This window comes from Streptomyces sp. NPDC046215 (assembly GCF_040646215.1).
GTDB lineage: Bacteria > Actinomycetota > Actinomycetes > Streptomycetales > Streptomycetaceae > Streptomyces > Streptomyces stramineus.
In genome coordinates, this window is record NZ_JBEYZW010000021.1 from 56,676 (window position 1) to 100,739 (window position 44,064).

A 44,064-nucleotide genomic window follows, 5' to 3' on the forward strand; every position below is an offset into this window, starting at 1 on the left:
GACTCCTAAAGAGGTCTTGACGACTTCCTGAGAGCTGCGTCATAGTCTGGACAACTCCTAAAGAGGACTTGAGGAGAAGACCTCTTGATGAGTTAGGGCGCCCGGAGGATCGCAACCCGAAGGAAGCGCTGGTGCCTTGAGAACTGCACAGAGTGCCTGGACGAACGAGTGTTTTTGATCTCCGGTGCCGCCATGAGTCGTTGGCGCCGGAGGTGATGACCACTCGTCTCCGAACCGACCGGCCTCTCGGGAGCTCCACCCCCGGGAGCGGGCCCGCGCCTGTGCCGGTTTCCTGCGCCTACTCCCGAAGGGGGACCGATGAAGCTCGCTATCGGCGATATCGTCCAAGGCCGCCACGAGGTGGCCCTCGGCACCGTGGCCGGGATCACCGACCACGGTGACGGAAGGCTCGTCGTCGTGCGGATGCCCGGCGGGGGGCTTCGCCTCCTCGACCCCGGCGACTTATCGCTCGTCGCCCGCCGCGCGGCGTCGGCCACGACCGGCCGCAGCATCGCGACCCTGATCGTCTTGGGCATCGCGTTGGCCGCCGCCTTCATCGGCTGCCGCTCGGCTGAGGAACTCGGTGCCGACTGGCTGCTGACCTTTCTCGCCGGCCTCGGCAGCTACCAGGCCGTGGTGAGTGCGTACCAGTGCTGGCTCCACCTCACCGGCCCCCGGCGGTTTCGCGTCTGAGCGCGATCCGGCCAGGGGCGGCGGCCGGACGAGCGAGCCTGCTGCCCCTGGCTCTCCCATCCCCGTCCAGGATCTGGAGAGGCCATGCACGCGTACGTCGTCCACCAACCTGCCGACAGGGTGGTGGAGTCAGAGGGAACCACCCTGGGGATCGAAGAGTCGCAGGGAGCGGACGCCGAGGACTTCAAGGAACTCTTCCTCGGGAGCCCCGGGGAGTCCGCCGAAGAGCGCGCGGCCCGCACGTCCGCCGCCCGCGATGTCCTGGAGGAGCTCCGGGATCAGAGCGACGCGGACGAGTTCGCCCGTCTGAACGCGCGGTACGCGGCGAAACTCAGCAGCCTCGCGGCGATGAGGAGCAGGGCCCACGCACAGCAGGACCGCCAGGCGGGGAGGGCCGCGTGACGGCTCCCACCGCCTTGAGCGACCAGCCGTCCGACGCGCTGGGACCGGGCCCGGACCACCCCGCAGCCCCGACTGCCTCCGGCCGGCCCGGGGCCGAGGCTCCGGGGGAGACGGTCGTCGACCGGCCGTACGAGCCTTCGGGCCCCAGCCTGGCCCAAAGGGCGCAGGGCGCGAAACGCCGTCCCGTCATACCGGCGTGGGCGAAATCGCGTCAGGAGTTCCGCGCCGCCGGTAAGGGCGTCGCCGCCTATGCCTGGCACATTTCCGCGTACCACGCGGTACGGACGCCCTGGTACACGGTCCGTCTGGCGCTGCAAGCGCCCAGCGGCGTCGCACGGTTCGTCGGCGGTTCCCTGCGCTGGGTCGCAGATGCCGAGGGCGAGCCGTTTCGGCAGTCGGCGGCGGCCAACGAGGACATCAACAAATATCTTCAGCTCTCGCGCCAGAGGGATCGCCGTGTGCGCTGGCGGGCGACGGTCGCCGTCGTCGCCTCGATCGCGGGGCTCGCCGTGGCGCTGGCGCTGTACGTCATGGCGCCGTCGTGGCTGCTGGGCTTCTGCGGCTTCGCCGTGACGATGGCGGCGGGCCGGCTGGGTCAGCCGGCCGACGCCCCCGTCATCCGCCGAGCCGTGGAAATCCCGAAGGCGACCAGGCTCACCAGCGACGTGGTGCTCCGGGCCCTTGGCGCCCTGGGCATCCCCGCGATCAACCAAGCTCAGTCGAAGGGCGGGGACGGTTTCGCCTTCACCGCCCCCATCACCCGTGACGGCCCTGGATGGCTGGCCGAGGGTGACCTCCCGCACGGCGTCACGGTCACCGACGTCATCGAGCGCCGGAGGAGACTGGCTTCCGGCCTTCGCCGCCCCTTGGGAACGGTGTGGCCTGAGGCCGTTCCCGACGAGCACACCGGGCGGCTGAGACTGTGGGTCGGCGATCAGGACATGTCCCGGACCAAGCAGCCGGCCTGGCCCCTCGCGAAGTCCGGCACGGTGGATCTCTTCAAGCCCGTCGCATGGGGCACCGACCAGCGTGGGCGAGGAGTGGAGATCACCCTCATGTACCTCGCGGGTGTCATCGGTGCCATTCCGAGGATGGGCAAGACGTTCCTTCTCCGTCTCCTGCTGCTCATCGCAGCGCTCGACCCGCGTGCCGAGGTCCACAGCTACGACCTGAAGGGAACCGGTGACCTCGACCCCGTCGGGAGCGCCGTCAGCTACCGGCACCGGGCAGGCGACGAAGACGAGGACATCCTCTACGCCCTGACCGCCATGCGGGAACTCCAAGCCGAGTTGCGGCGCCGCACGAAGGTGATCCGCACACTGCCCCGGGACATCTGCCCCGAGTCGAAGGTGACCACGGAACTGGCGTCGAAGCGGTCCCTCCGGCTGCATCCGATCGTGGTCGGGGTGGACGAGTGCCAGAAGTGGTTCGAGCACCCGACGTACGGCAAGGAGCTCGAAGCGATCTGCACCGACCTCGTCAAGCGCGGCCCGGCGACGGGCATCGTGCTGCTGCTGGCCACCCAACGGCCGGACGACGACAGCTTGCCGAAGGGGATCTCCGCGAACGCGTCGGCCCGTTGGTGCCTGAAGGTCATGAGCCACGTCGAGAACGACATGGTGCTCGGCACCGGCGCGTACAAGCGGGGCGTCCGGGCGACGTTGTTCGCCTGGGGCGACAAAGGCATCTGTTACTTCCTCGGGGAGGGCGCGGATGCCCGGATCGTCCGGGCGGTCGAGATCGACGCCTTGGCGGCGGAAGGCATCGCCCAGCGGGCGCGGAAGATGCGCGAGCGCCTCGGCACACTCGCCGGATACGCGCTGGGGGAGCAGCCCGCGACCGAGGCCGGCCCTTCCTACGACCTGCTCTCGGATCTGCTCACGGCCCTTCCGGATGGCAAGCCGAAGCTCTGGAACGAGGCGATCGTCGCCGGCCTCGCGGAGCTCCGGCCGGCTGTGTACGGCACGTGGACGCCGGAGCAGCTCACCGCGGCCTTGAAGCCGTACGGCATCCACACCGTTCAGGTGTGGGGCACCACCGAAGACGGCAAGGGCGCGAACCGGCGTGGGATCAAGCGCGCCGATGTCCTCGCAGTGATTGCCGACCGTGACGACCGAGGTGCCGCGGCATAGCCGCCGTCGACGCTAGGTCTAGCGGCCCATCCCGCTAGACCTAGCACCCCCGCTAGCAGCCATAGGCGTATCTGACCTGCGTGCTAGCGCCTAGCGGTGCTCATCGAGCACCTGCCGAATCCCACCCGGGGAAGGTTCTGATGAGTTCCTTGCTCCACGCTATGCCCGGCCTCACATTCATCACTCTCTGCTACGCGCTTCTCTGCGCCGCCAGCCCGTTCGGGACCTGCCGCAAGTGCCAGGGCTGGGGCGCCGTGATCCGGCAGAGCCGCAACGGACGGCTCAAGCGCGGCCGCGAGTGCCGGCGCTGCGAGGGATACGGCAAGCGCATCCGCGTCGGCCGGCGCCTCTACAACGCCACCGTCCGCCTCCACCGCGACGGCGTTCGCTGATCCCTTCAAGGAGCCCCTCCATGTCCTTCTCGATCTCCGCGCTCCTGCTGTTCGGTCTGCTCCTGGCCATGCTCATCCGCTCGAAGTCCCTCGGCATCGGCAGCGCCCTGGTGGCCGTCCTCTTCGGCTACTACCTGAGCCGCACCGGCGCCGCCGCGCCCATCGACCAGGTCATGGGCGCCCTAGGCGACGCCATTCCCGATCTCGACCAGTGAGAGGAACACCCATGACAGACGTGAAAGAACGGAACACCGCCCGGATCTCGCTCATGGCTTCGGGGGAGTTACGCGACGCTCTGACAGCTCTCGAAGAAGGCAAGGGACCAGCGGCCGTCGCCGCGCTCATGGCCATCGACCCCACCTCGTGGCAGGCCATCGAACACCGCATCGCGGCGGTCATCGGCACCGATCTGCGAACGCTCTTACTCCGGGCCGCGGAAAGCGACGCGGAGGCCCCGGCCATCGACTGACGGCCCCCTGTGCGGCTCCGGCTCCTCCGGGAGGCAGAGCCGTGCGGAGGGTCGGACAGCCCGGCCCGTGCTCCACCAGTTGGAGGACGCCCCATGTCCCACACCACCATCGCGTGGTTCGACAGCTTGACCGCGAGCGTGTTCGCCCTCGGGGCCGCGGCTCGCGAGACGCGGCTCGCCCGCCAGGCGGCGCAGGTCGCCACCTGGCACATCGAGCCGGCCCGCCTGCGGGCGGTGATCGGCGACGTGAACATCAGCGGGGAGTACAGGATCAGCCCCCAGGACGTCGCCCTGAACCAGATCCGCGGCTTATGCAGGGCCTACCAGAGCGTGACCACCGACCTGTACGAGAACCTCGCACTCGCCTACGCGTACGGCACGGCCGGCGCCCTGCTGGCGGTCGTCAAGGGATATCGCCCGAGGTACGCCGAACTCCGGCGCGACCGGACCGAACGCTACGAACTCCCCGACGGCCCGCTGCCGGACTTCCGCGGAGACCTCGGCAACTGGTCCGGGCAGAGGCGCCTGGCTCTGCTGCGGTCCCAGGTCGGAGCGCGCCGGACGGCCCGGTACACGGGTCCGAGCGAGGGCACGCCGACCGGCCTGGCGGACTGCGCGTACGCCTACGGGGAGCAGGCCGAGATGGCCCTCCACCATCAGCTGCTCTCCGCATATCGGGCGCAGGGAGCTCCGGAGGTGGAGCAGTGACGACCGGACCCCACACCACCGAATCGGCCTCCGCCTACGGGAACGCCCCCGGGATCACGTCGGAGATCGGCTGGGTGATCAGGCACAGTCGCCGCCGTCCGTTCGACGACGAACGGGAGTTCTGGCTCCGCAAGGCCGCCGTCTTCGACCGCATGGCGCTCGACGAGGCGGCCAGGTTTGCCCCGGAGGTCGCCGCACCGGCCGCCGAAGCCTCGGTCGAGGTCGCGCGACAACTGGTCGACTACGACATCGCGCACAGCGGCCTGAGCCTCAAGGCCGCCGAGATCGTGACCGCCGAGGACTGCCTCGCGTACGTGCGCCACGAGTACCTCAAGTGGAACCAGGACCAGCTCCACTGACTTCGCCCGGGGCAGCGGCCCTCCGCCAAAGAAGCCCGCTGCCCCGGCCTCCCCATCCCGATGCAGGAATCAGGAGGTGGCATCAGCATGCACCACGGCGACGTGCGCCCGCTGTCCGGGCCCCGAGACAGGAGAGAGAACGGCAGTAGCGCAGCCCAAGTCCCGGACGAGAAGCTCACCGTCAAGGAGGTCATCGGCGACCTCAGAATCGCCCCGTCGACCTTCTACCGGTGGCGCCGCCTGGGCAAGGCTCCCCGCTCGATCAAGCTGCCGAACGGGGACGTGCGAATTCGGCGGTCCGAGTACGACCGGTGGCTCGCGGAGCGGGAGGACGCCGCGTGAGCGAGGAAAGCGAAACCTCGGCCGGGCGGTCTCGCGGATTCGCCCGGCCGGGGTATTCCTTCGACGTCAAGCTGTGGAAGGTCACCAAGACCGGCCGGAAATCCCGCCCGTACCGTTTGCGTTGGGTGGTCGCCGGCCGAGTGCATGGCGGCACGTTCACCACATCCGCGCTCGCCGACAGCCGGCGGGCAGAGCTGTGGCAGGCCATGCGCCGGGGAGAGGCGTTCGAGACCGAATCGGGTCTGCCCGAGTCCGAGGTGCGGGCGGCTGCCGAAGTGGCCGAAGCGTCGGCGGCCGAGCCGTCTTTGCGGTGGTTCGAGTTCTGCCGGAAGTACGTCGCCGGCCGGTGGCGTACGAGCGCGGCCAAGACCCGCGAGGGCATGGCAGACGGCCTTGCGGCCGTCGCGCTGGCCATGGTGATGCGGGAGGACGGCGCCCCTGAGAACGGGTGTCTGCGGTTGGCGTTTCGATGGGGCATCGTGCCCGCGAACGCTGGGCAGGAGCCGCCGGCCGAGCTGAAATCCGCGTACGACTGCCTGACGGTGGCGGACCGGCCCGTCACTGATCTGCTTGACCCGGAAGTGTTCGAGGACGTGATGTACCGCCTCGGCTACCGGCTGGACGGCAAACCGGCAGCACGAGAGACGTACAAGCGCCGCCGCCGCGTCCTGAACACCGCACTCGAACACGCCGTGATCACGGGAGAACTTCCGGAGAACCCTCTCCAGAAAGCCCGCAATAAGCAGGTGGGTTCCAGCGCTGTGGTGGACCGGCGTGTCCTCCTGAACGCTTCACAGGGGAGGCAGTTGCTCACAGCCGTCTCCTACGTAGGCTCATGGGAACGCAGTCGCGGACGCCGCCTGGTGGCGTTCTACGCAGTCCTGTACTACGCGGGGCTGAGGCCGGCTGAAGCGGTCGGACTGCGACTCTCGGACTGCCGCCTTCCGGAAACCGGCTGGGGCACACTGACGCTGCGGGAGACGCGGCCCGTCTCCGGTAAGCAGTGGACCGACTCGAGGGAGCGGCACGACCGCCGTGGCCTGAAGGCTCGTGAAGCATCCACTGACCGGCCGGTCCCCATCCCGCCTGTCCTCGTCACGATTCTTCAGGAGCATCTGAAGAGGTTCGGGACGGCCAAGGAGGGGCGCGTCTTCGGCAACGAGCGCGGGGGAGTAGTCGGCTCGTCCACCTATTGGCGGGTATGGGAGGAAGCGCGGGGGTACGCGCTGCCGCCGGACCGCGTCGAGTCACCGCTGGCCGGGCGCCCCTACGATCTCCGGCACGCGTGCATCACACGGTGGTTGAACGCCGGGGTCCCGATCGCCGAAGTGGCCCGCAGGGTCGGCAACTCCCCGGAGGTGATCCACCGCCGCTACCACGGTTGCATCGACGGCCACGAAGAAGCAGCCAACGCAAAGATCGCGAAGGCGCTGGAGGAGGAAGGCGACACAGCATGAGGAGTGTGTCGGAGATGTGTCGCGAACGCTGAGCGACAGCAAGAAAGAGCGGGAGTCAGTGAGACTGACTCCCGCTCTCTCATGTCGGCATCCGCCCTGGCCACACCAGAGAATTCTCTGGATGACCGGCGAGTGCCCCCGGCAGGATTCGAACCTGCGCACACGGCTCCGGAGGCCGTTGCTCTATCCCCTGAGCTACGGGGGCGTGTCGTCCGCGTTTCGCGGTGACGTGGAGAACACTACCAGCTCCACAAGGGTGCCCCGCAACGTGCTTTGGGGGAGGTCAGGGGAGTCGTGGGGGTGGGGTAGCGCATGGGGTGGGGGCGGGGGAGATGGTCGGGGAAAGCTCGCCCGCACGGGGTGGAAGTGGGGAAAACCCGGACGCAGCGTGGTGGGCGCGCTTACCCTCGGGGTGTGCCTGGCTTGTCCGGCCGGGTCCTTGTCGTCGACGACAACAAGGTCATCCGGCAGTTGATCAGGGTCAACCTCGAGCTCGAAGGCTTCGAGGTCGTGACCGCGGCCGATGGTGCCGAGTGCCTGGAGATCGTGCACCGCGTACGCCCCGATGTGGTGACCCTGGACGTCGTCATGCCCAGGCTCGACGGGCTGCACACCGCCACCCGGCTGCGGGCCGACGCGCGGACGCGGGACATACCCATCGCGATCATCAGTGCCTGTACCCAGCTGGAAGTCGACAGCGGGCGGTCCGCCGGGGTCGACGCGTTTCTGGCGAAGCCGTTCGAGCCGACCGAGATGGTGCGGATCGTCAGGCGGCTGATGCGGCACCGCAAGGGAGAGGGCGACGACGGGTCGCCGGGGGCCACGGCCCCCGGGGACGCGGAGGGGCTGCACCGTACCGCCCCGCCCAAGGGCGTCGAGTCCGTCTGCGGCGCGGAGTCCGTCCGCGGCCCGGAGTAGCAGCGGGGCAGCGGTGTCCGCCCCGTGAAACCGGTTCGCTAAGGCACCCCCCTTCTCGCCTAGGCTGGGGGTTGTGACCCCCGCAGACCTCACCCGCACTGTGCTGCACACCGTGCGCCGCGCCGTCGAGGCCGACGAGCTGCGCGCCGCCGTGCCGGAGCGGGTCACCGTGCGGGTTCCGCCCCGGCCGGGGTGCGGCGACTACGCCACCAACGTCGCCCTGCGGATCGCCAAGGACACCGGCCGCCCGGCCACCGAGGTCGCCGAGGTGCTGCGCCGCCGGCTGGCCGCCGAGCCGGGCATCGCCCGGGTCGACATCGCCGGGCCCGGCTTCCTCAACATCACCCTCACCGGCACCGCGCAGACCCGGCTCGTGGCGGACCTCCTCGACGGCCACGAGGCAGCGCCCCCGCTGCCGCTGCCCGAGCCGCCCCCCGAGCTCCTCGCCCGGCTCGGCCCCGACGCCGCCCGCTGGAGCCTGCTCTGCCCGCCCGGCCTCGACCGCGACCTGCTGCTCGTCCAGCGGGAGAGCAACCCGCTCTTCCGCGTCCGGTACGCCCACGCCCGCAGCCAGGCACTCCTGCGTAACGCCCGTGACCTGGGATTCGCGTCCGAGCCGGGGGACATTCACGGCGACGCCGCCCCCCTGCTCGCCGTCCTCGCCGACCACCCCCGCGTCACGGCCGCCCGCGCCCCGGACCGGCTCGCCCGGCACCTGGAGCGGCTCGCCGAAGCCTTCCTCCGCTGGACGGCGGCGTGTCCCACGCTGCCCCGCGGTGACGAGAAACCCTTGGCCGTTCACCGAGCCCGTCTGGCCCTCGCCGAGGCCACGGGCAAGGTGCTGGCTGACGGCCTGAACCAGCTCGGCATCACCGCACCCGCACACCTCTGAGGAGATCAGAGCCATGAGCCGCTCCGCCCACCCCGCCGGGCCCCGCTACGCCGACGTCCTCCCCGAGGGGCACTACGCCGCCCCGCCCGCCGACCTCAACGCCCTCGACGCGCGCGTGTGGTCCCGGACCGTCACCCGCGACGCCGAAGGAGCCGCCACCGTCGGCGGCCTGAGCGTCCGGCAGCTCGCCGAGGAGTTCGGCACCCCCGCCTACGTCCTCGACGAGGACGACTTCCGCGCCCGCTGCCGCGCCTGGAGCGACGCCTTCGGGCCCGACGCCGACGTCTTCTACGCGGGCAAGGCGTTCCTCTCCCGCGCCGTCGTGCGCTGGCTCCACGAGGAAGGGCTCAACCTCGACGTCTGCTCCGCCGGGGAGCTGGCCACCGCCCTGGACGCCGGGATGCCCGCCGAGCGCATCGCCCTGCACGGCAACAACAAGTCCGTCGAGGAGATCACCCGCGCCGTCGAGGCCGGCGTCGGGCGGATCGTCCTCGACTCCTTCCAGGAGATCGTGCGCGTCGCGCACATCGCCCAGCGGCTCGGCCGGCGCCAGCGGGTCCAGATCCGCGTCACCGTCGGCGTCGAGGCCCACACGCACGAGTTCATCGCCACCGCCCACGAGGACCAGAAGTTCGGCCTCGCGCTCGCCGGCGGCCAGGCCGCCGAAGCCGTCCGCCGGGCCCTGAAGCTCGACGGCCTGGAGCTCATCGGCATCCACTCCCACATCGGGTCGCAGATCTTCGACACCTCCGGCTTCGAGGTGGCCGCCCACCGCGTCGTCGGGCTGCTGAAGGACATCCGCGACGAGCACGGCGTCGAGCTCCCCGAGATCGACCTCGGCGGCGGCCTCGGCATCGCCTACACCCCCGACGACGACCCCCGCGAGCCCGCCGAGATCGCCGCGGCGCTCCGCGACATCGTCACCCGCGAGTGCGCGGCGGCCGGCCTCGCCGTGCCGCGGCTGTCCGTGGAGCCGGGGCGCGCGATCGTCGGCCCGACGGCCTTCACGCTGTACGAGGTGGGCACCATCAAGGAGCTGCCGGGCCTGCGGACCTACGTGAGCGTCGACGGCGGCATGTCCGACAACATCCGCACCGCGCTCTACGACGCCGAGTACAGCGTCGCGCTCGTCTCCCGGACGTCCACCGCCGCGCCGATGCTCTCGCGCGTCGTCGGCAAGCACTGCGAATCGGGTGACATCGTCGTACGCGACGCCTTCCTGCCCTCGGACCTGGCGCCCGGCGACCTCCTCGCGGTGCCCGCCACCGGCGCCTACTGCCGCTCCATGGCGAGCAACTACAACCACGCCCTGCGCCCGCCGGTCGTGGCGGTCAAGGACGGCACGGCACGGGTGATCGTCCGGCGCGAGACCGAAGAGGACCTTCTTCGCCTCGATGTCGGCTGACGGAAACAAAGATCTCGGATACTGGACGGGGGTCCGAAACCCCCGTCCGGTGAGTGAGACTGGTGCACTACCCGAAATGTATGAGGCTGTGTCGATGAAGAGCAGGGGTCGGATGATGCGTACGCGTCCGCTGAAAGTGGCGCTGCTGGGCTGTGGAGTGGTCGGCTCAGAGGTGGCGCGCATCATGACGACGCACGCCGACGACCTGGCCGCCCGCATCGGGGCACCCGTCGAGCTCGCCGGCATCGCCGTCCGCCGCCCGGGGCGGGTGCGGGACGGGGTGCCCGAGGAGCTGATCACCACCGACGCCACCGCGCTCGTCAAACGCGGCGACATCGACGTGGTCGTCGAGGTCATCGGCGGCATCGAGCCGGCCCGCACCCTGATCACCACCGCCTTCGAGCACGGCGCGAGCGTCGTCTCCGCGAACAAGGCGCTGCTGGCCGGCGACGGCGCGGCGCTGCACGCCGCGGCCGAGAAGCACGGCGCGGACCTGTATTACGAGGCCGCCGTCGCGGGTGCCATCCCGCTGGTCCGGCCGCTGCGCGAGTCCCTCGCGGGCGACAAGGTCAACCGGGTGCTCGGCATCGTCAACGGCACCACCAACTTCATCCTCGACAAGATGGACACCAGCGGCGCCGGCTACTCCGAGGCGCTCGACGAGGCCACGGCCCTGGGGTACGCCGAGGCGGACCCGACCGCCGACGTCGAGGCGTTCGACGCGGCCGCCAAGGCCGCGATCCTCGCCGGCATCGCCTTCCACACCCGGGTGCGCCTGGACGACGTCTATCGCGAGGGCATGACGGAGGTCACCGCCGCGGACTTCGCTTCCGCGAAGCAGATGGGCTGCACCATCAAGCTGCTCGCCATCTGCGAGCGCGCCGCCGACGGGCAGTCGGTCACCGCCCGGGTGCACCCGGCGATGATCCCGCTGAGCCACCCGCTCGCCTCCGTCCGCGAGGCGTACAACGCGGTCTTCGTCGAGGCCGAAGCGGCCGGTCAGCTGATGTTCTACGGGCCCGGGGCCGGTGGCGCGCCGACCGCCTCCGCGGTCCTCGGCGACCTCGTCGCGGTCTGCCGCAACAAGCTCGGCGAGGCCACCGGCCCCGGCGAGTCGGCCTACACGCGGCTGCCCGTGAGCCCGATGGGCGAGGTCGTCACGCGCTACCACATCAGTCTCGACGTCGCCGACAAGCCGGGCGTCCTCGCCCAGGTGGCCACGGTCTTCGCCGAGCACGACGTCTCCATCGACACGGTCCGCCAGAAGGGCAAGGACGGCGAGGCGTCCCTCGTCGTCGTCACCCACCGGGCCCCCGACGCGGCCCTCTCGGCGACGGTCGGGGCGCTGCGCGGTCTGGACACGGTCCGCGGGGTCGCGAGCATCATGCGCGTCGAAGGCGAATAGGGAGTAACGAAAGCAATGTCTGCGAATAACGGCCGCCCGGCCTCCGGCACCCACCAGTGGCGCGGCATCATCGAGGAGTACCGCGACCGCCTCCCGGTCTCCGCCGACACGCCGGTCGTGACGCTGCGGGAGGGCGGCACCCCGCTGGTGCCCGCGCAGGTGCTCTCCGAGCGCACCGGCTGCGAGGTCCACCTCAAGGTCGAGGGCGCCAACCCCACCGGTTCCTTCAAGGACCGCGGCATGACCATGGCCATCACCCGGGCCAAGGAGGAGGGCGCCAAGGCCGTCATCTGCGCCTCCACCGGCAACACCTCCGCCTCCGCCGCGGCCTACGCCGTCCGGGCCGGAATGGTGTGCGCCGTCCTGGTGCCGCAGGGCAAGATCGCGCTCGGCAAGATGGGCCAGGCGCTCGTCCACGGCGCGCGCATCCTCCAGGTCGACGGCAACTTCGACGACTGCCTCACGCTGGCCCGCGGCCTCTCCGAGCAGTACCCGGTGGCGCTGGTCAACTCCGTGAACCCGGTGCGCATCGAGGGCCAGAAGACCGCGGCCTTCGAGATCGTCGACGCGCTCGGCGACGCGCCCGACATCCACGTCCTGCCCGTCGGCAACGCCGGCAACATCACCGCCTACTGGCGGGGCTACCGCGAGTACGCCACCGACGGCATCTCCACCCGCAACCCGCGGATGTGGGGCTTCCAGGCGTCCGGCTCCGCGCCGATCGTGCGCGGCGAGCCGGTGAAGGACCCGCACACCATCGCCACCGCCATCCGGATCGGCAACCCCGCCTCCTGGCAGTTCGCCGAGGAGGCGCGGGATCAGTCCGGTGGCCTCATCGACGAGGTGACCGACCGACAGATCCTGGCCGCTTACCGCCTGTTGGCCTCCCAGGAGGGTGTCTTCGTCGAGCCCGCCTCGGCCGCGAGCGTCGCCGGCCTGCTCAAGGCCGCGGAGCTGGATCTGGTGGACCCCGGCCAGCGGATCGTCTGCACGGTCACGGGCAACGGTCTGAAGGACCCGGACTGGGCCGTGGCCGGCGCCCCGCAGCCCATCACCGTTCCGGTGGACGCCACGGTGGCCGCGGAGCGGCTCGGTCTCGTCTGAGGGTCCGTTCCCGGGGCTCCGCCCCGGACCCCGTGTCCTCAATCGCCGGACGGGCTCGATGTCGAGCCCGTCCGGCGATTGAGGACAACAACAAATCAGCCCAGCACGCCGCATATCCGGCGCGCCGCAGGCGACACGCATCGTGCGCCTCCCGTGCGCCCTATGTCGCCGCAGAACCTTCCTTCGATAGGCTGTACTCACTCCGCCCCGTCGCAGACCCTGCCGCCTCCCACGGAGGCGTCGCCGTCACGGCCCCTCGCGGATGTTGCACGCCCCACCGAGGCCACACCAAGGAGAGTCATCGAGCGATGGCCGGTCCCGCCTTCCGCGCCGCCGCTGTCCGCGTGCGCACCCCCGCCACCAGCGCAAACCTCGGCCCCGGCTTCGACGCCCTCGGCCTGTCCCTGGGGCTCTACGACGATGTCGTGGTCCGGGTCGCCGAGTCCGGGCTGCACATCGACATCGCAGGCGAGGGCGCCGAGACCCTGCCGCGTGACGAGCGCCACCTGCTCGTCCGCGCCCTGCGCACCGCTTTCGACCTGCTGGGCGGCCAGCCGCGCGGCCTGGAGGTCGTCTGCGCCAACCGCATTCCGCACGGGCGCGGCCTGGGCTCCTCCTCCGCGGCCATCTGCGCGGGGATAGTCGCGGCCCGCGCGGTGACGATAGGCGGGGCGGAGAAACTCGACGACGCGGCGCTGCTGGAGCTCGCCACGGAGATCGAGGGCCATCCCGACAATGTCGCGGCGTGTCTGCTCGGTGGTTTCACCCTGGCGTGGATGGAGTCGGGGGTCGCCCGGGCCATCCGGATGAATCCTTCGGATTCCGTCGTTCCGGTGGTCTTCGTGCCGTCGAAACCCGTGCTGACCGAGACGGCGCGCGGCCTGCTGCCGCGCAATGTCCCCCATGTGGACGCGGCGGCCAACGCCGGCCGCGCGGCACTGCTCGTCGAGGCCATGACCAGACGCCCCGAGCTGCTGCTGCCGGCCACCGAGGACCGCCTTCACCAGGAATACCGTGCCCCGGCGATGCCGGAGAGCGTGGCCCTGGTCAACCGACTGCGGGCGGACGGCGTCCCCGCGGTCATCTCCGGTGCGGGCCCCACGGTCCTGGCACTGGTCGAGAACGGTGCGGCCGACAAGGTCGCACGGCTGGCGGGCGAGGGGTGGGCGGCCAACCGGCTGGCCCTCGACGCCGGGGGGACGAGCGTGCTGCCGCTCGCTTGATCACCGCGGAGCCGGGGGGCCACTCCGGGTCAGCGAAAAATAGCGGTTGCCGGTCTTTGAGAGGGGGAATGTTTGTGGGATCCGGTAGTGTTAACCTCAAGTCTGCACTCGACGCCACATCGGCTCGGTGCTCTGTGTCCCGATCAGGGACCGCTTTTCTTCCGGGAGCCTCCCAAACTGCCTGAGCAGCCTGCCTGAGCAGTTTCGAGCATGCTCCGGAATCGGTGTGGGTGACATGAGTGAAGTTGATACGCCATGTCTTCATCTCATTCTTCATGCCGGAACCAATGAACTGATTCTTCCGCCGTACCGGCGGACCACCGCCCCGGCCCGGTCCGCACAGCCAGACCGCAGCCGGACAGCACAACCGGTCGCCGAGCCAGACAGGCCGACGCCCGCTCCAGGGAAGGACCCCTTCGTGAGCGACACCACCGATCTGATGGGCGTGAACGCCGCCGGCATGGCCAACAACGCCGCCGGCAATGCCTCCGCGCCCGCCACGGACGCTCCCGCCGCGCCTGCCACCGGTGCTGCCACTGCCCCCAAGCGGCGACGCTCGGGCACGGGCCTCGACGCCATGGTGCTGGCGGAGCTCCAGCAGCTCGCCTCCGGCCTCGGCATCAAGGGCACCGCGCGGATGCGCAAAGGCCAGCTGATCGAGGTCATCAAGGAACGGCAGGCCGGCTCCGCCGCGCCCGCCAAGGCCGAGCAGGCGTCCGCGGACGCCACCGAGACCAAGCCGAAGCGCCGCGCCACCTCCAAGGCCCGTACGGGTGAGGCGGCCGTCGCCGAGAAGCCGGAGACGGCCAAGGCGGAGAAGGCCGTCAAGGCCGACAAGCCCGCCGAGAAGGCCACCGCGCAGCAGATCGAGATCCCGGGCCAGCCGGGCAGCGACGAGCAGCCGGCCGGCGAGCGCCGCCGCCGCCGGGCGACAGCGCCCTCGGGCAGCCCCGAGCCGGTCGCCGAGGCCAAGGCGGAGGACCGCACCGAGGCCAGGGCCGAGGCCGCACTGGACAGCGCCGAGGGCAAGGGCGCCAAGGGCGCCGACCGCCAGGACCGCGCCGAGCGCGGCGAGCGGGGCCAGAAGGGCGACCGCCGCGACCGCGGCGACCGCCAGGAGCGCGGCGAGCGCCAGGACCGCGGTGAGCGGGGCGAGCGCGGCCAGCGCGGCGACCGTGACCGCGACCGCGGCGAGCGCCAGGACCGCCGCGGCAACCGCGACGGCGCCGGCCAGCAGGGCGGCGACCGCCAGCAGCAGCGGGACAACCGCGGGCCGCAGGGCCCCCAGGGCGGCCCGCAGGACGACTACGACGACGAGGCGGGCGGCCGCCGTGGCCGCCGTGGCCGCTACCGCGACCGCCGTGGCCGCCGTGGCCGCGAGGAGGGCGGTTTCGGCAACGAGCCGCAGGTCTCCGACGACGACGTCCTGATCCCCGTCGCGGGCATCCTCGACATCCTCGACAACTACGCGTTCATCCGGACCTCCGGCTACCTGCCGGGCCCGAACGACGTCTACGTCTCCCTCGCCCAGGTCCGCAAGAACGGCCTGCGCAAGGGTGACCACGTCACCGGTGCGGTCCGGCAGCCCAAGGACGGCGAGCGGCGCGAGAAGTTCAACGCCCTCGTCCGCCTCGATTCGGCCAACGGCATGTCGGCCGAATCCGGCCGCGGCCGCCCGGAGTTCGGCAAGCTCACCCCGCTCTACCCGCAGGACCGCCTGCGGTTGGAGACGGACCCCGGTGTGCTGACGACCCGGATCATCGACCTGGTCGCGCCGATCGGCAAGGGCCAGCGCGGTCTGATCGTGGCCCCGCCGAAGACCGGCAAGACCATGATCATGCAGGCGATCGCCAACGCGATCACCACCAACAACCCCGAGTGCCACCTGATGGTCGTCCTGGTCGACGAGCGTCCGGAAGAGGTCACCGACATGCAGCGGTCGGTCAAGGGCGAGGTCATCTCCTCGACCTTCGACCGCCCGGCCGAGGACCACACCACCGTCGCCGAGCTGGCCATCGAGCGCGCCAAGCGCCTCGTCGAGCTGGGTCACGACGTGGTCGTCCTGCTGGACTCGATCACCCGTCTGGGCCGTGCCTACAACCTGGCCGCCCCGGCCTCGGGCCGCATCCTGTCCGGTGGTGTCGACTCCACGGCGCTCTACCCGCCGAAGAAGTTCTTCGGTGCGGCGCGCAACATCGAGGACGGCGGCTCGCTGACCATCCTGGCCACCGCGCTGGTCGAGACCGGCTCGCGCATGGACGAGGTGATCTTCGAGGAGTTCAAGGGCACCGGCAACATGGAGCTCAAGCTCGACCGGAAGCTCGCCGACAAGCGCATCTTCCCGGCGGTCGACGTCGACCCGTCCGGTACCCGCAAGGAGGAGATCCTCCTGGGCGCCGACGAGCTGGCGATCGTCTGGAAGCTCCGCCGGGTGCTGCACGCCCTGGACTCGCAGCAGGCCATCGAGCTGCTTCTCGACAAGATGAAGCAGACGAAGTCCAACGCCGAGTTCCTGATGCAGATCGCGAAGACGACGCCCTCCTCGGGCAACGGCAACGACTGATCCGCCGCAGGCGGCGTTAAACACAGCACGGGACCTCCCCGCCACTTCGGCGGGGAGGTCCCGTGCTGTGCGTTATCAGTCCGTGATCTTTTGAGATGTGCGCCACAGCGCGACCGCCCCGAAGTGGCCGAAAGGCGCCGACCCGGATTGACCGAAAGCGCAGGTGGCGGCGGGCGGCGGAGATCCACTCCCGGGCCGGCGGCCGCCGGATTTCTAAGAAGGTCCTCATCACTCGCTGTGCAACCCTGGCGCAGGCTTCTCCGTCATGACAGGTACGGAAGGCCCGCCTGGCACCGACCCGGGGCGGCAGGGGGTGGCCCGGAGAACAGCGGAGGACTGAGGATCGCATGGCTGACGACAGCAAGAGCACGGGCGCGGGCGCGCACCGCCGCCGTGCCCGCGGGTCCGGCGGCCGGCGCCGCAAGGTCCGCGCCCGCCGCAAGGGCTGGCGCATAGCCGCCTGGACGACCGCCGGGGTCGTCCTCGCCGGTGGTGCCGGAGCGGGCTTCCTCTACTTCAAGTTCAACGGCAACCTCCACAGCGTCGACATCGACGCCGCGCTGAAGAACCGCCCCGAGAACGTCGACAACGGCTCACAGGACATCCTCGTCCTCGGCTCCGACTCCCGGGCCGGCGCCAACCGCGCCTACGGGCGCGACGAGGGCAGCTCCCGCTCCGACACGGCGATGATCCTGCACGTGTACGCGGGTCACAAGAAGGCCAGCGTCGTCAGCATCCCCCGGGACGCCATGACGGCCCGCCCCGAGTGCCGGACGCCCGGCGGCAAGACCAGCCCGGCCGTCAAGCGCGCCCAGTTCAACGAGGCGTTCTCGGTGGGCGGCGCCGCCTGCGCCGTCGCGACCGTCGAGAACATGACCGGCATCCGCATGGACCACTACATGGAGGTCGACTTCTCCGGCTTCCAGAAGCTGATCGACAAGCTGGGCGGCGTGAAGGTCACCACGACCAAGCCCATCCACGACAAGTGGAGCCACCTCGACCTGGAGCCCGGCACCCACAACCTCAACGGTGAGCAGTCCCTCGGCCTCGTCCGCACCCGCAAGGGCGTCGGCGACGGCAGCGACCTCGGCCGGATCAAGCTCCAGCAGGCCTTCATCAAGGCCCTGCTGAACCAGGTCAAGTCCGTGGGCCTGTTCACCAGCCCCACCAAGCTCTACGGGCTCGCCGACAGCGCCACCAAGTCGCTCACCACCGACAGCAAGCTGGCCTCCGTCGACAAGCTGCTCTCCTTCGCGAACGGCCTCAAGGGCATCGGCTCCGAGGACATGCAGATGGTGACCCTGCCGGTCATGGACGACCCCCTGGACCGCGACCGGGTCATCCCCATCCCCGAGGCCACCAAGGAGCTCTGGGCGGCGCTCAACGCCGACCAGGAGGTCCCCGAGTCCGTGCTCAAGGCCGCGGGCGGCAAGAACCCCGCCGACGGCGTGGTCAAGTGATGACCGGAGGGTGACCCTCCGGTTACCCTGCGATGACTCCCCGCTGACCCCGCGGTGCCCGGGCGCCCTTGCGGCCCCGCCCGCCGGGCCCCCCGAGCCCCGGGAATAACCGGCTGCCACCTCTCGTTTTGGGGGATACGGCCAGTCCTGGCAAACTGGTACGTCGGCCCCGGTTCACGTAAGGCAATCCCGCCTCTACGACCCGGAGCCCTCCCGAACCTAGGAGATCCCCTTGAAGCGCGAAATCCACCCGGATTACGTCGAGACCCAGGTCAGCTGCACCTGTGGCGCCTCGTTCACCACGCGTAGCACCGTCGCCGACGGCACCATCCGTGCCGACGTGTGCTCCGAGTGCCACCCGTTCTACACGGGCAAGCAGAAGATCCTCGACACCGGTGGCCGCGTGGCGCGGTTCGAGGCCCGCTTCGGCAAGGCCGCCGCGGCCAAGAAGTAGCGACCCGCAGGCGCCGGTTCCCGGTCGCCCTCCGCGTGCGAGGGGCGACCGGACCGGCGCTTTGTCGTCCAGCAGGCCCGTCACTTCCAGCTAGGGAAACTTGATGTTCGAGGCAGTCGAGGAACTCATCGGTGAGCACGCCGACCTCGAGAAGCGGCTCGCCGACCCCGCCGTGCACGCGGACCAGGCCAACGCCCGCAAGCTCAACAAGCGCTACGCGGAGCTGACCCCGATCGTCGGCACCTACCGCTCCTGGAAGCAGGCCGGCGACGACATCGAGACCGCGCGCGAGTTCGCCGCCGACGACCCGGACTTCGCCGCCGAGGTCAAGGTGATCGAGAAGCAGCGCGAGGAGCTCACCGAGAAGCTGCGCCTGCTGCTCGTCCCGCGCGACCCCAGCGACGACAAGGACGTCATCCTCGAGGTCAAGGCCGGAGCGGGCGGCGACGAGTCGGCCCTCTTCGCCGGCGACCTGCTGCGGATGTACCTGCGCTACGCCGAGCGCGTCGGCTGGAAGACCGAGATCATCGACGCCACCGAGTCCGAGCTGGGCGGCTACAAGGACGTCCAGGTCGCCGTCAAGACCAAGGGCGGCAACGGCGCCACCGAGCCCGGCCAGGGCGTCTGGGCGCGCCTGAAGTACGAGGGCGGGGTGCACCGCGTCCAGCGGGTGCCCGCCACCGAGTCCCAGGGCCGGATCCACACCTCCGCGGCCGGCGTGCTCGTCACGCCCGAGGCCGAGGAGGTCGACGTCGAGATCAACATGAACGATCTGCGCATCGACGTCTACCGCTCGTCGGGCCCCGGCGGCCAGTCCGTCAACACCACCGACTCCGCCGTCCGCATCACCCACCTGCCGACCGGCGTCGTCGCCTCCTGCCAGAACGAGAAGAGCCAGCTCCAGAACAAGGAGCAGGCCCTGCGCATCCTGCGGTCCCGGCTGCTGGCCGCCGCCCAGGAGGAGGCCGAGCGCAACGCCGCCGACGCCCGCCGCAGCCAGGTGCGCACCGTCGACCGCTCCGAGAAGATCCGGACGTACAACTTCCCGGAAAACCGGATCTCGGACCACCGCGTCGGATTCAAGGCGTACAACTTGGACCAGGTGCTCGACGGCGACCTGGACCCGATGATCCAGGCGTGCGTCGACGCCGACTCCGCCGCGAAGCTCGCTGCCGCGGGCGACGGAAGCTGACGGGCGGCTGCGCGCGTCCCCTGACGGGGCCGCGCGGGACCGGCCGTGAGGACAACGGGAGAGGATCAACGTGAACCTGCTGCTCGCCGAAGTGGCGCAAGCCACTCAGCGGCTGGCCGACGCCGGCGTACCTTCTCCGCGCTTCGACGCGGAGGAGCTCGCCGCCTTCGTGCACGGCGTCAAGCGGGGTGAGCTGCACAATGTGGCGGACGCCGACTTCGACGCCCGCTACTGGGAGGCCGTCGCCCGCCGCGAGGCCCGGGAACCGCTCCAGCACATCACCGGCCGCGCCTTCTTCCGCTACCTGGAGCTCCAGGTGGGCCCCGGCGTCTTCGTGCCCCGCCCCGAGACCGAGTCGGTCGTCGGCTGGGCCATAGACGCCGTACGGGCCATGGACGTCGTCGAACCCCTCATCGTCGACCTCTGCACCGGCTCCGGGGCCATCGCCCTCGCCCTCGCCCAGGAGGTGCCCCGCTCCCGGGTGCACGCCGTCGAGCTCGACGAGGGTGCCCTCGGCTGGGCCCGCAAGAACGTCGAGGGCTCCCGGGTGACCCTCCACCACGGCAACGCCCTGACCGCGCTGCCCGAGCTCGACGGCCAGGTCGACCTCGTCGTCAGCAACCCCCCGTACATCCCGCTCACCGAGTGGGAGTACGTCGCCCCCGAGGCCCGCGACCACGACCCCGAGCTCGCGCTCTTCTCCGGCGAGGACGGCCTCGACACCATTCGCGGCATCGAGCGCACCGCCCACCGGCTGCTGCGCCCGGGCGGCGTCGTCGTCATCGAGCACGCCGACACCCAGGGCGGCCAGGTGCCGTGGATCTTCACCGAGGAGCGGGGCTGGGCGGACGCCGCCGACCACCCGGACCTGAACAACCGCCCCCGCTTCGCCACCGCGCGAAAGGCGATGCCGTGAGCACGGCACATCAGACATTCGCCCCGTACGAGGAGGTCCGTTAATGGCACGGCGATACGACTGCAGCGACGCGACCGACCGCAAGACCGGTCTGCGCGAGGCCGTCGCCGCGGTCCGCCGCGGTGAGCTGGTCGTGCTGCCCACCGACACCGTGTACGGCATCGGTGCGGACGCCTTCAGCCGGGACGCCGTCGGCGACCTCCTGGAGGCCAAGGGCCGCGGCAGGGGCATGCCCTCGCCCGTCCTGGTCGGCTCCCCGAACACCCTGCACGGCCTGGTCACGGACTTCTCCGAGCAGGCGTGGGAGCTCGTCGACGCCTTCTGGCCCGGCGCGCTCACCCTCGTCGCCAACCACCAGCCCTCGCTCACCTGGGACCTGGGGGAGACCCACGGCACCGTCGCCGTCCGGATGCCGCTGCACCCGGTGGCCATCGAGCTGCTCACCGAGTTCGGCCCGATGGCCGTCTCCAGCGCCAACCTCACGGGCCACCCGGCGCCGCAGACCTGTGACGCCGCCCAGGAGATGCTCGGCGACTCCGTCTCCGTCTACCTCGACGGCGGCACCACCCCCGCCGACGTGCCCTCCTCCATCGTGGACGTCACCGGCAAGGTGCCCGTCCTGCTGCGCGCCGGTGCCGTCAGCGCCGAGCAGCTCCGCGAGGTAGTGCCCGACCTCGAGGTGGCGAATTGATCGCCCCGCAGGGGCGTGGCATAGCGGGACCGGACACGGACAGTTCCACCGACACCTTCCGCATCCTCCACGTCAGCACCGGCAACGTCTGCCGCTCGCCCATCACCGAGCGGCTGACCCGCCATGCCCTCACCGACCGCCTCGGCGACCCCCTCACGGGCGGCCTGGTGGTGGAGAGCGCCGGCACCTGGGGCCACGAAGGCGCCCCGATGGAGGCGCACGCCGCCACCGTCCTGGCCGACCTCGGCGCGGACCCGCAGGGCTTCATCGGCCGGGAGCTCCTCGACGAGCACGTCATCCGCGCTGACCTGGTCCTGACCGCCACCCGCGACCACCGCGCCCAGGTCATCTCCATGGGCCACTCGGCGGGCCTGCGCACGTTCACGCTCAAGGAGTTCACCCGGCTGGTACGGGCCATAGACCACGCGACCCTCCCGGACCCCGAGCAGGCCGGCGGGGTGGTCGACCGCGCCCGCGCCCTGGTGCAGGCCGCGGCCGCGCTCCGCGGCTGGCTGCTCGCCCCGAACGCGGAGGCCGACGAGGTCCACGACCCCTACGGCGCCCCGATCACCTTCTTCCGCTCGATCGGCGACGAGATCAACCAGGCGCTCGATCCGGTCGTCACCGCCCTCACCGGGGTCCCCACCAGGACCTGAACACCTGCGACCGCACGGTTACGGGCCTACATTGGGGACACCACCCCTTGAGAGGTCCGGAGCGAGCGCCATGCCGGTCACCGCAACCCCTCCCCACACCCACTGGGGCCCCGACTTCGCCGCGCTGCGCCGCGCGGACCCGGAGCTGGCGGGCCTGGTCCTCGCCGAGCTGGAGCGCCAGTCCACCGGGCTCCAGCTCATCGCCGCCGAGAACTTCACCTCGCCCGCGGTCCTCGCCGCGCTGGGCTCGCCGCTCGCCAACAAGTACGCCGAGGGCTATCCGGGCGCCCGCCACCACGGTGGCTGCGAGTTCGTCGATCTGGCCGAGCGCATCGCCGTCGACCGGGCCAAGGCCCTGTTCGGCGCCGAGCACGCCAATGTCCAGCCGCACTCCGGCTCCTCCGCGGTGCTCGCGGCTTACGCGGCGCTGCTGCGGCCGGGGGACACCGTGCTGGCCATGGGCCTGCCGCAGGGCGGCCACCTCACCCACGGGTCGCCGTCGAACTTCTCGGGCCGCTGGTTCGACTTCGTCGGCTACGGGGTGTGCCGGGACACCGGGCTCATCGACTACGCGCAGGTGCGCGCCCTCGCCAGGAAGCACCGCCCGCAGGCGCTGGTGTGCGGCTCGATCTCCTATCCCCGCCACCCCGACTACGCCGCCTTCCGTGACATCGCGGACGAGGTGGGGGCGTATCTCATCGCGGACGCCGCCCACCCGATCGGGCTGATCGCCGGGGGCGCGGCGCCCAGCCCCCTCCCGTACGCGGACGTGGTGTGCGCGACCACCCACAAGGTGCTGCGCGGGCCGCGCGGCGGGCTGATCCTGTGCGGGGCGCGGCTGGCGGGCCGGATCGACCGGGCGGTGTTCCCGTTCACCCAGGGCGGCGCGCAGATGCACACCGTCGCGGCGAAGGCGGTCGCGTTCGGCGAGGCCGCCACGCCGGCGTTCACCGCCTACGCGCACCAGGTCGTCGCCAACGCCCGGGTCCTCGCGGCCGCGCTGGCCGCCGAGGGCCTGACGGTGACCACGGGCGGCACGGACACGCACCTGATCACGGCCGAGGTCACGGACTTCGCCATGGACGCGGCGACGGCCCGGGCCGCCCTCGCGGCCTGCGGCATCGTCCTGGACACCTGCGGCCTGCCGCGGGCCGGCGGCGGCGTGGTGCACGGCCTGCGGCTGGGCACCGCGGCGGCCACCACGCAGGGCATGGGGGAGGCCGAGATGGTGCGGATCGCCGGGCTGGCGGCGGCCGCGCTGCGCGAGGGCGCCACGGAGCCGGGGCTCCGCGAGATCCGCTCGGCGGTCCGGGAACTGGTGAGCGCGTTCCCGCCGTATCCGGCTCAGCCCGCCTCTTGACGTTCTTTCCGGTTCTCCGGTGCGGAAGAAGTGCTTTCCGCTGTCGTGGAGAAGGTGCGGAAACAGGGCCGCGAGATGCGGCAGAGCATTGTTTCGCACATGATCAATTCATCGTACATGCATGTATTCGTCAAGGAATTTCGGGCCGCCGCCGGGGAGGCTTGGCCGGTCCGGTGCCGTGCATTTCGGTCTTTTCCCCCAGAGGGTGCCGTTCGTCCCGTTGCCCGCTCGGCGCGGGGCGGGGGAGCGGGCGCGACGAGCGCGGCGCCGGGCCGCCGCCGGGGCGCGAGCCGCCGTCACCTGCGCGTCCTCGGGCACCCGGGGCCTCCGCGTACCGTGGAGCGGTGCCCTAAGGTATGGGTCTCACACTCCCGCGAGCCATCTGGGGAATAGGTGCGTGAATATCTGCTGACGCTGTGCGTCACCGCGGCGGTCACCTATCTGCTGACAGGGCCGGTGCGGAAGTTCGCGATCGTGGCCGGCGCGATGCCGGAGATCCGCGCGCGCGACGTGCACCGCGAACCGACGCCACGGCTCGGCGGTATCGCCATGTTCGGCGGGCTGTGCGCGGGCCTGCTGGTGGCCGCGCACCTGTCGAACCTCGGCAAGGTCTTCGAGGGCAACGAACCCAGAGCCCTGCTCTCCGGCGCGGGCCTGATCTGGATCCTCGGCGTGCTGGACGACAAGTGGGGCGTGGACGCCCTGGTCAAGCTCGGCGGGCAGATGATCGCCGCCGGTGTGATGGTGCTCCAGGGCCTGACGATCCTGTGGATCCCGGTCCCCGGCTTCGGCACGGTCTCCCTGACGTCCATGCAGGGCACCCTGCTGACCGTCGCGCTCGTCGTGATCACCATCAACGCGGTGAACTTCGTCGACGGGCTCGACGGGCTGGCCTCCGGCATGGTCTGCATCGCCGCCGCGGCCTTCTTCCTCTACGCCTACCGGCTGTGGTTCGGGCACAACGTGGAGGCGGCCGCGCCCGCGACGCTGTTCGCCGTGGTCCTGATGGGCATGTGCCTGGGCTTCCTGCCGCACAACATGCACCCCGCCCGGATCTTCATGGGCGACTCCGGCTCGATGCTCATCGGCCTGGTGCTCGCCGCGGGAGCCATCTCCATCACCGGCCAGGTCGACCCGGACCTGCTCCACCAGGAGGTCGGCGGCGAGCGGCAGACCGTGCAGACGATGGTGCCGGTCTACATCCCGCTGCTGCTGCCGCTCACCGTCATCGCGGTGCCGGTCGCCGACCTGCTGCTCGCGATCGTCCGGCGGACCTGGAACGGCCAGTCGCCGTTCGCCGCGGACCGAGGGCACCTGCACCACCGGCTGCTGGAGCTCGGGCACTCGCACAGCCGGGCCGTGCTGATCATGTACTTCTGGTCGGCGCTCATCGGCTTCGGCACCGTCGCCTACTCCGTGCACTCGGCGAGCGTCTGGATCGTGCTGCTGATCGTCGCGCTGAGCGCGGTCGGCCTGGTCCTGCTGCTGCTGCCCCGCTTCAAGCCCCGGGCGCCCCGCTGGGCCGAGGCGTTCGTGCCGCCCCGCTACCGCCGCAAGGGGGTGCCGGCCGTGGCCCCCGGAGCCGCGGACGCCGCAGGTCTGCACGGCGCGACCGCCGTGAGCGGGACCGCCGAGGAGGAGCGCGAGGTGGTGCCGGCCGGGCTGCACGGAGCGACAGCCATCGGCGACCGGTCACGTTTCAGCCACTCAAGGAAGATCAGCAGCCATCATTAGCCCTCGCTGATTCGGCCTAGGGGCCACCGGAAGCAGTGGCTCCTATCAGGGAACGAGGGTCCTGTCAGCCCGCTGACGTGCAGATTGACCCTTCCGTGTGACTTGCAGCACACTTTGTAGGTAAAGACCTCATCAAATAGTTTGTGATACCGTTCACGAAACCCGGTGCTGAAGCCGAAGGACCGTAGTGCGCGGCCCTTCGTCGCGAGTCACGTCTCACTTCCCGGGGATACGCTCGTTCACGACGAATCGTTGCTTCCGACCGATCGCCGGAGAATCCCTTCATGCAGTCCAACGACGCTCGAACGCTTCTGCAGTGCGCCGTCCCGACCGCCATCACCGGTGTTGTCGCTGTCGCTCTCGGCTTTGTGCTCGTCGGCGGCGAAGGGGGAATCGGCGCAGCGGTCGGTACGACCGTCGCCGCCGCGAACATGGGCCTGGGCCTCTTCGTGCTGCAACGCACGGCGAAGTCCTATCCGGGCATCTTCCAGTCGATGGGACTCGCGCTCTTCGTGACGCAGTTCCTCCTGCTCGCGGTGCTGCTCGCGGTCCTCAAGGACACGACGCTCTTCAACACCCGCGCCTTCGCCTTCGCGCTGCTCGCCGCCACCCTTGTCTGGGTCGCGGCGCAGACCCGTGCGCACATGAAGGAAAAGATCTTGTACGTGAATCCCGAGTCCGCCGACGCGCAAAAGTCGGCGTCCGCCGGGTCTCCGTCATGAGCGGTAGGGGCGGGATAAGTCGCCGCGCGCTCACCTGCTATCGTCCGGTGCCATCTGAGGTGCAGCGAACGCAGGTAGCCGGATCCCCGGTTCACACGGGAGAGAACCGGCCGTCGGCGCGGCTGACGCCCTCGATGTCTTCCGGCCACTGGCCGACCTGCCACACCCCCATTCGCAAGACCAGTCCAGTGCCGTTCCGTGGCTGCGTGCCGCGCCGACACAACGAGGTTGCCGTACCTATGCGCCACGCTGAAGGAGCTCGCGGTGAGTGCTGACCAGATGCTCGCCTTCGAGACCGATTGCCACATCTTCGATGGGTGCGGCTTCCCGACCCCAGGGCTCCACTCTTTCGTTTTCGAACCACTGTTCACCGTGGCCGGATACGAGATCAACAAGCCGATGCTGCTGGCCGTGCTGAGCACCGTCGTCATCATCGGCTTCTTCTGGGCGGCCTTCGGCAAGGCCAAGGTGGTGCCCGGCAAGCTCCAGATGGTGGGCGAGGCGGGCTACGACTTCGTCCGTCGGGGCATCGTCTACGAGGCGCTCGGGAAGAAGGAGGGCGACAAGTACGTCCCCCTCATGGTCTCCCTGTTCTTCTTCGTATGGATCATGAACCTCTGGTCGGTCATTCCGGTCGCCCAGTTCCCGGTGACGTCGATCATCGCGTTCCCGGTGGGTCTGGCCCTGATCGTCTACGTCCTGTGGATGTTCCTGACGTTCAAGAAGCACGGCTTCGTCGGCGGCCTGAAGAACATCACCGGCTATGACAAGTCCCTGGGCTGGGTCCTGCCGCTGGTCATGCTGCTGGAGTTCTTCTCCAACGTGTTCGTGCGGCCGTTCACCCACGCGGTCCGGCTCTTCGCCAACATGTTCGCAGGCCACGTCCTGCTCCTCATCTTCACGATCGCCAGCTGGTACCTGCTGAACGGCATCGGCATCGCCTACGCGAGTGTCTCGTTCGTGATGGTCATCCTGCTGACGGCCTTCGAGCTGTTCATCCAGGCCCTTCAGGCTTACGTCTTCGTGCTCCTGGCCTGCAGCTACATTCAGGGCGCTCTCGCCGAGCACCACTGAGCGGTCCCTCCCCCAAGAACCCATAGACGTCCGGTGGCCAACCCCCACCGGTCCGTGAAAGAGAAGGAAGAAACGGCATGTCTGCTGCTCTCCAGACCCTCGCCGAAGGCGTCTCCATCAAGGGCAACCTCGGTGCCATCGGCTACGGCCTCGCGGCCATCGGCCCCGGCGTCGGCGTCGGCATCATCTTCGGTAACGGCACCCAGGCGCTGGCCCGTCAGCCCGAGGCTGCCGGCCTGATCCGCGCCAACCAGATCCTGGGCTTCGTCTTCTGTGAGGCGCTCGCCCTCATCGGCCTCGTCATGGGCTTCGTCTACCCGAGCTAATCGGTAGACGGCCACCACCTAAGCGACGAAAGGCACTGATGTGATCGCCCTGGCAGCAACGCTGGCGGCCGAGGACCGGGAGCCCCCGATCCTTCCGCCGATTCCGGAGCTTGTCATCGGCGTTCTCGCCTTCTTCATCGTCCTCGTATTCCTGGGCAAGAAGCTCCTCCCGAACATCAACAAGGTTCTGGACGAGCGCCGGGAGGCCATCGAGGGCGGCATGGAGAAGGCCGAGGCCGCCCAGGCCGAGGCCCAGCAGGTACTCGAGGACTACCGGGCGCAGCTCGCCGACGCCCGCCACGAGGCCGCGCGGATGCGCCAGGAGGCGCAGGAGCAGGGTGTCGCGGTGATCGCCGAGATGCGGTCCGAGGGACAGCGTCAGCGCGAGGAGATCATCGCCGCCGGCCACACCCAGGTCGAGGCCGACCGCAAGTCCGCCGCGGCGTCGCTGCGCCAGGACGTGGGCAAGCTCGCCTCCGACCTGGCCGGCCGCATCGTCCGCGAGTCCCTCGCGGACGGCGCCCGGCAGAGCCGCACCATCGACCGCTTCCTCGACGAGCTCGAGGCCAAGGCGGCCGACGCGACGAAGGCTGAGGTCACCCGATGAGTGGAGCGAGCCGGGAGGCGCTGGCCTCCGCACGTGAGAGCCTCGACGCGCTGGCGGACAACACGTCCGTGGACGCGGCGAAGCTCGCCGACGAGCTTGCCGCGGTCACGGCGCTGCTCGACCGCGAGGTGTCGCTGCGTCGGGTCCTGACCGACCCGGCGCAGGGTGGCGAGGCCAAGGCCGAGCTGGCCCGGCGGCTGCTCGGCGGGCAGGTGAGCGGCGAGTCCGCCGACCTGCTGGCCGGGATGGTCCGCGCCCGCTGGTCGCGTTCGCGCGACCTCGTGGACGCGGTCGAGGAGCTGGCCGCCGGCGCAGACCTCATCGCCGCCGAGCGAGCCGGTGTCCTGGACGACGTCGAGGACGAGCTGTTCCGCTTCGGCCGGATCGTCGCCTCGGACGCGGCCCTGCGCGCCGCGCTGACCGACAAGGTCGCCGACCGCACGGCCAAGGCCGCGCTGGTGCGCGAGCTGCTGGGCGGCCGGGCCAACCCGGTCACCGAGCGTCTCGTGGTCCGTCTGGTGTCCGCGCCGCGGGGACGTAGCCTGGAAGCGGGGCTCAACGCCCTCTCCAAGCTGGCCGCCGACCGCCGGGAACGGATGGTCGCGGTGGTCACGTCCGCGGTGCCGATGAGCGACGCCCAGAAGCAGCGTCTCGGTGACGCGCTCGCCCGGATGTACGGGCGGCGTGTCCACATCAACCTGGACGTCGACCCCGAGGTTCTCGGCGGTGTCCAGGTGCGGATCGGTGACGAGGCCATCAACGGAAGCATCGCGGACCGTCTCGCCGAGGCGGACCGCCGGATGGCCGGCTGACCAGCCACCAACTCAAGAGCATGACTGACGGCCCGAGTTGGGCCGACGGTGTCCTTCCGGGGGCCCGCGGTGAACGCCGCGGGAACACGGCCCCGGAAGAAGAAATACTTCGGGCCCAACAAGGAGAGCAGGGAACCCAGATGGCGGAGCTCACGATCCGGCCGGAGGAGATCCGGGACGCGCTGGAGAACTTTGTCCAGGCGTACAAGCCGGACGCGGCCTCGCGCGAGGAGGTCGGTACGGTCAGCGTTGCCGGCGACGGCATCGCTAAGGTCGAGGGTCTTCCCTCGGCCATGGCGAACGAGCTGCTGCGGTTCGAGGACGGAACCCTCGGTCTCGCCCTCAACCTCGAGGAGCGCGAGATCGGTGCCGTTGTCCTCGGCGAGTTCAGCGGCATCGAGGAGGGCCAGCCGGTGCAGCGCACCGGTGAGGTGCTCTCCGTCGCGGTCGGCGAGGGCTACCTCGGCCGCGTCGTCGACCCGCTGGGCAACCCGATCGACGGCCTCGGCGAGATCGCGACCGATGGTCGCCGCGCCCTGGAGCTGCAGGCTCCGGGCGTCATGGTCCGCAAGTCGGTGCACGAGCCGATGCAGACCGGCCTCAAGGCCGTCGACGCGATGGTGCCGATCGGCCGTGGCCAGCGTCAGCTGATCATCGGCGACCGCCAGACCGGTAAGACCGCGCTGGCCGTCGACACGATCATCAACCAGCGCGACAACTGGCGCTCCGGCGACCCGAAGAAGCAGGTCCGCTGCATCTACGTCGCCATCGGCCAGAAGGGCTCCACCATCGCGTCCGTGCGTGGCGCCCTGGAGGAGGCCGGCGCCCTGGAGTACACGACGATCGTCGCGGCTCCGGCGTCCGACCCGGCCGGCTTCAAGTACCTCGCCCCGTACACCGGCTCGGCCATCGGCCAGCACTGGATGTACCAGGGCAAGCACGTCCTGATCGTCTTCGACGACCTGTCGAAGCAGGCCGACGCCTACCGCGCCGTGTCCCTGCTGCTGCGCCGCCCGCCGGGTCGTGAGGCCTACCCGGGTGACGTCTTCTACCTGCACTCGCGTCTGCTGGAGCGCTGCGCCAAGCTCTCCGACGACATGGGCGCCGGTTCGATGACGGGTCTGCCGATCGTCGAGACCAAGGCGAACGACGTGTCGGCGTTCATCCCGACCAACGTCATCTCCATCACCGACGGCCAGTGCTTCCTGGAGTCCGACCTGTTCAACGCGGGCCAGCGCCCGGCGCTGAACGTCGGTATCTCGGTCTCCCGCGTCGGTGGCTCCGCCCAGCACAAGGCCATGAAGCAGGTCTCCGGCCGACTCCGTGTCGACCTCGCCCAGTACCGCGAGCTGGAGGCGTTCGCCGCCTTCGGTTCCGACCTGGACGCGGCCTCGAAGTCGCAGCTGGAGCGCGGCAAGCGCATGGTCGAGCTGCTCAAGCAGGGTCAGTACGCCCCGTACTCCGTCGAGAACCAGGTCGTCTCCGTCTGGGCCGGCACCACCGGCCGCATGGACGACGTGCCGGTCGAGGACATCCAGCGCTTCGAGCGCGAGATGCTCGACTACCTGGGCCGCGAGCACAAGGGCCTGATGACCAGCATCGTCGAGGGCGGCAAGATGTCCGACGACACCCTCCAGGCGCTCGCCGACGCCATCGCCACCTTCAAGAAGCAGTTCGAGACCTCGGACGGCAAGCTTCTCGGTGACGACGCCACGGCCGGCTCCGCGAAGTGACGACGACGGAAGGGACCTGATCCATGGGAGCCCAGCTCCGGGTCTACAAGCGTCGCATCCGCTCCGTCACCGCGACCAAGAAGATCACCAAGGCGATGGAGATGATCGCCGCCTCGCGCATCGTCAAGGCGCAGCGCCAGGTGGCGGCATCTTCGCCGTACGCGAGTGAGCTCACTCGCGCGGTGACGGCGGTGGCTACCGGCTCGAACACCAAGCACCCGCTGACCACTGAGGTCGAGACTCCGGTCCGGGCCGCGGTCCTGCTCGTCACGAGCGACCGCGGTCTGGCCGGCGGCTACTCCTCCAACGCCATCAAGGCCGCGGACAAGCTCACCGAGCGCCTGCGCGCGGAGGGCAAGGACGTCGTCACGTACATCATCGGCCGCAAGGGCGTGGCGTACTACGGCTTCCGGGAGCGCCCGGTGGTGGAGTCGTGGACCGGCTTCACCGACAGCCCGACCTACGCGGACGCCAAGAAGGTCGCGGCCCCGCTGATCGAGGCCGTCAAGCTGGACACGGCCGAGGGCGGCGTGGACGAGCTGCACATCGTCTTCACCGAGTTCGTCTCGATGATGACGCAGTCGCCGGTCGAGAAGCGGCTGCTGCCGCTGAGCCTCGAGAAGACGGCGGAGGCCGAGGAGGCCGCGAAGGGCAAGATCCTTCCGCTCTTCGACTTCGAGCCGTCGGCGGAGGACGTCCTTGACGCACTGCTGCCGCGGTACGTCGAGAGCCGGATCTACAACGCGCTGCTGCAGTCGGCTGCTTCCGAGCACGCCGCCCGCCGCCGTGCGATGAAGTCGGCGACCGACAACGCCGGCGAACTCATCAAGTCGCTGTCGCGGCTTGCCAACGCGGCCCGCCAGGCCGAAATCACCCAGGAAATCAGCGAGATCGTCGGTGGCTCCAGTGCCCTGGCCGACGCTAACGCGGGGAGTGACTGACCACTATGACCACGACTGTTGAAACCGCCACGGCCACCGGCCGCGTCGCGCGGGTCATCGGCCCGGTCGTCGACGTGGAGTTCCCCGTCGACGCGATGCCGGAGATCTACAACGCGCTGCACGTCCAGGTCGCCGACCCGGCCGAGGACGGCAAGCTCAAGACGCTGACCCTCGAGGTCGCGCAGCACCTGGGCGAGGGCCTGGTCCGCGCCATCTCGATGCAGCCCACCGACGGCCTGGTCCGCCAGGCCGCCGTCACCGACACGGGCGCGGGCATCACCGTCCCCGTCGGTGACATCACCAAGGGCAAGGTGTTCAACACCCTTGGTGAGATCCTGAACAAGCCGGAGGCCGAGTCCGAGGTCACCGAGCGCTGGGCGATCCACCGCAAGGCGCCGAGCTTCGACCAGCTCGAGTCGAAGACCGAGATGTTCGAGACCGGCGTCAAGGTCATCGACCTGCTGACCCCGTACGTCAAGGGCGGCAAGATCGGTCTGTTCGGTGGTGCCGGTGTCGGCAAGACCGTGCTGATCCAGGAAATGATCTACCGCGTGGCCAACAACCACGACGGTGTGTCGGTGTTCGCCGGTGTCGGTGAGCGCACTCGTGAGGGCAACGACCTCATCGAGGAAATGACCGACTCGGGCGTCATCGACAAGACGGCGCTCGTCTTCGGCCAGATGGACGAGCCCCCGGGCACCCGTCTGCGCGTCGCCCTGGCCGGTCTGACCATGGCGGAGTACTTCCGCGATGTGCAGAAGCAGGACGTCCTCTTCTTCATCGACAACATCTTCCGGTACACCCAGGCCGGTTCCGAGGTGTCCACCCTGCTCGGCCGCATGCCGTCCGCGGTGGGTTACCAGCCGAACCTGGCGGACGAGATGGGCCTCCTCCAGGAGCGCATCACCTCGACCCGTGGCCACTCGATCACGTCGATGCAGGCGATCTACGTCCCCGCGGACGACCTGACCGACCCGGCCCCGGCCACGACCTTCGCGCACCTCGACGCGACGACCGTGCTGTCCCGTCCGATCTCGGAGAAGGGCATCTACCCGGCGGTCGACCCGCTGGACTCGACGTCCCGCATCCTGGACCCGCGGTACATCGCCAAGGAGCACTACGACGCCGCGATGCGCGTCAAGACGATCCTCCAGAAGTACAAGGATCTTCAGGACATCATCGCGATCCTCGGTATCGACGAGCTGGGCGAGGAGGACAAGCTCGTTGTCCACCGTGCCCGTCGCGTCGAGCGCTTCCTGTCGCAGAACACCCACGTGGCGAAGCAGTTCACCGGTGTGGACGGTTCGGACGTGTCGCTGGACGAGTCGATCACCGCGTTCAACGCGATCTGCGACGGCGACTACGACCACTTCCCCGAGCAGGCGTTCTTCATGTGCGGTGGCATCGAGGACCTGAAGGCCAACGCCAAGGAGCTGGGCGTCTCCTAAGGCCCCGTGCCTTGCGGCCGGGGGTGGGGCGCTCCCGCCCCCGGCCGTCACGTCCCCTATTCTTTGACCCAACACCTGCCGGTCCCGGCGGGTGTCAGACCCGAGGAGCCACGTTGGCTGCTGAGCTGCACGTCGAGCTGGTCGCGGCGGACCGAAGCGTCTGGTCCGGCGAGGCCACGCTGGTCATCGCGCGTACCACATCGGGTGACATCGGCGTCATGCCCGGCCACCAGCCGCTGCTCGGTGTGCTGGAGTCCGGCCCGGTGACCATCAAGACCTCCGGCGGCACCGTCGTCGCCGCGGTGCACGGTGGATTCATCTCGTTCGCGGACGACAAGCTCTCGCTCGTCGCCGAGATCGCCGAGCTCGCGGACGAGATCGATGTCCAGCGTGCCGAGCGGGCGCTGGAGCGCGCGAAGTCGGAGGCCGACGCGGCCGCCGAGCGTCGCGCGGATGTCCGGCTGCGTGCGGTCACGGGCGTTCACTAGCCCGCGACCCACGAAGATCGTCCCTCAGCCGCGGACCGCACTGGAGCACTCCAGGGCGGGCCGCGGCTGAGGCAATACAGGTGCGGTTGCTCTAGATGATGCGAGGAGGTCGGTGGAGATGTTCCTCGCTCTGCTCGTGAGCGGCATCGTCGTCCTGCTGGTGCTGGTGGGACTCTTCGTCTTCGGGCTGCGCAGGCGGCTGATCCAGCGGTCCGGCGGGACCTTCGACTGCAGTCTGCGCTGGAACGTGCCCGAGCCGGACCCGGAACAGGAGCTCGCCCCGGACGGCAAGGGGTGGGTGTACGGCGTCGCCCGCTACAACAGTGACCGGATCGAGTGGTTCCGGGTCTTCTCGTACGCGTACCGGCCGCGCCGGCTGCTGGAGCGCTCGTCCATCGAGGTGATCGAGCGGCGGCCGCCGATGGGCGACGAGGAGCTGGCCCTGCTGTCCGACGCGGTCGTCCTGGTCTGCGCGCACCAGGGGACGCGCCTGGAGCTGGCCATGAGCGAGGATGCCCTCACGGGCTTCCTGGCGTGGCTGGAGGCGGCACCGCCTGGGCAGCGTGTGAATGTGGCTTAGCTTCGTGGGGCCTCAAACGCCGGCCGGGCTGTATGTCAGCCCGGCCGGCGTTTTGTGTGCGGTATCTATCGCAGACCGTTCTCGACGGCAGTCATCAGCGTCCCACTGTCACCCGACATCTCCCAGATCATGACGCCGCCCAGCTTCCGGCTCTTGAGCCAGGCCGTCTTCTTGCCGATGGACCAGGCGTCGTCGAAGGTCCACCACTGCCCGTTCTCGCCGGTGTACCCGTAGGTGGCCACCGACTCCTCGTCGTGGTGGACGGTGAGGTTCGGAACGGCCGCGAGCAGGTTGTCGTAGCCGCGGGTGCCGGACTCCTCGGGGAACTGGCCGGGGGCCGCGCCGTTCGCCTTCTGCCACTCGCCGCGCGCGCCGCCGTCGGCGACCTGCTGCCAGCCGCGCCCGTAGAAGGCGAGGCCGAGGACGACCTTGCGCGGGTCGACACCCGCGTCCAGGTACGCCCGGACGGTGGACTCGACGCTGAACTTCGTGGGGTAGGGGTCCTGGGCGTCGGTGTAGAGGTTGCCCTGGTGGCCCGTCCGGTTCGGCTCCCAGCTGTTGTCGCTGCCGGAGCCGTGGAAGTCGTAGCCCTGGACGTTGGCGAAGTCCATGTAGTCGAAGACGCTGGGCGTGCCGTCCTTGGTGGTGATGTCCCAGCCGGCTTCGATCTTGCCGGGGTCGGCCGGGGTGAAGGCCGTGAGCAGGTACTTCCGGCCCGTGGTGGAGCTCAGCGCGTCGAGCTGCCGGCGGAACTCCGCGAACAGCAGGGTGTTGTTCGCCTTGTCGTCCTTCGAGATGTGGTTGCCCGCGTGGCCCTCGGAGCCCGGCCACTCCCAGTCGAGGTCGAAGCCGTCGAAGATCCCGGCCGCGGCGCCGGGGCCGCCCCGCCCGCCCGCGGAGGGGAGGTTGCCCTTGATGTACATGTCGACGCAGGACTTGACGAACTTCTGCCGGGAGGCGTCGGTCTTGGCGACGTCGGAGAAGTACTTGCTGTAGGTCCAGCCGCCGATGGACATGTTGACCTTGAGGCCGGGGTGCTTGGCCTTGAGCTTCTTCAGCTGGTTGAAGTTGCCGGCCAGCGGCTGGTTCCAGGTGTCGCCCACGCCGTCGACGGACTCGCCGGCGGAGAAGCCCTTCTCGTAGTCGGCCCAGGAGTCGCCCGCGCCGTCACCCTGGTTGGGGTCCTGCGGATTGGGGCTGGTGGCCTTGGTGACCCCGTTGAGGCAGGTGAGATTGGTGGGGTCGATGTTGGAGAAGGAGTAGTTGATGTGGGTGAGTCTGGCGGCGGCGCCGGTGTTCTCCAGTGACTTCACGGTGTAGCCGCGCCCGTAGATGCCCCACTGCACGAAGTAGCCGACCTTCGCGTAGCCCGTGGGCTGCTCACCGCCCCCGGTGGTCCGGACGGTCAGCGGGCCGCTCGCCTTGCCCGTCTGATCGGCGGTGTCGCGCGCGACGACGGTGTAGGTGTAGTCGGTGCCGGGGGTCAGCCCGGTGTCCGTCCAGGCCAGCTTGGCCACCGTCGCGGCCTTCACCGTGCCGCGGAAGATGTCGTAGTTCTTGATCCCCTTGTCGTCGGTGGCCGCGGTCCACTTCAGGGCCACGGAGGTGTCGCCGACGGCGGTCGTCTGGGGAGTGCCGGGCGCGGACGGCGGCCGGTCCGTGCCGCCGCCCGAGGCGGTGCGCAGGGTGACGGCCGGGCTCGCCGGGCCCGTCTGCCCCTGGGTGTCGCGGGCGACGACCTTGTAGGTGTACTCGGTGTCGGCCGTCAGGCCGGTGTCGGTGAAGGACGGGGTCGAGACCGTGCCGACGACGGTCTCACCGCGGTAGACGTCGTAGTTCTTGATGCCCTGGTCGTCGGTGGCGGCCGCCCAGCTCAGCGCGATGCTGTCCTCGGTCACCCCGGTGGAGGCGGGCTGACCGGGGGCGCTGGGCGGGGTGTCGGCCGGGGAGCCGTCACAGGGGCCGCCGTCGAGCCGGCAGCCGGCGGGGTCGCCGTTGCCGGAGGCGACGAAGCCGAAGCTCACGCTGGCGCCGGGGGCGATGGTGCCGTTGTACTCGCGGTTCTTGGCCGTGTGGTGGGAGCCCGAGCTGGTGATCAGGGCGTCCCAGTAGGCGCCGACGGTGGTGGTGGCGGGGAAGTCCCACTCCACGGTCCAGGCGCTGATGGGGGTGGTGCCGGTGTTGCGGACCGTCCACTCCGCCTGGAAGCCGGTGCCCCAGTCGGAGGTCTTGGCGAACGTGGCCGTCGCCGAGGCGGCGGAGGCCGCCGCGGGCGCGGCCGGTGAGGGGGTGGCGAGGCCGACGAGCGCGGCGGCCGGAAGCAGCAGGGCGGTCAGGGCCGCCAGCGCTGCGGACCATGGGCCGGGTAAGCGACATCTGGTGCTACGTGCGTCTCCTGTGCTCAAGGGTGCTCCTCGAGTAGGTCCGGCGGGTGGGGGACCGTTCTTGGGGACCTGTACGCGACCCGGTGGGTGTGCGGTATCCGGTCACACGCATCCCGGGTGTGCAGGGGAGACTAAAAAGGTCCGTACCAACGGTCAAGAGGTCTGGACCAACCCCAGTTCCTGTGCCAGCACCGCCGCCTGCACCCTGCTGCGCAGCTCCAGCTTCCCCAGCAACCGGCTGACATGTGTCTTGACCGTCGCCTCCGCCATCCGCAGCCGCCCGCCGATCTCCGCGTTCGACAGACCCTCGCCCAGGCACACCAGCACCTCGCGCTCCCGGCGCGTCAGCGCGTCCAGGACCTCCGGGCCGGGCCCGCCCGCCGGGCGCACGGGCGTGGGGCGGGCGAACTCCGAGATCAGCCGGCGGGTCACGGCCGGGGCGATCAGCCCCTCGCCGCGCGCGACCGTCCGCACCGCTTCGACCAGGTCGGCCGCCTCGCTGTCCTTGAGCAGGAACCCCGCCGCCCCCGCGCGCAGCGAACCGAAGACGTACTCGTCGAGGTCGAAGGTGGTCAGCACGAGGACGTCCGCGAGCTCCTCGCCGACGATCAGCCGGGTGGCGGACACCCCGTCCAGACGCGGCATCTGCACGTCCATCAGCACCAGATCCGGCCGCAGCTCGCGGGCCAGCCGCACGGCCTCCTCGCCGTCCCCGGCCTCCCCGACGACCTCGATGCCCGGCGCCGAGCGCAGGATGAGCACCAGCCCGGACCGTACGGCGGCCTGGTCCTCGGCCACCACCACGCGGATCTCTGCCGTCACGGCTTTCCTCTGCCTTCCTCCGGTACGGGCAGTACGGCCCGTACGCGCCATCGCTTGCCGTCCGGGCCGTCGACCGGCCCGGCCTCCCACTCCCCGTCGAGCAGCGCGACCCGCTCGCCCATGCCGACGAGGCCCGCCCCGGAGCCCGGCGCCCGGGGCACCGGACCCGCGCCGACCGCGCTCGTCACCTCGACCACCAGCGGCCGCCCGGCCCGGAAGTCCAGCCGCACGGCCACCTCACCCGGCGCCGCGTGCTTGACGGCGTTGGTCAGCGACTCCTGCACGATGCGGTAGGCCGCGAGCTCCACCGGCGCCGGCAGCGGCTCCGGCCCCCGCTCGTCGCACAGGACGAAGGTGAAGCGGTCGTCGCTGACGGCGGTCCGCGCCCGGTCGAGCAGCGCGTCGACGCCGTCCAGCCGGGGCGTGGCCGCGGGCTCCTCGTCGCCGCCGGCCTGCCGCAGCAGGCCGATGAGCCGGCGCATTTCGGCCAGCCCCTGCACGCTGTTCTCCCGGATGACGGTCAGCGCCTGCGTGGACGCCTTCGGCTCGTCTATCGACAGGGCGGCCGTGGAGTGGATGGCGATGGCCGACAGGTTGTTGGCGACCATGTCGTGCAGTTCCCGCGCCATCCGGGCGCGCTCCGCGCCGACGGCCTGCCGGCGGTCCAGCTCCGCCAGCAGCGCCGTCCGCTCGGCCTCCAGCCGGGCCGCCCGGGCCGCGTCCCGGTGCCGGCGGATGCCCAGGCCCGTCCAGGTCGGGGTGATGATGAGCGCCGCGACGCCGAAGCCGAGGAGCAGCGCCTCCGGCTCGCGGATGAGCGCCACGGCCAGCAGCGTCACCAGCACGCTGAGGACCTCGCAGATGCGCGGGAGCCGCCAGGCGACGGACGCCCGCCCGTACAGCACCGCCGCGTACAGCAGGTCCGTGTACATGGCGATCGTCGCGATGAGCGAGCCCGCGCAGACGTCGGCGGCGATGGTGACCGTGCCGATGGCCAGGGCCGTGAGCGGGGCGTTGCGCCGCAGCAGCTCGGCGCCGCACATCACGGCCAGCGCGACCAGGGTCAGCCACTTCGGCACCCCGATCAGTGGCGGGTTGTTGCGCAGTCCCAGGAACCACAGGAGCAGGCCGCCGAGCAGCCCGGTGGCCGCGATGAGCACGGCGTCGCGGTCGGGGCGGCGGGGGAGGCGGACCTGCATGGGTCCATCACAGCACGTGGGCGCGGGCCCGGGTGTCCCCGGCGGGGACCGTCGGCCCGGCGCGCGCTACATCGAAGGATGCAGTCGGGGATCGTCGCCCCAGACGACGAAACCGGCCACGGCGGCGGCGAGTCTGGAAGTGGTCCCGGACGAGGGGCGGTGAGGAAAGGAGAGACCCGTGATCGTCGCACTGATCATCATCTGCGAGGTGGGCTTCTGGGTGCTGCTGGCGGGCGGTCTGAGCCTGCGCTACCTGGCGAAGATGCCACGGGCCGGCGCCGCCGTGCTGCTGCTGGAGCCCGTGCTGGAGCTGGTGCTGCTCGTCGCCACCGCGATCGACCTGAAGAACGGCGCACAGGCGGACTGGAAGCACGGCCTCGCGGCGGTCTACATCGGGTACTCCGTCGGCCTCGGCCACTCCACCGTCAAGTGGATCGACCAGCGCTTCGCCCACCGCTTCGCGGGCGGCCCCCCGCCGGTGCTGCCGCCGAAGTACGGCATGGCGCGCACCCTCCACGAGTGGAAGACGGCGGGGAAGTGGATCCTGGCCGCGTGCGTCGCCATGGGCCTGCTGCAGGCGGCCGTCTGGTACGTCGGTGACAGCGGCGACACCAGCACGCTGCACGGCTGGCAGACGAAGATGCTGTACGTGATCGGCATCAACGTGATCATCGCGCTGAGCTACACGATCTGGCCGAAGCAGCCGAAGGGCGGCGCCGGCTCCCGCGACCACGACCGCGACGACGAGCGGAGCACGCGCCCGTTCGAGAAGCTCTGACGCCCCGTGAGCGTGACCCCCGAGCCCGGCCGGGCTCGGGGGCCGGCGTTTTCAGCGCTCGCCGCCGGGCACCCACAGGATGTCGCCGAGCTCCTTGTTGGCCGTCCGCGCCAAGATGAACAGCAGGTCCGACAGGCGGTTCAGATACGTCGCCGTGAGCGGGTTCATGATGTCGGCGTGGAGTTCCAGCGCCGCCCACGTGGACCGCTCCGCGCGGCGCACGACCGTGCACGCCTGGTGCAGGAGGGCCGCGCCGGGCGTGCCGCCGGGGAGGATGAAGCTGCGGAGCTTCTCCAGGTCCTCCAGGAAGCGGTCGCAGTCCGCCTCCAGCTTGTCGATGTAGGACTGCTCGACGCGCAGCGGCGGGTACTTGGGGTTCTCGGTGACGGGCGTGGCCAGATCCGCGCCCACGTCGAAGAGATCGTTCTGGATGCGCACGAGGACCTTGACGACCTCCTCCGGCAGCTGCCCGAGCGCGATGGCCACACCGATCGCGGCATTGGCCTCGTTGGCGTCGGCGTAGGCGGCGATCCGGGTGTCGGTCTTCACCGTGCGGCTCATGTCGCCGAGAGCGGTGGTGCCGGTGTCACCGGTGCGGGTGTAGATGCGCGTCAGATTGACCATGGGGACGAGCCTAGGCGCTCCGCCGGGAGGCGGGCGCGCCATCTGCGGCTACGTGGGGGCTGGTCGCGCGACTCCCCGCGCCCCTGCGGGGCACGGCTGTCACGCAGTCCTGTGATCCACGAGGCTGGAGGGGCTCAACTGGCCAGTGGGGTCCGGTCGGTGAGGTGTCCGGTGTGATGTCCGTCATTTGGGACGTGACGCGCATCTCTTCCTGCCCAACGGCGCCCCGGCGGGCGCTAAGGTCCGGCCGAGAGCCGTATGTGAACAGGTGTGAGCACAGGGAGTAAGGGGACAGCCGTGGCCAAGAAGCTCGCCGTCATCGGGGCCGGACTGATGGGCTCGGGGATCGCGCAGGTCTCCGCCCAGGCCGGTTGGGACGTCGTGCTGCGGGACGTCACCGACGCGGCGCTGCGGCGCGGCACGGACGGCATCCGGGCCTCGTACGACAAGTTCGTCTCCAAGGGCAAGCTCGACGCCGACGCGGCCGGGCAGGCGCTCGCCCGGATCACCACCACCACCGACCTCGACGCGGCGGCCGACGCCGACATCGTCGTCGAAGCCGTCTTCGAGGACATCGACACCAAGCGGGACATCTTCCGCACCCTGGACGGCCTGGTGAAGGACGGGACGGTCCTCGCCTCCAACACCTCCGCCATCCCGATCACCAAGATCGCGGCCGCCACCCGGCGCCCGGAGCGGGTCGTCGGCACCCACTTCTTCTCGCCGGTGCCGATGATGCAGCTTTGCGAGCTCGTCCGGGGGTACAAGACCAGCGACGAAACTCTTGCCACCGCGCGGGAGTTCGCCGAAGGCATCGGCAAGACCTGCATCGTCGTCAACCGCGACGTGGCCGGCTTTGTCACGACCCGCCTCATCGCGGCCCTGGTCGCCGAGGCGGCGAAGCTCCAGGAGTCCGGGGTGGCCAGCGCCGAGGACATCGACACCGCCTGCAAGCTGGGCTTCGGTCACGCGATGGGGCCGCTGGCCACCCTCGATCTGACCGGTGTCGACATCCTGCTGCACGCCATGGACAACATCTACGCCGAGTGCAAGGACGAGAAGTTCGCCGCTCCGGAGGTCCTGCGCCGCATGGTCGACGCGGGGGACCTCGGCCGCAAGAGCGGTCAGGGCTTCTACCAGCACTGACCAGCGAGCCGCTAGCTGGTTCACCCGCCAGGGTGAATTAGGTATCGGTTGGCCAACAAGCGGCAACTTTGTCGTGTGAGAGGCAGTCAGTTCTTTAGAACCTCATTTCACCCCCATCTCGCCACTCCCGGGAGCGCATATGCACATCAAGGGCGACCACGCCGAGCTGGTCGTCGGGGGTCGCCTCGACGTCCGTAGTGCGGCGGACGCCCGTACGGTGCTGCACTCCGCGCTCGACGGAGGCCGGGGCGATCTGGTACTCGACCTCACCGCGCTGGACTCCTGGGACGCCACCGGGCTCGGCGTCATCATGGGCGCCCACCGCCGCGCCGGGCGCACCGGCCGGCGGCTGGTGCTGCGGGGCGTCCCCGCGCAGATGCAGCGGCTGCTCGTCGCCACCCGGCTGCACCGCATCCTCGCCATCGAGGGCGGCATCGAGGCCGAGTCCCTGCCGCGGGTGTGATCGAAAGACACCTGAGGCCCGGGTGTCACGGGCGGTGACCCGCCCGGTTTGTCCGGTCGATTCTCATGAGACTGTGACATGCCCCGGGCAGCAGGCCCCCCACGGGTTCATGGATACTGTCCGGAGGTCTGAGGTTCGGTATTCCCGGCGCACAAGGCCGCAGCACCACGCCCACCGCGGGCACCGGACCCGAAGCGCCGGCCGGGAACCTCCCGGCTGAGGGGTGCAGGGATGCGGACAGGCCGGGAGGGCACGACGGCACGCCACGCATTTGGGGGGCTTTGACCATGGACCCGACGAACCGGCCCGAGGAGTTCGGCGACGACGGCCCGGAGGCCGTCGCGGCGAGCGCTCCGGGGCACGAGGCGGCGGACCGGGACGCGGCGGGCCACGGCCCCGCGCTCGCCCGGGTCGTCCATGTCGTCGCGGGCGACTACGTCCTCACCGTCAACCCCGTCGACGGCTGCGAGATCGAGCCCTGCCTGCCCGGCGAGCGCCCCGGGCGCCCCGGCCGGCACGGCCCCGACGAGCGCGCCGAGCTGCTCCGGGCCGCCGCACCGCCGCCCCCCGCCCGCCGGATCGGCCCCGAGCTGCCGCTGCTGGAGCGCCAGGAGGAGCGTGAGCGCCTCTCCCGGCTGCTCTCCCGCGGCCGCTCCGTGCGCGTCACCGGCCCCTCCGGCTCGGGCCGCACCGTGCTGCTGGACGCCGTCGCCGCGGACTGCGCGAACCTGGCGCCCGACGGCGTCGTCCGCCTCAGCGGCCACCACCGCACCACCACCGACCTGCTCTACGAGCTGTTCGCCGCCGTCCACGACGCCCCGCTGCACCGCCCGGACCGGGCCGGGCTGCTGGCGGCCGTCCACGAGATCGGCGCGGTCGTCGTCCTGGACGACCTCGAATTCGGCGGCAGCGCGCTCGACGAGCTCCTCGACGCCACCCCCGAGTGCGCCTTCCTGCTCGCGGCCACGCCCGACGTCGCCGCGCCGTCCCCGGACTCACACCTCGAAGAGGTGTTCCTCGGCGGGCTCGACCGCACCGGCTGCCTGGAACTGCTGGAACACGCCGTGGACCGGCCGCTCACCGACGAGGAAGCCGACTGGGCGGCGGACCTGTGGTTCGAGTCCGAGGGCCTGCCCCTGCGGTTCGTCCAGGCCGGGGCGCTGCTGCGGCAGCGCGACGAGATGAGCGCCGACCCCGCCGCGGTCGACGAGTTCGGCGTCTTCGCCGAGCGGCCCTACGTCGCCGCCGCCGAGGCCGCCGCGGCGGAGGGCGACGACTCCACCGCCGCCGGCGCCCGGAACGGCATCCCGCTGCCCGCCCTCTCCACCGCCGCGGCCCCCGCCGCGCTGCTCGCCTCCTGGCTGAGCGACGCCGCCCGCGACACCCTCGCCATCGCCATCGCCCTCGGCGGCGAGGTCCCGCACCAGGCGCACCTGCCGGCCCTCGTCGGGGACACCCACGCGGACGCCGCCGTCGGCGAGCTGCTCGCCTGCGGGCTGATCACCCCCACCGGCGCGCACTACCGCCTCGCCGCGGGAGTCGCCGACCAGCTGACCGCCCAGGGGTACGGGACGGACGCCGCCGAGCGCGCCCACACCGCCGCCCAGCACTACGCGTGGTGGGCCGGGCACCCGTCCGTGGCGCCCGAGCGCGCCGCCGCCGAGGCCGACGCGATCCTCGCCGCCATGGGCGTGCTGATCGCCGACGGCGACGCCGGTCAGGCCGCCGCCGCGGTGCTGCTCGCCCGCACGGCGGCACCCGCGTTCGCCGCGGCGCTGCACTGGAGCGCGTGGGAGCGCAGCCTGCGGCACGGCCAGGCGGCCGCCCGGCGGGCGGGCGAAGTCGGTGAAGAAGCGTATTTCCACCACGAGTTGGGCGTCCTGGCGCTCTGCACCGGCAACCTCGACCGGGCCCGGGCCGAGCTGGAGGCGTCGATCGGCATGCGCGGCGTGCTGGCCGACAAGCGCGGTGCCATAGCGGGCCGCAGGGCGCTCGCGCTGGTCGCCGACCGCGCCGCCCTGGCCGCGGGCGGGCCCGTGGTGCCCCCCGGCGTGTCCCGGGCCGAGCGCGGCCCCGTGCCGCCGCCCGTCCCGCCGGTCGCCCCGCCCGCCGCTCCCCACGGCCGGACGCCCGCGGGTGAGGAGGTCCCGGACGCGCGCCGGGAGGAGTCGGCCACCCCGCCGGCGGTGCCGTCTCCGTTCGCCGCGCCCCGCCCGGAAGGCGTCTCGACGACGGTGGTCACCCGGCTCGCCGACGGCAGTGCCGCACCCCGGCAGGCGTGGGCACGCAAGATGATGCTCGGCGGCACCCGGCGCAACCTGGCCGCGGCCGGGGCGGGCGCCCTGCTCGCCGCGGTCCTCGGCACCGTCGTGACGCTCGGGGCCACGTCCGGCGGCCACGACGGCAAGTCCTCCGACGGGGTGTCCCCGGAGCAGTCCGCGTCGCAGCAGGACGACGACAAGGGCCTCAACGCCGACGAGCCGGCCCGGGGCGGTGCGGGGCACCCCCAGGTGCCGGGCCGTCCCGGCAAGCCCGGCCAGTCGGCCGGCCCGGGCGCCTCCGGCAGCCCCTCGCCCGGCGCGTCGGGCAGCGCCTCGCCGAGCGGCGCCCCCAGCAGCGGCCGGCCGTCCGGCGCGCCGTCCTCCCCGGGCGGCTCCTCGCCCAGCCCCTCGCGCTCCTCCGGCGGCGGCGAGCCGTCCCGGTCGACGCAGCCGTCGCCGAGCCGCAGCAGCGGTGGCGGCGTCCCGTCGCCCAGCAAGTCCGCGGAGCCCCCGACGACCCCGTCCCAGCCGGCGTCGGGCGGCAGCTCGAACGCGGCGAGCGGCCCGGCGACGGGCGGCAAGCCGTCGGATACGGGCACGCCGGTGGCCTAGCGGCCGGGCCGTGGGGGTGCACCACCGCTGCGCGGCGGTGTCCTCAAAAGCCGGACGGGCTGGTCCAAGGCCCCCATGGCCCCGTTCGCGGGCAGGTGCCGCATCAGCCGCCCCCGG

43 protein-coding genes and 1 tRNA gene are annotated in these 44,064 nt (G+C 70.8%); 39 read left to right on the forward strand and 5 right to left on the reverse strand.

What is annotated here, in order from left to right:
• The first annotated feature begins 318 nt into the window (after positions 1–318).
• The 10 genes from ABZ951_RS12290 (at position 319) to ABZ951_RS12335 (ending at position 6,954) form a co-directional block, all read left to right on the forward strand.
• On the forward strand, positions 319–693 hold the full coding sequence (locus tag ABZ951_RS12290) for a hypothetical protein (RefSeq protein ID WP_344089762.1): 375 nt from the start codon (positions 319–321) through the stop codon (positions 691–693).
• A gap of 84 nt (positions 694–777) precedes the next feature.
• Positions 778–1,095, forward strand: a complete 318-nt coding sequence (locus ABZ951_RS12295; protein ID WP_344089763.1) for a hypothetical protein — start codon at positions 778–780, stop codon at positions 1,093–1,095.
• Positions 1,092–3,227, forward strand: coding sequence for a cell division protein FtsK (locus ABZ951_RS12300; protein WP_344089764.1), 2,136 nt, complete (start codon positions 1,092–1,094; stop codon positions 3,225–3,227). Before ABZ951_RS12295 ends, ABZ951_RS12300 begins: the two co-directional genes overlap by 4 nt.
• A gap of 161 nt (positions 3,228–3,388) precedes the next feature.
• Entirely contained in the window at positions 3,389–3,619 is a 231-nt protein-coding gene (locus ABZ951_RS12305) for a hypothetical protein (protein WP_344089765.1), read from the forward strand.
• A gap of 20 nt (positions 3,620–3,639) precedes the next feature.
• The gene (locus ABZ951_RS12310) at positions 3,640–3,834 is read left to right on the forward strand and encodes a hypothetical protein (protein ID WP_344089766.1); all 195 of its coding nucleotides are present in this window, start codon (positions 3,640–3,642) and stop codon (positions 3,832–3,834) included.
• Positions 3,835–3,845: 11 nt separating this feature from the next.
• Positions 3,846–4,088, forward strand: coding sequence for a hypothetical protein (locus ABZ951_RS12315; RefSeq protein ID WP_344089767.1), 243 nt, complete (start codon positions 3,846–3,848; stop codon positions 4,086–4,088).
• Positions 4,089–4,181: 93 nt separating this feature from the next.
• Positions 4,182–4,796, forward strand: coding sequence for a hypothetical protein (locus ABZ951_RS12320; protein ID WP_344089768.1), 615 nt, complete (start codon positions 4,182–4,184; stop codon positions 4,794–4,796).
• A complete protein-coding gene (locus ABZ951_RS12325) occupies positions 4,793–5,155 on the forward strand; it encodes a hypothetical protein (protein WP_344089769.1) in 363 nt (120 codons plus the stop codon). The genes ABZ951_RS12320 and ABZ951_RS12325 overlap by 4 nt, the downstream gene beginning before the upstream one ends.
• An 87-nt stretch (positions 5,156–5,242) precedes the next feature.
• Positions 5,243–5,497, forward strand: a complete 255-nt coding sequence (locus ABZ951_RS12330) for a helix-turn-helix domain-containing protein (RefSeq protein WP_344089770.1) — start codon at positions 5,243–5,245, stop codon at positions 5,495–5,497.
• Positions 5,494–6,954: a tyrosine-type recombinase/integrase gene (locus tag ABZ951_RS12335; protein ID WP_344089771.1), complete on the forward strand. Its 1,461-nt coding sequence runs from the start codon at positions 5,494–5,496 to the stop codon at positions 6,952–6,954. The genes ABZ951_RS12330 and ABZ951_RS12335 overlap by 4 nt, the downstream gene beginning before the upstream one ends.
• Positions 6,955–7,087: 133 nt before the next feature.
• Here the strand turns inward: ABZ951_RS12335 and ABZ951_RS12340 are convergent.
• A tRNA-Arg gene (locus tag ABZ951_RS12340) sits at positions 7,088–7,159 on the reverse strand.
• A gap of 107 nt (positions 7,160–7,266) precedes the next feature.
• On the opposite strand from ABZ951_RS12340, the gene ABZ951_RS12345 reads away from it, so the two are divergent.
• The 25 genes from ABZ951_RS12345 (at position 7,267) to ABZ951_RS12465 (ending at position 33,658) form a co-directional block, all read left to right on the forward strand.
• Entirely contained in the window at positions 7,267–7,872 is a 606-nt protein-coding gene (locus tag ABZ951_RS12345) for a response regulator (protein WP_344089772.1), read from the forward strand.
• A gap of 73 nt (positions 7,873–7,945) precedes the next feature.
• The gene (gene nrtL / locus ABZ951_RS12350; RefSeq protein ID WP_344089773.1) at positions 7,946–8,764 is read left to right on the forward strand and encodes an ArgS-related anticodon-binding protein NrtL; all 819 of its coding nucleotides are present in this window, start codon (positions 7,946–7,948) and stop codon (positions 8,762–8,764) included.
• 13 nt (positions 8,765–8,777) lie between these two features.
• A complete protein-coding gene (gene lysA / locus ABZ951_RS12355) occupies positions 8,778–10,169 on the forward strand; it encodes a diaminopimelate decarboxylase (protein WP_344089774.1) in 1,392 nt (463 codons plus the stop codon).
• 112 nt (positions 10,170–10,281) lie between these two features.
• Entirely contained in the window at positions 10,282–11,574 is a 1,293-nt protein-coding gene (locus tag ABZ951_RS12360; protein WP_344089805.1) for a homoserine dehydrogenase, read from the forward strand.
• A 15-nt stretch (positions 11,575–11,589) separates the two neighbouring features.
• Positions 11,590–12,678: a threonine synthase gene (gene thrC, locus ABZ951_RS12365; RefSeq protein ID WP_344089775.1), complete on the forward strand. Its 1,089-nt coding sequence runs from the start codon at positions 11,590–11,592 to the stop codon at positions 12,676–12,678.
• Between the two features lie 308 nt (positions 12,679–12,986).
• On the forward strand, positions 12,987–13,901 hold the full coding sequence (gene thrB, locus ABZ951_RS12370; RefSeq protein WP_344089776.1) for a homoserine kinase: 915 nt from the start codon (positions 12,987–12,989) through the stop codon (positions 13,899–13,901).
• A gap of 460 nt (positions 13,902–14,361) precedes the next feature.
• Entirely contained in the window at positions 14,362–16,464 is a 2,103-nt protein-coding gene (gene rho / locus ABZ951_RS12375; protein ID WP_361279782.1) for a transcription termination factor Rho, read from the forward strand.
• A gap of 347 nt (positions 16,465–16,811) precedes the next feature.
• The gene (locus ABZ951_RS12380; RefSeq protein WP_344089777.1) at positions 16,812–17,924 is read left to right on the forward strand and encodes an LCP family protein; all 1,113 of its coding nucleotides are present in this window, start codon (positions 16,812–16,814) and stop codon (positions 17,922–17,924) included.
• A gap of 232 nt (positions 17,925–18,156) precedes the next feature.
• Positions 18,157–18,378: a 50S ribosomal protein L31 gene (gene rpmE, locus ABZ951_RS12385; protein ID WP_344089778.1), complete on the forward strand. Its 222-nt coding sequence runs from the start codon at positions 18,157–18,159 to the stop codon at positions 18,376–18,378.
• A gap of 103 nt (positions 18,379–18,481) precedes the next feature.
• Positions 18,482–19,570 (forward strand): peptide chain release factor 1, encoded by a 1,089-nt coding sequence (prfA, locus tag ABZ951_RS12390; protein ID WP_344089779.1) that lies wholly within the window; start codon positions 18,482–18,484, stop codon positions 19,568–19,570.
• Between the two features lie 70 nt (positions 19,571–19,640).
• Positions 19,641–20,486: a peptide chain release factor N(5)-glutamine methyltransferase gene (gene prmC, locus ABZ951_RS12395; RefSeq protein WP_344089780.1), complete on the forward strand. Its 846-nt coding sequence runs from the start codon at positions 19,641–19,643 to the stop codon at positions 20,484–20,486.
• 43 nt (positions 20,487–20,529) lie between these two features.
• Positions 20,530–21,177, forward strand: coding sequence for an L-threonylcarbamoyladenylate synthase (locus tag ABZ951_RS12400; RefSeq protein ID WP_344089781.1), 648 nt, complete (start codon positions 20,530–20,532; stop codon positions 21,175–21,177).
• Positions 21,174–21,833, forward strand: a complete 660-nt coding sequence (locus ABZ951_RS12405) for a protein-tyrosine-phosphatase (protein ID WP_344089782.1) — start codon at positions 21,174–21,176, stop codon at positions 21,831–21,833. The genes ABZ951_RS12400 and ABZ951_RS12405 overlap by 4 nt, the downstream gene beginning before the upstream one ends.
• Before the next feature lie 70 nt (positions 21,834–21,903).
• Positions 21,904–23,193 (forward strand): serine hydroxymethyltransferase, encoded by a 1,290-nt coding sequence (gene glyA, locus ABZ951_RS12410; protein WP_344089783.1) that lies wholly within the window; start codon positions 21,904–21,906, stop codon positions 23,191–23,193.
• Between the two features lie 393 nt (positions 23,194–23,586).
• Positions 23,587–24,927 carry an MraY family glycosyltransferase gene (locus ABZ951_RS12415; protein ID WP_344089784.1) on the forward strand — a complete coding sequence of 447 codons (1,341 nt, stop codon included), beginning with the start codon at positions 23,587–23,589 and terminating at the stop codon, positions 24,925–24,927.
• Positions 24,928–25,211: 284 nt separating this feature from the next.
• Positions 25,212–25,649, forward strand: a complete 438-nt coding sequence (locus tag ABZ951_RS12420; protein ID WP_344089785.1) for a hypothetical protein — start codon at positions 25,212–25,214, stop codon at positions 25,647–25,649.
• A 279-nt stretch (positions 25,650–25,928) separates the two neighbouring features.
• Positions 25,929–26,723, forward strand: coding sequence for a F0F1 ATP synthase subunit A (gene atpB, locus ABZ951_RS12425; RefSeq protein WP_344089807.1), 795 nt, complete (start codon positions 25,929–25,931; stop codon positions 26,721–26,723).
• 77 nt (positions 26,724–26,800) lie between these two features.
• A complete protein-coding gene (locus ABZ951_RS12430; protein ID WP_344089786.1) occupies positions 26,801–27,049 on the forward strand; it encodes a F0F1 ATP synthase subunit C in 249 nt (82 codons plus the stop codon).
• 43 nt (positions 27,050–27,092) lie between these two features.
• On the forward strand, positions 27,093–27,656 hold the full coding sequence (locus ABZ951_RS12435) for a F0F1 ATP synthase subunit B (RefSeq protein ID WP_344089808.1): 564 nt from the start codon (positions 27,093–27,095) through the stop codon (positions 27,654–27,656).
• Entirely contained in the window at positions 27,653–28,468 is an 816-nt protein-coding gene (locus tag ABZ951_RS12440) for a F0F1 ATP synthase subunit delta (protein ID WP_344089788.1), read from the forward strand. Before ABZ951_RS12435 ends, ABZ951_RS12440 begins: the two co-directional genes overlap by 4 nt.
• Before the next feature lie 140 nt (positions 28,469–28,608).
• Positions 28,609–30,201: a F0F1 ATP synthase subunit alpha gene (gene atpA, locus ABZ951_RS12445; RefSeq protein ID WP_344089789.1), complete on the forward strand. Its 1,593-nt coding sequence runs from the start codon at positions 28,609–28,611 to the stop codon at positions 30,199–30,201.
• Positions 30,202–30,224: 23 nt separating this feature from the next.
• Positions 30,225–31,142: a F0F1 ATP synthase subunit gamma gene (locus ABZ951_RS12450; RefSeq protein ID WP_344089790.1), complete on the forward strand. Its 918-nt coding sequence runs from the start codon at positions 30,225–30,227 to the stop codon at positions 31,140–31,142.
• A gap of 5 nt (positions 31,143–31,147) precedes the next feature.
• Positions 31,148–32,590, forward strand: a complete 1,443-nt coding sequence (atpD, locus tag ABZ951_RS12455) for a F0F1 ATP synthase subunit beta (RefSeq protein WP_344089791.1) — start codon at positions 31,148–31,150, stop codon at positions 32,588–32,590.
• Positions 32,591–32,703: 113 nt separating this feature from the next.
• The gene (locus ABZ951_RS12460) at positions 32,704–33,078 is read left to right on the forward strand and encodes a F0F1 ATP synthase subunit epsilon (protein WP_344089792.1); all 375 of its coding nucleotides are present in this window, start codon (positions 32,704–32,706) and stop codon (positions 33,076–33,078) included.
• Positions 33,079–33,196: 118 nt separating this feature from the next.
• Positions 33,197–33,658 carry a DUF2550 domain-containing protein gene (locus ABZ951_RS12465; RefSeq protein WP_344089793.1) on the forward strand — a complete coding sequence of 154 codons (462 nt, stop codon included), beginning with the start codon at positions 33,197–33,199 and terminating at the stop codon, positions 33,656–33,658.
• Between the two features lie 65 nt (positions 33,659–33,723).
• Here the strand turns inward: ABZ951_RS12465 and ABZ951_RS12470 are convergent, their stop codons facing one another.
• The 3 genes from ABZ951_RS12470 to ABZ951_RS12480 all read right to left on the reverse strand — a co-directional run bounded on the left by ABZ951_RS12470 (position 33,724) and on the right by ABZ951_RS12480 (position 38,063).
• Positions 33,724–36,063, reverse strand: a complete 2,340-nt coding sequence (locus ABZ951_RS12470) for a glycoside hydrolase family 18 chitinase (protein ID WP_344089794.1) — start codon at positions 36,061–36,063, stop codon at positions 33,724–33,726.
• A 132-nt stretch (positions 36,064–36,195) separates the two neighbouring features.
• Positions 36,196–36,864, reverse strand: coding sequence for a response regulator transcription factor (locus ABZ951_RS12475; protein WP_344089796.1), 669 nt, complete (start codon positions 36,862–36,864; stop codon positions 36,196–36,198).
• The gene (locus ABZ951_RS12480) at positions 36,861–38,063 is read right to left on the reverse strand and encodes a histidine kinase (RefSeq protein WP_344089797.1); all 1,203 of its coding nucleotides are present in this window, start codon (positions 38,061–38,063) and stop codon (positions 36,861–36,863) included. The genes ABZ951_RS12475 and ABZ951_RS12480 overlap by 4 nt, the downstream gene beginning before the upstream one ends.
• Positions 38,064–38,241: 178 nt before the next feature.
• Between ABZ951_RS12480 and ABZ951_RS12485 the strand changes: the two genes are divergently transcribed.
• On the forward strand, positions 38,242–38,841 hold the full coding sequence (locus ABZ951_RS12485) for a hypothetical protein (protein WP_344089798.1): 600 nt from the start codon (positions 38,242–38,244) through the stop codon (positions 38,839–38,841).
• 51 nt (positions 38,842–38,892) lie between these two features.
• On the opposite strand, the gene ABZ951_RS12490 is transcribed toward ABZ951_RS12485, so the two are convergent.
• The gene (locus tag ABZ951_RS12490; protein WP_344089799.1) at positions 38,893–39,465 is read right to left on the reverse strand and encodes a cob(I)yrinic acid a,c-diamide adenosyltransferase; all 573 of its coding nucleotides are present in this window, start codon (positions 39,463–39,465) and stop codon (positions 38,893–38,895) included.
• 297 nt (positions 39,466–39,762) lie between these two features.
• On the opposite strand from ABZ951_RS12490, the gene ABZ951_RS12495 reads away from it, so the two are divergent.
• The 3 genes from ABZ951_RS12495 to ABZ951_RS12505 all read left to right on the forward strand — a co-directional run bounded on the left by ABZ951_RS12495 (position 39,763) and on the right by ABZ951_RS12505 (position 43,947).
• Entirely contained in the window at positions 39,763–40,611 is an 849-nt protein-coding gene (locus tag ABZ951_RS12495; RefSeq protein WP_344089800.1) for a 3-hydroxyacyl-CoA dehydrogenase family protein, read from the forward strand.
• Positions 40,612–40,750: 139 nt separating this feature from the next.
• A complete protein-coding gene (locus tag ABZ951_RS12500) occupies positions 40,751–41,074 on the forward strand; it encodes an STAS domain-containing protein (protein ID WP_344089801.1) in 324 nt (107 codons plus the stop codon).
• A gap of 287 nt (positions 41,075–41,361) precedes the next feature.
• Entirely contained in the window at positions 41,362–43,947 is a 2,586-nt protein-coding gene (locus tag ABZ951_RS12505; protein ID WP_361279778.1) for an ATP-binding protein, read from the forward strand.
• Positions 43,948–44,064 lie beyond the last annotated feature (117 nt).

Bases quoted from the DNA above. Each gene is read 5' to 3' on its own strand.
- ABZ951_RS12305 (WP_344089765.1), top strand. From the start codon at position 3,389: ATGCCCGGCCTCACATTCATCACTCTCTGCTACGCGCTTCTCTGCGCC.
- ABZ951_RS12345 (WP_344089772.1), top strand. From the start codon at position 7,267: ATGGGGTGGGGGCGGGGGAGATGGTCGGGGAAAGCTCGCCCGCACGGG.
- ABZ951_RS12440 (WP_344089788.1), top strand. From the start codon at position 27,653: ATGAGTGGAGCGAGCCGGGAGGCGCTGGCCTCCGCACGTGAGAGCCTC.
- ABZ951_RS12505 (WP_361279778.1), top strand. From the start codon at position 41,362: ATGGACCCGACGAACCGGCCCGAGGAGTTCGGCGACGACGGCCCGGAG.
- thrC (WP_344089775.1), top strand. From the start codon at position 11,590: ATGTCTGCGAATAACGGCCGCCCGGCCTCCGGCACCCACCAGTGGCGC.
- atpA (WP_344089789.1), top strand. From the start codon at position 28,609: ATGGCGGAGCTCACGATCCGGCCGGAGGAGATCCGGGACGCGCTGGAG.
- ABZ951_RS12400 (WP_344089781.1), top strand. From the start codon at position 20,530: ATGGCACGGCGATACGACTGCAGCGACGCGACCGACCGCAAGACCGGT.
- atpB (WP_344089807.1), top strand. From the start codon at position 25,929: ATGCTCGCCTTCGAGACCGATTGCCACATCTTCGATGGGTGCGGCTTC.
- ABZ951_RS12450 (WP_344089790.1), top strand. From the start codon at position 30,225: ATGGGAGCCCAGCTCCGGGTCTACAAGCGTCGCATCCGCTCCGTCACC.
- ABZ951_RS12310 (WP_344089766.1), top strand. From the start codon at position 3,640: ATGTCCTTCTCGATCTCCGCGCTCCTGCTGTTCGGTCTGCTCCTGGCC.
- ABZ951_RS12315 (WP_344089767.1), top strand. From the start codon at position 3,846: ATGACAGACGTGAAAGAACGGAACACCGCCCGGATCTCGCTCATGGCT.
- ABZ951_RS12480 (WP_344089797.1), bottom strand. From the start codon at position 38,063: ATGCAGGTCCGCCTCCCCCGCCGCCCCGACCGCGACGCCGTGCTCATC.
- ABZ951_RS12500 (WP_344089801.1), top strand. From the start codon at position 40,751: ATGCACATCAAGGGCGACCACGCCGAGCTGGTCGTCGGGGGTCGCCTC.
- ABZ951_RS12420 (WP_344089785.1), top strand. From the start codon at position 25,212: ATGCAGTCCAACGACGCTCGAACGCTTCTGCAGTGCGCCGTCCCGACC.
- ABZ951_RS12380 (WP_344089777.1), top strand. From the start codon at position 16,812: ATGGCTGACGACAGCAAGAGCACGGGCGCGGGCGCGCACCGCCGCCGT.
- ABZ951_RS12295 (WP_344089763.1), top strand. From the start codon at position 778: ATGCACGCGTACGTCGTCCACCAACCTGCCGACAGGGTGGTGGAGTCA.
- ABZ951_RS12330 (WP_344089770.1), top strand. From the start codon at position 5,243: ATGCACCACGGCGACGTGCGCCCGCTGTCCGGGCCCCGAGACAGGAGA.
- prfA (WP_344089779.1), top strand. From the start codon at position 18,482: ATGTTCGAGGCAGTCGAGGAACTCATCGGTGAGCACGCCGACCTCGAG.
- ABZ951_RS12490 (WP_344089799.1), bottom strand. From the start codon at position 39,465: ATGGTCAATCTGACGCGCATCTACACCCGCACCGGTGACACCGGCACC.
- ABZ951_RS12430 (WP_344089786.1), top strand. From the start codon at position 26,801: ATGTCTGCTGCTCTCCAGACCCTCGCCGAAGGCGTCTCCATCAAGGGC.
- ABZ951_RS12290 (WP_344089762.1), top strand. From the start codon at position 319: ATGAAGCTCGCTATCGGCGATATCGTCCAAGGCCGCCACGAGGTGGCC.
- thrB (WP_344089776.1), top strand. From the start codon at position 12,987: ATGGCCGGTCCCGCCTTCCGCGCCGCCGCTGTCCGCGTGCGCACCCCC.
- lysA (WP_344089774.1), top strand. From the start codon at position 8,778: ATGAGCCGCTCCGCCCACCCCGCCGGGCCCCGCTACGCCGACGTCCTC.
- ABZ951_RS12465 (WP_344089793.1), top strand. From the start codon at position 33,197: ATGTTCCTCGCTCTGCTCGTGAGCGGCATCGTCGTCCTGCTGGTGCTG.
- atpD (WP_344089791.1), top strand. From the start codon at position 31,148: ATGACCACGACTGTTGAAACCGCCACGGCCACCGGCCGCGTCGCGCGG.
- ABZ951_RS12360 (WP_344089805.1), top strand. From the start codon at position 10,282: ATGATGCGTACGCGTCCGCTGAAAGTGGCGCTGCTGGGCTGTGGAGTG.
- glyA (WP_344089783.1), top strand. From the start codon at position 21,904: ATGCCGGTCACCGCAACCCCTCCCCACACCCACTGGGGCCCCGACTTC.
- rho (WP_361279782.1), top strand. From the start codon at position 14,362: ATGGCCAACAACGCCGCCGGCAATGCCTCCGCGCCCGCCACGGACGCT.
- ABZ951_RS12320 (WP_344089768.1), top strand. From the start codon at position 4,182: ATGTCCCACACCACCATCGCGTGGTTCGACAGCTTGACCGCGAGCGTG.